This window comes from Streptomyces sp. NPDC001157, assembly GCF_053598255.1.
This window is the reverse complement of the sequence record NZ_JBSFJW010000029.1, coordinates 1-57,671: the sequence shown is the minus strand read 5'-3', so window position 1 is coordinate 57,671 and position 57,671 is coordinate 1. Positions and strand designations below refer to the sequence as shown.

The following is a 57,671-nucleotide window of genomic DNA, read 5'->3' as shown; positions in this document are numbered from 1 at the left end:
TCCGAAGTACAAGGGCGGCCGTCCCAGAACCTTCTCGTTGCCTGAGCGGCGCGAGATCAAGAAGATCGCCAAGTCCAAGCCGGCCGAGCACGGCCTGCCGTTTTCGACCTGGAGCTTGGTCAAGTTGGCCGACTTCCTGGTCGCCGAGGGGGTGGTCGACGACATCAGCCACGAGGGCCTGCGCATTGTGCTCCGCGAGGAGGGCGTCTCCTTTCAACGCGTGAAGACCTGGAAGTCCTCGAACGATCCCGACTACGAGGCGAAAAAGGCCCGTGTCGAGCACCTCTACGCCATCGCCGACGGCGAGGTCGTCCCCGAGAACGGCGAGCCCGAAGTCATCTTCTGCATGGACGAGTTCGGCCCGCTCAACCTGCAACCCACCCCGGACGCCAGTGGGCTGGGCGCGGCGGCAAGGGCAAGGACCCCGATCGCGAGCCGAGGCCGCGCCGCCGGGCCACCTACACCCGCCCGCACGGGGTCCAGCACCTGTTCGCGGCCTACGACCTGGGCAAAGACCAGCTCTACGGCCACATCAAGAAGACCAAGAACCGCTCGAAGTTCCTGGAGTTCTGCCGTTACCTGCGCAGTCTCCACCCGGCCGACGTGCGCATCGCCATCGTGTGCGACAATTACTCGCCGCACCTGACCACGAAGCGGTGCCGTCGGGTGGCGGACTGGGCCGAGGCGAACAACGTCGAGATCGCCTACACCCCGACTAACTCCTCGTGGCTGAACCGGATCGAGGCCCAGTTCACGGCCCTGCGCTACTTCACCCTCGACGGCACCGACCACGCCAGCCATAAGGAGCAGGGCAGCATGATCCGCCGCTACATCATCTGGCGGAACAAGCATGCCGAAGACGAGCGCCTTCGCGAGTCGTGAACAGGGCGAACGTTGCCTGATGCGGCACTAGTCGGTCGTCGTACTCCACCAGCTCGTCGTCGACCAGTGCGAGCCGCGCGTACTCCGCAGTGGCCAGCCGCTTCAGAAAGGACGCCTCCGGCCCGGGCCCGAGCTGCTCGAAGCGCACCGTGTAGGCCCACCCCCGATGCTCGTCCGGGATGTCAATCCCCCGGCTGCGTGGAGACGATCTGTGCGGCCACTTCCTCGTCGAGGGTGGCTTGCAACTTGGTCGACACTTGGCTTCCCAGCTGGGAACTCGTGATCGCTGTTCGAATAAACTGAGCCGGACGAGGTGGCAGTGGTCAAGGGGGCGCTGTGGCAATCGAGTTGCCGAGCGAGGTTGTGTCGTTCCTGCAGTTCATCGGGATCAACTGGCCCGAAGTGAACGAGGACAAGGTTCGCGAATTCGCCGGTCATGTCAGAGAGTTCGCCTCCAAACTGGATGACACGCATCAGGGGGCCACCGCCACGATCAAGCAGCTTGAGGATGTCTACCAGGGGGCGTCCTACGAGGCCCTGCTGGAGAAGTGGGCCCATATGTCGTCCAGTCACGTGACCGAGCTGGTGGATGCCTGCCATGCAGTGGCCACTGCTTTGGATGTGGCAGCCGATGTGATCGTGGGGATGAAGGTCGAGGTCATCGCCGAGCTGGTGGTGCTGGCGGCATCGTTCGTGGCGGACCAGGCCGCGGCGGTGGCCACACTCGGACTGGCGGAGGCTGCAGAGGTGGCGATCGTGGAAGCCGCGGAGAAGCTGGTCGACTACCTGGAACAGCAGCTTGAGCAGTACGTCATCGCGCAGGTCATCGAGGCGGCGATCAATCCGCTGGTCGAGATCGTCGGCCGGGCCGCGAGCGGCCTGGTGTTCAAAGCTGCCGAGGTGGCTTTGGGGGTGGCTGCCGGCGGCGGGTCGGGGGGTGCGGGGTTCATGATCGATCCGAAGGCGCTGCACAAGCGCACTGAGCTCCTGCACGGTCACGCCGAGAAAGTGGCGACTCACGCCGAGGTGTTCAAGACCAAGCTCGCGGGGGTGAGCTTCGCGTGACCAACCGGATCGTCAAGGCCTTCGAGCACGGTGCCGAGAAGCTGGGCAAGACCATCGGCGAAGATACCGGCAAGGCGTTCAAGAACCTGTACCACGACACTGGCAAGAGGCTGAGGCGGATAGCCGACAACCACAGCGAGAACGATGCCAAGCATGCCGCCGAGCTCGAGAAGATCTTCAAGAAGGGCAGTCACGAGGAGACACCCCGGAGGCCCAGTTCCGGCGACAGCGGTCCAGGCCGCGCGCACACGTCCGACGGCCTTCGCGGGAAGGAAGGCACGTCTGGCACTGGAGGCCGGGGCCGCCAGCAGGTCGACAATCCGCGTGAGGCCGGTCGGCCGCAGGAATCCGTCTGCCCCGGCGGTGAGCCGGTCGACATGGCGACGGGGCGGATGTTCATCGAACAGATGGACATATCGCTTCCGGGTGCCCTGCCGCTGTTGTTCAAGCGATCCTTCGAGTCCGGTTACCAGGCCGGGCGCTGGATGGGCCCCCGTTGGGTGTGCACCTTCGACGAGCGGCTCGAGATAGACGCCCAGGGCGTGGTCTATCTCAGCGCGGATCGATTCTCACAGGCGTACCCGCACCCAACCGGTGACGAACCCGCGCAGGCATCGGCAGGCGTCCGTCTTGACCTCGTCATGGACGCTGTGACCGGCGACTACACGCTGACGGACGTCTCGACGGGGCTGGTCCGGGAATTCAGCCGTCAGCCGGACGGCGAGACGGCCCTGCTCACCTGTATACGCGACCGGTCCAACCACCGAGTCGACTTCACCTACGACGCCGACGGTACACCGCTGTGTATGAACCATTCCGGCGGTTATCGCCTTCGGGTCACAGTGGAAGCCGGCCGGATTACCGCCCTTCATTTGGTTGGCGCGGGCGAGGACGGCGAAGACGCCTTGGTGAAGCGCTACGGCTACACCGACGGGCACCTGACGTCGATCTACAACTCCTCGGGTCGACCTCTGTGCTTCACCAACGACGCTGAGGGCCGGATCCTTTCCTGGACCGACCGGAACGGCACCCAGTATCTCTACACCTACGACGAGTTCGGCCGGGTCATCGAGGAGGGTGGCACTGACGGCTCGCTCCGGTTCCAGTTTGAGTACGGCGATCCAGACCCGGTCACCGGTATCAAGGTCCACTCGGAGACCAACGCGCTCGGTCACACCACCCGGTATGGGGTCAACGAGCACGCCCAGATCGTCTCGCAGACCGACCCGCTCGGTAACACCACGTCCTTCGAACGGGACGAATACGACCGCCTGATTTCGCGAACCGATCCCCTTGGGCGCACCACTCATTTCGAGTACGACGACGTGGGCGACCTCATCGCCGTCACCCGTCCGGATGGCCAGCAGTCCACGTCCGCCTACTTCAGTGATTCGGGCATGCCCACCCTGATCACCCGTCCCGGCGGCCGGACTTGGCACCAGACTTTCGACGAGTCCGATCGTCGTACGTCACTCACCGATCCCTCCGGCGCAACCACCCGCTACACCTACGACGAGCACGGGCACCTGGCCTCCGTGACCGATCCCCTCGGCCACTCCACCCTCGTCCGGTGCAACCCGACCGGCCTCCCCATCGAGATAACCGACCGGTCCGGTGCCACCAGCCGGTACGAGCGCGACGCCTTCGGTCGCGTCACCGCCGTTACCGACCAGCTGGGCGGCGTAACCCGGCTGACCTGGAGCATCGAGGGCCACCTAACCTCGTACACTGCCTCCGACAACAGCACCGAGACCTGGACCTACGACGACGAGGGCAACCTCCTCACCCATACCGACCGGCTCGGTCAGGTCAGCAGCTTCGAGTACACACCCTTCGAGACCATCGCTGCCCGTACCGCTCCCGATGGCACGCGTCTCACCTTCACCTACGACGCTCACATGCAGCTCGTGGCCGTCACCAACGCCATGGGGCAGAGCTGGAATTACACCTACGACGCTGCCGGACGGCTCATATCGGAGACCGATTTCAACGGCCGGAGCGTCAATTATGAACTCGATGCTGCCGGCCAGATCATCGGGCGCACCAACCCTCTGGGCCAGCGGGTCGAATACTCCTACGACGTTCTCGGCCAACTGGTCTCAAAGAACGCGGACGGAGCGGTTACCCGCTACGCCTATGACCTGTCCGGTCATCTGATCCGGGCCACGAGTCCCGACGCCGACGTGCTCCGAACCGTCGACGTTCTGGGAAACCTTCTTACCGAGACTGTCAACGGACGCACCCTCACCCATACCCTGGACATCCTTGGGCGCCGCATCGGCCGCACCACCCCCAGCGGACACACCAGTGCCTGGGCCTACAACGAGGTCGGCCGCCGTACTTCCCTGACGACCTCCGGTGGGAGGGTCGACTTCGCCTACGACGCAGCCGGGCAAGAGTACGAGCGCATCATCGGCGAACACCTGACGCTGGCCAGCACCTGGGACACCGAGCACCGCCTCACCGGTCAGATCCTCCGCTCCGAGCAGACGGTACTGCAGCGCCGGGACTACACGTACCGCGCCGACGGCACTCTCACAGGAGTCGAGGACCAGCTCAGCGGTTCCCGCACCTTCGACCTCGATGCCGCAGGGCGCGTCACCGCCGTCCACGCCGCCACCTGGACAGAGAACTACGCCTACGACCCGGCCGGTAACCTCACCGAGGCAGACTGGCCCGCAACCGGTGCCACCAAGTCGGCAGTGGGCACGCGTACCTACACCGGTACTCAACTCAGCACCGCAGGACGTGTCCGCTACGAGTACGACGCCGCGGGCCGTACCACACTCCGCCAGATCGCCCGCTTGTCGAAGAAGCCCGCCACGTGGCACTACACCTGGGATGTGGAGGACCGTCTCACCCACGTGATCACGCCTGATGGGACACGCTGGCGCTACGTCTACGACCCCTTCGGCCGCCGGATCGCCAAGCAACGCCTGGCCGAGGACGGCATCACCGTCGAGGAGCGCACCGACTTCACATGGGACGGCTCGAACCTCGCCGAACAGACGACCTACGCTCCACACCTCCCCGGCCCATACACCATGAGCTGGGACCATCGAGGCCTTCACCCGCTCGCGCAGACCGAGACCATTACAACCTCAGCGACCACTGGCTCGGCGACGGCCGACACCTCGCAGGAGCAGATCGATCGCCGGTTCTTCGCGATCGTCACCGACCTCGTCGGCACCCCGACCGAACTCGTCGACACGACCACCGACGCCATCGCCTGGCGGGCCATCCCGACCCTTTGGGGCAACACCACCTGGGCGAACGGCAACACCACCTACACGCCGCTGCGTTTCCCGGGTCAGTACTTCGACCCCGAGACTGGCCTCCACTACAACCTCAATCGCTATTACGATCCCCAGACTGCCCGCTACACCACCCCGGACCCACTCGGTCTCAGCCCCGCTCCCAACCCCGACACCTACGTCCACAACCCGTACACCTGGTGCGACCCGCTCGGCCTCATGCCCGACGAGAGCGACGACCTCAAGAAGCAGCTGATGGACCTGGGCAAGAAGCGGGTCCAGCACGTCGCGGACAGCCTTGGCGAGGACGAACAGGCTCCGGGTGCCTACGCCGTGGGCCGGGACCGGACCACCGGTAAGATCTACTACGGAGACAGCGGGCCTGCGACGGGTCACGAGAAGGCTGTGACCGACGCGATGCCAGAGGAATCTCAGCACCCATCCGGTCGTCCACCAGGGGTATGTGCCGAGCCGAGGATGTTCACCAACGCGATCAAAGACGGAGCCGATCCAAAGAACATCGACCTTGTGACCGTCAACAGCAAGGGCAAGAAGTTCAAAATGTGTGAGAACTGCAGGACCTGGGTCCCCGGCTTTGGAGGAGAGGTTATAACGGGATGAACGAGACGCCTGAGCGACCGGTGATCCAGGAGATCCGAGACTCCCTGTCGGGAATCGCCAAATTCGAAGTCCACCCACTGGACATCGACGACGCTTTTCAGCGGTACATCGAGGACGGATACGAAGTCACCGCCCAACTCCAGGAGTTCCTGGAGAAATTTGGCGAACTCACTGTGACCTGGCGTTTTCGGGATTCCGAAGTGGAGCTTACGACGTCGGTGGAGAGGACGCTGGAGTCTACACACGCTACGCCCAGGAACGTGTGTATCTTCTCCAAGCGCCTGGGTCAGCCTGTCGCGCTGGTCGGTACGGCGTTTGACACCGAGGAGTGCGTGCTGCTCGCGGAGAACGGCGACATCTTGTTCGCTGGCGACGCCGGTTTCCAGAGGATCGCCAACGGCTTCGAGAACGCGATTCGTGCCCTCGCTACTGATAACTGGGACAAGACGTTCTTCTGAAACGGTCCGGCCACTCGGCGGCCTTGAGGTGAACGTCACCGAAGACCGAAGTTGGTTACCTGCCCTACAAGTAGTTCCCTTGAAGCATTGAGACCTGCGGAAAGAGTGATCGGCTTCTGAGAATGACGAGAGATGAAGCCGTCGAGGTGGCCCGTGTCCACCTGCGGGAAATCTACGGAGGCGGTCCGCCGACCATCGTGATGCAACCAGAGCTCTCGGTCGAGCACGACATGGCGTGGGCGGTGCGATTCGACAGTCAGGAACACCTCGACACCGGGGATATCACCCAGGCGCCTATGGTGCGCATGGTCGTCGTCTTCAAGGACGGGTCGTTCGTGGGATTTCCCCCCTCCGCCTACACCACTGAGCAGTCGAAGACGTGGCTGGCCACGGGGCAGCGGCCCAGGAAGCCATTCTGAGCCCATGAACGATCCAACATCGCTGGCCGAGGACTGGTTGCGGCGGACCTATCGCGGAATGGTGGAGCTATCCGGCTCCGGCCCGGTTGCCGAGAGGCCTCAGGCATGGATCTTCGGTTGCCGTGCGCGGCCAGTGCCCGGCTACCCCGACACCCCCATGCTGACCTCGCTGCTCGCGGTGCCCAAGTCCGGCAGCCTCCCATTCCACCCTGCCACCGACGATCCCTGGGGGGATTTGGAGGCCTTCGACCGTGCCCCAGGGCCGCGCGACCCCGCTGCACAGGCCCTTCGCACCAACGCACGGGGTTGTCTGTTGGCCGCAAACGCCGCCTTGGACGGCGCCAGGGCCACGCCCTTGCCCTGGATGCCGTTCCATGAGGCACCCGGCTGGTGGGACCGTATGATCCACTGGCACTTCCCCGCCGCCGAGGTGTCGGCCTGTGCGGACTGGAACGAAGTGATCACCGCGGTGCAGGAACCGGGTCCGGGTACCCGCGGGGCGGTGTGGATCCGCCGTGAAGCCTACGGTGTCGAGGCGACAGGACACCTGGTCTACGCACACAACCAGGATGGCCAGGTGGTGCTTCTCGATCCACAGGCGGGTCGGCTGGCGCGTCTCGAGCCCACCGGGGTCCGTCAACTGACCCTGGCCCGCTTCGCGGGTGGTGTCGGCGGCAACGAAGCCGGGCCGGGGGCATCTGCCTGGCACCGTCAGGCCCCTGACCTCACGTCGGCGATCGGGAAGGCGGAGGAATGGCTGCTGGACGTATACAGGGGTGAGGTTGCCCTGGTCGAGCCCTCGCCCGCTGACGAACTTGCGCGCGGGTGGCTGTTCGCCTGTAACAGCAAGGCGTTCCTTGCCCACGGACGTCCAGCCGACGCCATGCTGGACGCTGCCCTGGTCGTACCCAAGGACGAGGGTGAGCCGTTCGGGCTGCCCAACACCGATCCATGGGGCTGGCTCGCGCGCTGGGACGGTGGTACTGAGCCGGGCGGCGAGGGCCTCGAACTGCCACCGAAACCGGGGCCGGTGAAGTGGATGCCGGAGACAATGGGCCGACTGGGGGCCGTGGTCTCCGTCACGGACCACACGGAATGGGCAACGGTCCTGGCCGAACTGGCTACCTGGCCTGAGGGAACTCGCGCCGTGGTCTGGGTCCGTCGCACTGACCGCCGGGGCCGTGAGTCTGTCGGATTGCTTGTCGTTGCTGCCCACACTCCCCGGGGCCTTGTGTTGATCGATGCCGCGCGTGATGCCCCTGCCTCACCGGACAACACGGGAGTGCGCTCTCTCCACGTCCTCCGCTACCGCTGAGGGCCGGTGCCGAAGAGGACTGGAGCCCGCGGTCGAACCGGCGCGAGCTCAGCCGACCTGCTTGCGTGGTCCGAAGGGGGGTGCCGATACCTTCGGGGCGGCTCCTTGCGGCTTATGATCACAGTTTCTCCACTGGAGCCCCATGCCAGCCGTAAGAACCGCGTAAGTGAAGGTCATAGGGTGTTGTGTGACCTATGGGGAGGGTGAGCCGGGCAGTGCGACTGCCGCTCAATAAGCCTGTACGCATCGCCCATTGAGGCCCGGGTGAGTCACCCGGGCCTCTGACACGTGTGGCCGGACCGCATCGTGCCCCTCATCCGAATGACCGCATGAGAGGTAGCCATGTCCTATTCGACGCCGCCACCGGGCGGGCCGGGAAACGCCGGCCCGTACGGGGCACCGGTCCAGCAGCATGGGTGGTATCCGCCACCGCCGCCACCGCCTGACAACTCCGGCGAGGGCAAGGGCCTGAAGCGCGTCGTCATAGGTCTGCTGGTCCTGGCTGTGGTGGCCGTCTTCGCAGTCGGTGGCCTGGCTCTCTACAAGGCTGTTGGCGGTGGCTCGCTGCCCGGCGCCCAGGACGGCGGCGACGAGGCACAGCAGATTTTGAGCCCGGACGAGATCGACACATTGCTCAACGGCCGCACGAATGCCTTGAAGAGCGGGGACGAAGACGAGTTCCTGAAGCCGTTCGTCGGTGCGGCAAAGGACAAGCAGCGCAAGATCTTCGAGAATCTGCGGAAGGTTCCCTTCGCGGAGAGCAAGTACATGGTGCTCCAGCAGACCGGCGACGGTTCGGATGAGTACGGCTCCGATGTGAAGCTCGCGCTGGATGTCGCCTTCGTCCATCAGATCAAGGGCGTTGACGTTCGACCGGTATCCGAGTGGTATCGGTGGACAATCGAGAAGGAGTCCGACTCGGCCGCGCCGCGCATCAGTGAGGTGGGGGGATCGCCGGGCGCGAGCGCCTTGGCCAACGCGGTCTACTATCCGGCTCCCTGGGACCTCTACGACGACATGTACGTCAAGCGGCAGGCGCACACCATCACGATCTCGGCCAGGAAGAACGCCGCTGACGCCGGCCGTTTCGCGCCCATCATCGAGCAGAGCGCTGAGAAGGACATCGCGCTGTGGGGATCGAAGACGTCGTCGGTTCCCAACACCCCTGAGGGCTTCCTGGTCGTACTCGAGCCGAACCGTAAGACGTACTCGAGGCTGTACAACAACAACGGATCTGACGTGGGGTGGGATGCTGGGCAAAGCGTGCCCATGCCCGCCTTCAACAACGGCAGCAGCGACAAGGATCAGCTCGAATACGGCGGCGCGCGCATCAAGATGGACACGTCCGCGGGCCAGTTCACTTCCTCCGCCTGGCCCAGAGGCGTCGGAGAGATCTCCCGCCATGAAATCGCGCACGCTCTTGTTCAGCCGCAGGACCCTGGTGCCTACGGCGATGACGAGAAGACGAGCATCCGGGCGTGGGTTGTCGAGGGATTTGCAGAGTACGTCTCCTATCGGTTCGACCCGACTCTGGGTGACCAGCAGGTGCGTGCTGACCTGGCGGGGGAGGAGTTCGATGGCTCACTGCCCGGCCAGGACTTCTCGTCGGCGTACAACTCGGTCAGTGCGAACTACGGCCTGAGCTATCTGGCCAATCGATTCATCGCGGAGAAGGGCGGCGAGGAAGCCCTCTTCGAGTTTGTCGTGGACCACTACAGGCATCCGACGAACCTCGACCAGCAGTTGCAGAAGGCAGTTGGCATGAACGAGAGCGAATTCCAGACCGCGTGGGCCCAGTACGTCAGGAGCAACATCCGATGAGCGCCAACGGGCCTGTGCCGGGTTCCGGTCCCTACGGGCAGCAGCCCCCTCCACCGCAGCAGCCCCCCATGCCGCCCCAGCAGGGCTACCAGCCGCCGCAGGGATACGGCTATCCGCAACAGCCACCGGCGACACAGCCGGGACAGCCCGGTTACGCCTACCCACAGCAGCCGTCCGCCAGTCCAGCGGGGCAGCCCGGTTACGGCTATCCCCAACAGTCGTCGGTGCCCCCGCAGTATCCGATGGCTCCCCAGCCCGGTTACGGTCATCCACAGCAATACCCCGGAGCGCCTGTTCCGTCTGCGCGGCCGCGGAAGAAGAAGACCGGGCTGATCGTGCTGCTCGTTGTCGCACTCGTCGTGCTCGGTGGGGCCGGAGGTGCCGCGTGGTACGTGTTGGCGAACTCCGCCACTGAGCCGCTGTGGAGCGTGCCGACGAACGCGAATTGGACGTTGAGCGCTCAGGAGGTGGACGGCACCTGGTTCACCGACAAGGCTGTGGTCCAGACCCTCTCCGATGGTGTGAAGGCCTACGACCGGAACACCGGAAAGCGGCTGTGGGCCACGCCCCTGCCCGGCGCGGGTAACCAGGCCTGCGTCGCCCCCTCCGTCTCCGATGGCGGGATCGGCGTCGTTGCTTATGGTGCCTCGGGTGCGGGAGGAGCCCACGGCAAGTGCGACCACGTGGCGGCGTACGACCTCAACTCCGGCAAGGAATTGTGGCACCAGGGCTTCAAGGTGAAGGACGAGTTCAACTCCGGCACCAAGCTGGCGGTGGCTCGTACGGGCGAGACACTCGTGATCACCACCGACAGGGAGCAGGTGGCGTTGAAGGCGACTGACGGCACCAAGGCCTGGGACGTGAAGAAGGTCGTGCCGAGTGACTGCGGCACCGGCACGTACACCGGCGGCAAGAACCTGATCCGTACGACATCGTGCATCAAGGCAGACGCTCTCACCGGGAAGCCGTGGACCGAGGCATCGCTCGTGGACCCGGCCACCGGCAAAGCGGAGTGGACGAAGCGATTTGGCGAGGGTGAAGCGGACATTGCGATTTCCACTTCCCCTCTCGTGATCAGCGGAGACGCGAAGGGCGCGTTCGCGCTCGATGAGAAGACCGGTGAGCGACGCGGCACGTTCCAGGGGATGACGAACAAGTACTTCGTCCTCCCTGAGGAGGACGGTAGCCCGATGGGTCAGGTCGCAGGCGTCGGGAACATCCTCCTGATGGGGACGGCCAAGCAAGGGAGCACCAAGGGAGAATTGAAGACGCTGGTTGCCTACGACCTGGACAGTGGAAAGGAACTGTGGAAGGCGCCGGCTTCCAACACAATTGAATACCTTCCGCTCAGGGACACAGGTAGCAAGCGTCTGTTGGCGTACGTCACCGACGGCGCCAATAAGCCGAAGCTGGTGGAGTTCAATCCCAAGGACGGCGCGATGACGACGGTCGTCGAGTATCCGGAAGAAGTGGAGACGCACATGGGCATGGAAAGGCCGTTCTGGCACAACGGCGTGCTCTACCTCAGCTCGGTCGGCGGCAGCATTGAAAGCGATTCCTACGCCCTCGTGGCATTGCCCACGACCGCCTCGTAGGCACGGACTCGGTGGTGAGGCAGACCACGATCGTCTGCCTCACCACCGCGCGCCATGGCGATCCAGGCGGTGACAGCGGGATACCGGACGTCCCGGCGTCGTTCAGCGTGTCCCATCGTCTGCCCGGGCGCTCTCGGACCGCACCTCGGCCACAGCTGGGGGAGGCGGAACTGAGGTCGTGATTGTGGCTCGGGACCCGGTGGCTCAGGGCTTGCCGATATCGACCGCCCACACTCCCGTACCGTTGTAGGCCTCGGGCGTGGCGGTCAGCACCCGCCCCTCGACAGCACCGGCGATCGCGGCGTGGACGGCGTGGCCGTAGGCCCATTCCAGACCGGCTGCCACCACCTGTTCGACCGTTGCCGTGCCGGCGAAGTCGAGTGGTAGGAATTCGAGACCGGGCAGCGCTCCGACATGTGCGCGGGGTGTCCGGAAGTGGTGCGCGGCCGAAGCCTCACTGGCCATGCCCTAGGGTGCAACGTTGCACGCCCTGGCGTGACTCCACTTCCAGCCTGCTCATCATCACGGGGATCTCTTATGCGTTTGGCGACCGTACTCTTCCTGATCGGCGTCCTGTTCGGGTCCGCACCCGCTCCGGCTCAGGCGGCGCCGGTGCGTGACTCCGTCGCGTACGCCTCGCTGTCGGCGACGCGGAGCAGTGTCGGCATCGGCAAGAGTGGCGGTGGCAGGGGCAAGAGCCACGGTGGCTACCGGAGGTCGAGCGGTGGTTACTCCTACCGCGGCAACCACGGGAGTTCGTACTCGGGGAAGGGGAAGATGCCTCTGTGGCAGGCGTTCATCGTCCTGTTCCTCTTCGGTGGCCTCATTGTCTGGGGCGTCGTGAAGCTGGTGCGCAAGTTCCGGAACCACGTGAGCGCCTGACTGCCAGTCGGGACTTGTTCCCGCGTCGAGAGCATCGGTTGGTCTCTGCGCCTCGAACTCATGAGTGAGTAATAGCAACGGGGGTTGCCATATGCGCTTTGGGGTTGTTTTGCGTTGCGGTGAAGGGCATTTGGGCCGGTCGAGAAGAGCCGACATGGCTTCTGGCTTCTCGCGGCTGATGAAGTCGGATTCTCCTCGCGACGCTTGACGACTCGCGTCAGCCGCTGCCACGCCCTGTGCACCGGCCTGTCGACGACCACTGAGCCTCCCCCCGGGCCCCTGCGTGACACCGGACGTCCAGGGCGTGGTCGTCGGCGTCGGCGTCGGCGTCGGCGTAGTACGCCCGCCCATTGGGGTCGAGATGTGAAGGCCTGGAGGGGATTCGGCCGACAAGTCCCGTGACGTGCGGCTTGGTTGGAGTCGTTGACCAGGCCTTTGCTTAGATGATCAAGCACGTTTGCACGCAGTCAATAATCACGGGGTTTTCATGCACACGCCTGTCCTGTCCGTCCGGCGCACTGCCGCCGCCCTCGCCTGCGCCGCGGCGATGGTGTCGCTCGCGGCCTGCAACAGCGGCGACACCGATGCCGTGGGGTCCGGTGGCTCCACGCCCTCCAGGACCGCAGAGGCCAGTCCTGCCGCCGAGCCGAACGGCGTCGAGAAGCTCACCGCCAAGGAGATCTACGACAAGGGCCACAAGGCCAACGCCGGCGCCGGCTCCTTCCGGGAGCAGATGACGCGCACAGACGCCACGACCGATCTGCTGCTCTCCGCCACGGAATGCGTCGGTACCGTCAAGATGTCGAAGGGCGCCTTCCAGATCATCCGCAAGGGCAACGACGTCTGGGCCAAGCCGGATTCGGCGATGGTCAAGGAGTTCAACTCCGAACTCGGCGCCAACACGCTCTCTGCCGACAAGTGGCTTCACGGGACGCCGAGCCACCCGCTGATGAAGGGCTTCGCCAGCTGGTGCCATCAGGAGCAGTTCACCGCCCCTGACACGCTCGACGCCGGCAACAAGGTGACCAAGGGGAAGGTCACCACGGTGGACGGGCAGCAGGCGGTACCGGTGATCATGACGGCGAAGGGGCAGTCGGTCACGTGGTACGTGGCGACCACGGGCAAGCCGTACCTCTTCAAGCAGGACAGCACCCGTGAGGACATGCCGGACGTGGTGCACTCCGACTTCGGCAAGGCGGTAGGGGCGCAGGCGCCCTCCGGGTCGGTCGAAGAGGCGCCGAAGGAGTAATCCCCGGTTCCTCCGGTTTCCTCAGTTTCCCCGGTTACGTAGTCGACGGCCCGGCGGGCGTAGTTGCCCGCCGGGCCGAATCTTTTCGTGGCGCAGGCCACGTGACCGCCCTGCTGGACGAACTCGCTGAGTTGCTCCGGTGATCAATTGCTCCGGTGATCCGGAGACCCGCCACTCACTCCCCGGCTACCCGAGAGCGGTGGGCGCGCCGGAGGCCGAGCAGTTCGGCGACGGTCTCCAGCCAGCGGGCGGTCTGCTCGTCGCCGTCGATCCCGTCGGCGGTGGTGGCCGCGGACTCCAGCCACGCACGCACCGTGGACGCCGCCTCGTCGCCCGGCACCGGCTCGCGCAGCTCGGCCGCGTACCGGACGCCCCCGCTGCGTACCACCTTGGCGACGAAGGCCACCGCCCGCGGCTGGATGCCGAGCCGGTCCAGCAGGACGGCGGCGCCGACCGCGCCGTCGCCGAAGAGGGCGGTGCGGTGCGGGCCGGCGAAGGAGAGGCCGTACCGCAGCATCGCCGGGATGTCCGACTGCGCCAGCTCGTCGTCGGTCCGGCCGGGGGGCGAGCTCTGCGGCGCGGAGGTCATGGCTTCCTCACGGTGACGGTGTAGGTGTGGATGGTGGCTCGCTCCTCCTTTGGGAGAGCGGGGCTGCCGCTCGGGACCGGGGACGGGGTGACGGGACCGCCGGCATCGCCGCCGCCGGCGCAGGCACCGCGCGGGCACTGGATGAGCCGGATCTTCGTCGTGCCCGGACCGACGGCCTTGAAGCCGAAGAAGTCCGTTCCGCTCCCGCTGCCGACGGCCTCGTCATCGGCCTTGATCTCCTCCCGCTTGTCCGTCCGCCGGACGACGTCGGCGTCGGGCTTCGGCGATGTCAGGTACCACCATTCCCCCATCGCGGTGTCGACCGGGACGGACAGCGTGAACTCCTTCCCCTCATCCACCTCTATGTGCTTCTCGCCCAGCTCGTAGGTGTCCGGCCCGGTGCTGCCGCAGCCCGCGAGCACGGTCATCAGCAGGGCGGGGAGGGCGAGTCGGCGCAGGGCGCTGGTCATGACGCTCACTTATCGGTCGGCGGGCAGGTGGACGGCGTACGCGTCGGGCATGCGGGAGTCGGAGGCCTTGTCCATGTGGCCGTTGACGAAGTCGTCCTCGCTGACCCAGGTCGTCTGGCCCCACGGGTTGTAGATCTGCAGCATGTCGCCCTCCTGGCCGATCACCATCATCTGGTGTCCGACCCGGCCGTCCTTGTCGTGCCCCTCCACTTCGAATGGGACGGGTTTGCCCTCGGCGACGGATTTCTCGATGTCCGGCAGCACGTCACGGCGCTCGTCCGCGCCGCGAATCTGCTGGTACTCGTACTTGCTGCCGGTGTGCGGGCTGATCTCGTCGTTGGCGATCTCGTTCTGCCCGTCGCTGTCCATTCCGTCCGGGACATCGGACCACCAGTGCAGGTAGTCGCCGTCGCCTTCCTCGTGCAGGCGCAGCTGTTCGTCGTGGAGACGGTGGCGGAAGGCGTCGGGGTCGTTCTCCTGCCCGGACGGTCCGCCGGTCAACTCCAGGGCGTAGAGGGGATCGACCATGGCGCGGGCGGTCACGGTGCTCGACGGCACACAGGTGTTGCCCTCCTGGGACCACTTCTCGTCGCCGAACCACTGGTAGTCGGTGTTGCGGTTCGACCCGTCCGGGTTGAGCCCCTCGTCCACCTTGCTGTCGTCGGCCGTGACGATCGGGCTGAGGTGCTGCTGAAGCCAGTACGGGTCCTTGCCGTGGATCTTGTCGCGGAACTGGTCGACCTGGTCCACGTCGTAGCCCGCAGCCAGCGCCTTGACCAGATACGCCCGCTCCTGCGGCGTCTTGGCATCCGCGAGCATCCGCTCGAAGCGGGCCTCGTCCTGCGCGTTCATCTTCTCCATGAAACGGCCGGACCGTTCGAGGTCGTCGGCGGTGAGGAGTTCGTTCTGCTCCTGCGGGCCCCCGAACACGCCGACGTCGGCGAGGACGAGGCGGTCGGCGGCGGAGATGTTGTCGGTGTGCATGTGCCCGGCACGGGCCTCGGCCGCGTACTTGTTGAGCTCCCGTGCCGCCGTCCGAGCCGCGTCGTCCGCCTCCTGCGCCGCGGCGTAGAGCAGGTTGGCCCCAGTCCCCGCGATGTCCTGGGCTCGCTTGCGGTCGGCTTCCTCGTCGTCCGTCTCGACCATGTCGTCGAAGAAGCCGTCGTCGCCGCCGAGCATCGTGCGGGCCTTCCGCAGCTGCTCGCGGCCGTCGCCGTCCTTGGACTGGGCGGAGGTGAGGGCGTCCGAGAGGTCGTAGAGGGCCTTCGACGCCTTACGGAACGCCTCGGCCATCTGCTCGGCGGAACGGCCGGCCGCCGCCACCACCTCGGCCGCCTTGGCGCCGGTGCTGCCCACCCACACCGACGGAAGTCCTGTCGCGGCGACCTTCTCGACCCTGTCTTGTACGTCGGCGGCATCGTCGGCCTGGCTCTTGTAGCGCTGGGCGATCGCGTCCAGGGTGCTCGGGGAGCCGACCGGCGCGGAGACACCGAGGAGGTTGCCGATGGCCGCCAGGACCTCGTTCTTGCTGTCGGCCGCCGCGAGGTCTCCCGTGAAACGGTCGATCTCTTCCTTGCGGTCGGTGGTGGACTCGCCTGCGTCAGCCATGTGGTGAGAGCCCCGCTGTCCTTGCTCAGGTGTCAGGTGTCAGGTGGAAGCACACACGTCGGTCCGGTGCGCGCGGTCGCCGGTGTGTCGAACTGTGTGGCGTGTGCCGGTCCGTCAGTCGAAGTCGGAGAGGCTCGGCGGAGGTCCTCCCGGGGTGGGCTGGGTGCCGATGGGTGGCTCACCGAGGGTGGCGGGGCGCGCGCCCGGGGTAAGACCCGTGGTCGTCCCCGGGTGGGCAGCGGCGGGCATGGTCGTCAGGCCGTCGTTCGCGCCCGCGGAGTGCAGCGCGAGGATGGTTTCGTGGTCGGCGCTCTGGTACTTCTGCTGGGAGATGCTGACCTTGTCCGCGAGTTCGTGCAGCGCGGCTTCCAGTGTCTTCGCCTCGGCCTGCCAGGCGGCCGCGAAGTTGTCGTACGCGGGACCGGAGTCGGAGCCGCCGAGAGCGTCCGGTGTGTAGCACATGTGGTCTTCCACGGCCTTGCGTATGGCGCCGACATCGGTGCCTGCCCGGTCGAGCTTTCCGGCCTCGCCGTCCATGCCGCTCGACTGGATCCTGTAGCCGTCCGAGCTCGCACCGGACATGCTCCCCGCCCCCTGATCTGAACGGCCGAACACCCCCGCGGCGGTCCAGGCCTGCTGACCAGCGATGATACCTGATCTTGTGTCATGAGCACGTGGCGTCAGTCCTCGACCGGTGGACGCCAAAAACATCGCCGCGGACAGGGCTTTGGTGACGGAGCCGTCGACGGCGATCTGTTCCAGGATGAGGCCGACAGCGCGGTCGTAGTGCTCCAGCGCGATCTGTCCGAGTTCGGCGAAGGCGCCGAGCCTGATCCACTCTTCGCGACGGTCGCGGATCGTGGCGGCCGACCAGGTCGTGTCAGCGATCGCCTGGTAGGAGTGGCCGAACCGCAGAAGCTCCGGCATCTTGTCAGCGACGACCGGTCGATTCCCCTGGTCAGGGGTGGTTTCGATCAAGGTGATGGGTCCGGAGGCCCACTTCTTCGGGAGCGCTCATATGTCTTCACTTGGCAGTGCGTAATACGCGTCATACACTCTCTTCATGGCCAAGACCCGCATCAGTATCAGCCTCGACCAGGAGCAGGCCGAACGCATCAGGCAGCACGCCGAGAGGGCGGGGCTGGACGTATCGGCGTACCTGGTGCACGCCGCGACACGGCAGATGGCGGAAACAGAGGCCATAGAGGAGCGGTTCTCCGAGGTCGACGCCCTTATTGCCCGGGCTGAAGCGGAGGCAGACGCCCTTACGGACGAACACGACGACGCTGTGCCGGAGTTGACCGAGCAGGAGCGGCGGGACGTGCAAGCCGCACTCAACCTCGTCTACAGGGAAGACCGCGAAGCGGCTCGCCCCGGACAGGTCGCGTGACCGTGCGGATTCCGGTCTACGACACCGGAATGCTGATCGCCCTGGCGGACCGTAAAGCGAAAGCCGTGGCCCTTCACAGCGGCCTCAGGGCCACGCCTCATCGGGCACTGGTCCTCGGTCCCGTCGTGGCCGAGGTGTGGCGCCCGCGACCAAGCGTCGTCCATGCGTTGGCCGGCATCCTGAAGGATTGCACCGTGCCACAGGCACGCACATCGGAACCGCCCCTGCGTGAGACGAAGGCCGGCCGGCCGGAGTGCATCGCCTGTGCCACCGGCCTCGATGTCACTGACTGGCGACGCATCGGCACGGCTCTGGGGCAAGCGAAACTTCCCGCCAAGAAGAACCTTGATGCGGTGGACGCCTGGGTGGCGCTGTCCGCCGTGAAGCATGGCAGTGCGGTGATTTTCACCAGCGACCCGGAGGACATCGAGGCGTATCTCGACGTGCTGAACCCCGGCGACGTTCACGTCGAATCGGTCTGACGGGGCGCAAGGCGGCGCATGGTACGGGGGCCTCGCGGGCGTGGGGCTCAGGGCCCGCAGGTCCCCGATTCGGCGGTGCACTGCCAGTCCGAGAAGCCGTCCTCGGGGTGGCGGACGGCGTGGTCGAAGTCGATGAAGCCGCGGATGAGGATGAAGGTGAGGAGGACGGGGACGAGCCCCACCAGCACCAGAATGATCCGCAGCACCCATTTCGTCGCCCGGCGGCGGCCAGGGTCCTGCTCAGCTGTCCGGCCCCCGTCCTGGTGGCGGTCCCGGTCCTGCTCTCGGGCTCGGCGAGTGCCGCTGTTGGGGGCATGCTGACCGGTCATGCGCAGGACGTGATCTCGTCGGAGGTGCCGTAGACGTTGAAGTCCTGTGCCAAACCTACGGTGTTGAGGTGGGCGATGTCGGCCTGTTCCAGGTTCACTCCGCCTCCGCCTCCGCCGACGTCGCTGCGATGCTCGCTCGGGATGCCCCAGTCGTAGCGCCTCTGGACCTCGACGCGGTAGGTGACCTCGCCGTTGTGGACGTAGCCCGTCAGCCGGTACCGGAAGTGGTTGAGCGCGTAGTACCAGCCCATGTTGCTGTGGCCGTCCTTGGGATTGGGAGCCGTGCTCTGCCGCTCGCTGGTGAAGGGGCCGTTCGGGCGGCCGTGTACATCCGTGTGCAGGGTCTGGTCGACGTCCTTCTGGAAGGCCGGGACCTGGTCCATCAGGGTCTGCGGGTCGACCTCGACGTCCGTGCCGCTGGCGTCCAGGCAGTGCTGGATCAGGCTGGCGGCGTTGGGAAGGTGCACGCCCTGCAGCAGAAGACCGCGAACGACGCCAACTCCAGCTCCGCGGAAGCCGAGGAAGCGCTGTGGTGCACCAGGCAACCCACGGAGTGCGGGTAGGCGGGTTGGTGACGGCCCTGCGCCCCTCGTCTCCCCCGTGGACGAGGGGCGCAGGGCCCTCCGTCACGTGAAGAACACCACCAACAGGCTGACCACGAGGCCGAGTACGCCCACTCCGACCGTCACCAGGGTGGTGCGGAACAGGCCCTGGCTCTCCCCCTCTCCGTAGGGGAAGCCGGTGACGGCGCAGAAAAGGCCGACGGCCAGGGCGATCAGGGCGCCGAACCACCATGCGCAGCCGAGGGCGATGGCGTGGGCCCAGCCCTGGTCCTGCATGTAGGAGACGTCACTGATCCTGCGGGCCTCGATGACATGGCCGCGCTGGTACAGGGCGTCGCTCTTGAGCTCGGCGTTGAGGTCCTTGACCTTGCCGTCCTCGGAGGTGAAGGTGCCGTAGCACCACCTGCTCTTGGTCTTCTTCCGCGAACTCGAACTGCTCGACGAGCTCCGGTACTTGTAGTCGACGGTGCAGTTCTGGACGGTGAGCTTGCCCGGTGTGGAGGTGGCGTACTTGTAGGGACCGAGGTAGGAGCCGAGGGCCAGAAGGATGAGGCTCACCAGGATCAGGCCTGCGCCGATGAGGCGGCCGCGGCTCGCCCGATCTCCCGGTGCGGCGGTGTTCGTCGCGGTGTTCCCGTGTACTTGTGTCATTGGGGGTTCCGGTTCCTGAGGGGGATTCGGGCGTTACAGGACGAATGCGCAGACGAGTGCCGCCACGACCCCCAGGCCGAATACGCCGCCCAGGACGGGGCCGGTGATACGTGCGGCCGGCAGGCGCTGCCAGGAGTCCGAGAGGGCGGGGCCGTTGCGGGCGCCGAATCCGGTGAGCAGGCAGAAGATGCCGAATGCCACCAGGGAGAGGCAGAGCGCGAGAATCCCTGCGTCCTTTCCGGGGGCCCGGTCCTCAGGCAGTTCGAAAGTGCCGTCCGCTTGTACGACGGGAATTTTCGCGCCGGTTTCAACGCGCGATGACGTGTTCACTGTGACGTCTTGGTAGCTGGCGCCGCCTTGCTGTGCGGTCCAGTTTCCGGTGCAGCTGAACTCTAGTTGTGTCGTACGCCTGTGCGTGCCGTAGTGGGTCTTGGTGTGTGTTTCGCATGAAGAAACGGTGAGGGTTCCTTTGGTGCCGTCACCGGCGAGTTCACTGCGCAGTTCCGGAATCGTCACAACGGCGACGACCGTGGCCACCAGGAGCAGCCCCAGGCCTACGAGTCTGCCCACCCAAAGGCTTCCTGTACTGCCGTAACGCGGCTGTGTTGTCACCACTGTCGGTCGTCCCCCTGGGAAGCTTGTTCGGTCTCTTGGCTGGTGGATCGGCGGGTTGGCGGGGTGTGCGCGAGGAGTCTAAGGTATCCGTCTGTCGTCCTATATGAACTGCGCCAAGTGAAGTCCGGGGGAGAGTAATGGCGTTCGAATCCTTTGATGTGGACACTGGAGTACTCCGCACGCAGGGGGTGAACTTCGCCGAACTCGGGGCCGATTTCGGGAAGGCCTCCAAGCGGCTCCAGGACACTCTCGAAGATCTTGGAGAGCCGTGGGCGGACGCGGATTTCGGGGAGATCTTCGGGCAGGTCTACACGCCGGTACGTGACGGAATCTTCACATCGATGGACAGCCTGGGGAAGCGGCTGGAGAGCATCGGGCACAAGCTGCAGGACCTGGCGCACAACTACGACGAATCGGAATCGTCGAACTATGTGCTGATGGACGGAATTTCGGGCCAACTCTAACTGAAAACTCCAATTAAATTCGGGGACATCGGCATGTCGCTCACACTGCCCAGCGAGCTTGTCTGGGTACTCGACCTCCTCGGCTACAGCTGGCCCGAGGCCGACGAAGAAGCACTGCACAACGTCGCCGAGGCCTGGCGGGCCTTCGGCAAGGATCTCGACACCATCCAGACGGAGGGCGAGGGACTCGCCCGCACGATCCTCGCGAGCAACGCCGGTACGGCCGTCGAGAAATTCAGCAACGACTGGGGTGCCTACACCGGTACGAACGGCCAGGACAGCTACATCCCCGACGCGAAAACCGCGTGCGAAGTGATCGCCCTCGCCTTCGACGCGGCCGCGATCGCGGTCCTCACGGCGAAGCTGTCCGTGATCGCGCAACTCATCGCCCTGGCCGTGGAGATCATCGCCGCGCAGGCGGCGGCCCCCTTCACCTTCGGACTCTCCGAGGTCGGCGCGCTGGGGGCCACGCAGGCCGCGCGGGTGATCGTCCGAGAGCTGCTCAACAAGCTCAAGAAGGAGGTCATGGAGGCGGTCACCAAGGCCATGGAGCACGCCACCATGGACGCCCTCAAGAAGATCGCCAAGGAGCAGCTCGAAAAGATCACCAAGGAGAAGGTCAAGCAGTTCGCCAAGGACAAGATCAAGGAAGAGGCGAAGCAGTTCGTCCAGGAGAAGGTGGTGGACGCGGCCAAGGAGAAGGCCAAGGAAGCCGCCGTCGGAATGGCGCAGAACATCGCCCAGCAGAGCATCGAGGCCCACTTCGACGAGCGGTCCGGCATCGACCTCGGGGAGACGACGGACGTCGCCAAGAAAGCGGGCAGCGAATACCTGGACGGCCTGAAGAACGAGGTCAAGGGGGGCGAGGGTTCGACCCTCGCCGGATACACCGATGTGCAGGGGCACGTGGACGGTGCCGTCGACGCCGCGACGGAGAAGGTGACCGGGGCGGTCGGGGATCGCGTACAGCACGGTGTCGACGCGCTGTCCGGACACGGTGGCAACACCGGGGAGTCGTCCGACGGGGCGGCCGAGTCCAACACCTCCGCCTCCGCCTCCGGTTCCTCGAACAGCACCACTACGCAGGCGTCCCACTCCAACAGGCCGGCCGCCGCCTCTGCCTCCTCCTCGCGCTCCGGTGCCTCGCACAGTGGCGGAAACGCGCAGGACTGGGCTCGTAACGAGTTCGGGTAACCCCCGACCCACCCTCGCCGCTCTTCGCCGACCTCACCTCCAACACGCCGCAACAGGAAGGACGTACGCACCCATGACCGCGGACCGGGAGATCCAGGACGAGGAACTCATGGGGATCGCCCAGGACCCCGAACAGGCCCTGCGGCTGCGCCGCTCCCTGCGCACCATCTCCGGCGCGAACTCGCTCGATCCGACCCTGCGCGAGATGGCGAGTGAGGTGCTGAGCGGACGCGTCGACGTCAAGGACGCCTTCCAGGACCCTCGTTACACCGAGGCCGTCTTCCAGCGGCTGCACGAGATGCGCCGGGTGGCCGAGGACCAGACGCACGCCGAACGCCGGCAATCCAAGGGCCAGTTCGCGGACTGGGACGCACGGCAGCAGGCCGAACTGGACCGCGAACGTGCCGAGCGGGACGCGCCCGTGCACGGTTCCGCGGAGGGGAAGCGGTCGGCTCGGCGCTGAGGACTTCAGCGCTGAGTGGCCGCCCGTTCGTGTATGCGCGAGGATCCGTGCGTACGCTCCCGGTGGCCCTTGCGGTCCGGAACGCCCATGTAGCCGGCCTCGCGCTCGGTCTCGCCGAGCCACAGTTGGGGGACCTGCCGCTGGATTGCGGCGACCAGCGGCACCCGGGAACTCGCGGGGACGGGGAGGCGGTAACGCAGCCGCGGGAGGGTGCAGTGCAGCGGTTCTTCTTCGCGGACCAAGCCCCATGCCGTCGACGCTCACGCCGGAGTGCCGGGCCGACCAAATGGTGATCATGCAGGTGACGCCGATGGAGCCCATCAAGAGCCCCATGACGATTCCTCCGATCCCCTTGGGGTTCGGCGCACCGTCCCCGAGGCCGGCGGTCATCGCTGTGTCACCGAAGAGAACGAGGGCACTGATCGCCGTAGCGACGCCAAGTCGTGATGACAGCCCTGCCTTGCGCTGAGGCAGGGCGGTACAGCGGCGGCCAAGTCACGCCTGACGGCGCTGGTTGCCGATGAGGTAGGCGATGCCCCAGGCGGCGGCTGCGGCGAGTACGAGGCCGAGCGGGGAGAACCAGTCGACTCCGCCGGTGGTTTCGTTGTGCCACCAGGCCTTGGCCGGGAGGAACGGGGTGTATTCCAGCATGTCTCTGATCGCCATGAGCGACTGTTCCTTGGCGATGATGAACGTGACGGCGTTGGTGTTGCCGAAGAAAGTGCCGAGCGCGGCGATGACGGCTCCGCCGATCCGGGCACCGTTGCTCCCGCGACCCACCCTGCCGACCAAGGCGCCGACGATCGCGCCATTGAGGAGCGCGTGGCCCAGGTAGAGGGTGTTGGCCACAGCGCTGCTCGTGATGTCCTTGTACGTGGCCAGGATGAGGCCGCTGTAGAGCAGCGACACGATGAAGGAGACCAACAACCCGAGGAACACGGCGCCGACGGCATTGCCGCTCGCGTTCGGACGCTGCCCGAAGGGGGGCGCCTGGAACGGAGGTGTCGGCTGCATCGGGTACATCGGCTGCACCGGCGGTTGCCCCTGGGGCACGGGCTGCGGTCCGGCGTACATCGGAGGCGGCCCGGGCTGCATCGGAGGCTGTCCAGGGGAAGGCGGCGGTCCGAATCCCGGCTGCTGCAGCGGCGGTGCGGGCTGGGCATACGGGTTCGCGGGGTTCTGTGGTGGTTGTGGTGGCTGCCCGGGCTGCGGCGGCGGTTGGAACGGCGGCTGGCTCATGATTCCCCGTGGAGTCAATGGAGGTAACTGGCAGGAGCAGCAAATTATCAGTGAGATCAGGAGGGGGTCGTTGGAGCCGGAGCGGGCTGCGTGAAGGTTGCTGAGGGGAAATACCGTGCTGAGGGCCAATACCGCTAGAAGCCGTCCACGCCCAGTTCGGTGATGCCTGCGTAGAGCCAGCTCCACACCGTGCCGCTGGGTGTCTGCCGATCGAACACCCCCGGGGCCAGCTCGTCCATTTCGTCCAGGAACAACTGCGCTACGTCCTCCTGGTCGCCCTCCACCGGGTAGGGGTGCCAACAGGCGTTGCTGTAGCGGTAGATGGCCTCAAGGACACGGGTGAAGACGTCGAGGTCCGGTGCGAGCGGCACCAACGTCTCCTTCGTCGGGCCGTCCAGTCGGCTCCAGATGTGCACAGAGCCTTGGTGGCGGTGCAGATACAGCTCGCCGTAGCTGCTGGTGCCGCAGGCGATCAGGTCCGCGGTGGTCACCCCGCTGGGCAGGCCGTCCTCGGTCAGGACACCGTCGGCCGGAGGACGCATGGCGTCGGCCGAACAGGCCTGGAACTCGCCCTCGTGGCACGCCCACCAGGCAGGCAGGCCGATGTCTCGCAAGTGCTGTCTGCTGCCTGGGTGTTCAAGTCCTACGGGCAGCGCGCCGTCAGGCATGCGCATCACATGCCGCTCCCCGAAGGCGTCGTCGACCCGGGCCGCACTGAGCGGACCCGTCGGCCTCCGCCGCACCGGTTCGGGGCTGGACGACCCTGCCTCGGACGAGGTGGGGTCGATTCCTTTGCCGCGGGGCCAGTTGCGCAGCACATCCGCGTCCGTTTCGAGCATTGCTATGCCGTGCGTGTTCTCGACGAGATAGCGGGTCCTGCCGCCCTCGGCGGCGACCGCGACTGCGCCTTCCCAGCTCTCCGGGGCGGTGAGATCCCAGTCGTAGAGCCTGGGCGCATCAAGTGCCTCCGGCGACAAGGGCGCTTCCGACAGAGCTCCCTCATCCCGAACCTTCACCCTCCGGCCCGTCCGGGCGTCGAGCCAGAGCGGGCCGCGCTGGTCGACCACCTCGACGAGCTCCCGGCCCTCGCTCAGACGACGGTGGACCTGGTAGTAGTCGCCGTTGAGGCTCGGGTGCACCGTGAACCAGTTGGCCGGCCGCCACCACGCCCACACGGTCCGCCATGGCATCCCCGGCTCGGCTGCTGCGATCCGCTCGGCGTACTCCTCATGACCGGTCGCCTTCGCCGCAAAATGCAGCCAGGAGGCGAACTCGGCGGGCGTCACTTCCGCGTCTCCGAAGATCGCTTCGGCCTGAAGGAACACCTCGCGTCCCACACTGTCCGCGCCGCTCGCGGCGGCGACGTGCTCGCGCACCGCTGCTCGCTCGGCGTTCAACAGCCGTGCGGGGTCGGCCAGTACGGCGCCCAGTTCCTCACTCATGCGGCCATCCTGTCAGCCCCCACTGACACTGCTCACCTGGGACCTGAGGCCCTGGGTGACCGTGATGCCATGGAGCCGTGCGGGGGCCGGCGCACGGTGTATCCGTCAGATGGGCAAGGCGCCCTTGAAGCGGGAGTTGGGTGCGCTGGGATGAGTGGAGGCGAGCCAGCCGTGGCCGTGGGTGCCGGAAGCGGGCATGCGGCCGGGTTCGACGGAAAGGTTGTCTGCTGCCATGAGCGTGTAAGGAACGCCCTCGGCGTATTCCTCCGCCTCTTCCTCGTCCTCGCCCTCCGCGCCTTCCCTGTACTCCACCTCGAAGGGCAGTGGTTCTCCCCGGAACCGCGGGTAGTCGTAGTTGCTGAAGCTTCGAACTCCGTGTCCGTGACGGGCGACATGCCAGCCCTCGGCGGAGTGGTAAGGATCCATGACGTAGAAATGAGCTTCGCCGCATGCCTCGCTGAGTTTGTCGGCCAATGCGAAGCCGTCGAGCTGGTCGATGAATGAGTTTCCCCACAACATGCACCAGTTCTGGATCGGCACATCCGAGAGCCAGGTCTCGAACGCCGGCGTGATGAACACCCGATAGGCGATCTGCGCCTTCCCCTGTGAATCCTGGAACTCGAGGGAGTCGGCGGTCCGGGTGGCGGCAGCCACACCCATGACCGTGGTGGCCGGCCGAAGGTCGTGCAGGCCGAGAGCGGCCACGGCGTCGCCGATCCGGTCCGCAGGGAAGGCCAGCCAGCGGCCGGCCTCCGACGGGACCCTCACCGGGCGCTCGTCCGTGAGCTTGATCCGCACGAGACGCTCCACCGCACTGCGATCGCCCTCGTCCAGGTGCTCGCCGCCACCCAGGTCGACCAGGGCTTTCAGGGCATTGCTGCGCAGGCGCCCCGGACCCTGTCGCCGGATCTCCCGTAGGCGTGGCAATGCCTGGTCGCTCAGCCTTCGCAGGACGGACTCGGCGCCCCATTTCAGCCGGGACGGTCCGTCCTCTCCGACATACGGCAGCAGACTGTCGACGGCCTGTACGCCGAGGGCGACCAGGCGGTCCTCCGCGTCCTGCCACACGCTGCGATCGTCGTCGGCGAGGTTCCGTACAAGAGCGTCGACGGCATCTGACATGGCGTACAGCCTAGTTGTGCATCTGCCAGAGCTGGGTTACACCCGGGTCTGGGTTTCTTGCTTGAGGCTGGCAAGGCAACTTGAACCGGGATGCGCGTACGTCGGGTTGTCGGAGGTGGCCGGATGTACCTCTATTCGGTACCCCACATGTCCAAGTCTCCGTCGAAGACATGCTCCCAGTGATCGGCTTCTTCGACCACCGGATCGATCTCCTCTGCCCACTGCCGGAGGCTGTGGCGTGCGTCCCTCCGTTCCTCCGGTGTATTGAAGTCGCTGATCAGAAACTCGTGGTACAGGCGGAGAAGGATGCAGAACTGCCGCAGGCTCGTCGCGACAGTGACGGAGGAATAGCCGGTGCTGTAGTCCTGGACGACAGCACCTGTGTCTGCATCGAGAAGTACGTTGCCTCCAGTCCACTCTCCCAGAGAGTAGAAGGGGCCCTCGCTTTCGGGCGGCTCCATGTCGGCGGGCCACGGGACTTGCACCAGCCCTGTCTTGTCCAGGTCCACCGTGCGGACAAAGGGAAGCTGTTCCGACAGTGCGGGCAGGCCGACGGTGGCCAGGAAGTGCCGACTGTCCGCATGCCCCAGGCCGGGCGGCAAGTCATTGTCGGGCAGGCGGCGGCAGGTGCCCTCCCCGAAAGTGGCTTCCAGCCAAGGTTGTTCAGGGCCGCCTGCGGCCTGCGCTTGTGGGGGACAGTTCCACACGCCGGCCTTCGTGATGGGACCTACGAAGGGGGACGGAAGCGCTACCAGGTGTGGCTGTCGTCTGGGCTCGGCGTTCACATCCACGACGAACGGGCCGGACGGGCCGGTGATCAGCCATTGTGATTCTGACAATTCCTTGGACAGGAAGGGACGGAAGGCGTCTTCGCGTCCATCGAAAATGTGTCGGACGGGCGGACCGGTCTCCAGGAGCGGCCACAAATGGCTCTCGGCCAGCAGGGAAAGCACCTCCTGCGCTTCAAACGTCTCACCTGGCGATGCCTCGGACAGACCCGTTGCTGTTCCCGTGAATCGGCCGAAGACCCCGAACGGGCGGCAATTGGTCCATACGGTCCGCCATGGGAGCGTGTCTCCCGCCGCAGCGGCTATCGACCGAGCCAGCCTTTCGTCGCCTCGACTGAGCGCGCAATGATGCACCCAAGACACCCACTCTTCGTGGGGCGCAGCTGCGAGCCCCAGTTGTTCCAGATAATGGATGTCGATGGCGACGCTGTTCTGCGGAACGCCCTGGGGCCAGGCAGCGGCCATGCCTCGCAACAGCCCCACGGCATCGAGGTTTGCCAGTACGTGCCCGTCGTTCAGCACGTCTTCGAAGCGGTCGGCATGGGCGGCATGGACGCCCACCGTTTGTGCTGCATAGCGGCCAAGGGCGCTGGTCGCGCTGTTGGACCGTGCGTCGTGCGTCCCCAGTTGGCGCCACAGCGATGAGAGCAATGACCCCTGGTCGACCGGATGGAGCCGCCTGATGCGGTAGCGATCGGACTCCGCCCGAAATCCGACTTCTCTTTCCGTCTCCGAGACTTCGGAAGTGACGAGGAGGTCCGCAAGGGCCTCGGGAAGCTCGCCCAGTTCGCCGGGCGACGCCTGGATATCGAGGCAACGACACAGTTCCGCCCACTGCGACAGGGAGATGGTGCGGAGTTCCGCTGCGGCCAGTGCTTGTAGTGCTGGATATCGTGCAACCAGTCCTGCCACTTCAGTGAATCGAGCATCATCACCGTTATCGTGGCTGATCGGAGACGTGAGGACGATGTCATTTCGCGCCGGAGCAAGCACCCATGGCCTGTCAGCGGATCGTTCCACCACAAACTGCAGAGTCGGGCGCGAGAACTGCTTCAGAGTTCGGATCACCTGCTGAGTGATCCTGCTTGGCTCGTTCGAGGTGACGAATCGGTCTGCCCATTGGACGTTTGCAAGGAGAGCGACTCCACCGCTTCTGACACTCAGGGCGCCCGAGATGAGCGATGCCGGAGAATCGGCGGCATCACACGCCCTCAGTAGAAACTGTGCAACATCATCTGCCGTCAGGCCCTGGCAGTCCACAAAGACGGCGTCAGGCATTCGGGTCGACAGTTCGCGCAGCAGCTGGGTCTTCCCGACGCCCGGTCCCCCTCGGATCGCCAGGGTCTCGTACAAGCGATGCGGCTCGGCCAGCCAGGCCTCGACCCGCTCAAGTGCCTGCTCGGGTGTCAGCTCCACTTGGTCCTCGATCTCTGGTTCCGTGTACGGCGTCCTGGCGACTATCCAATCTAAACCCTGGCCTCAGAAGCTCATCCACTTCCCCCTGGCGACCCCACGGCATTCATCCAAACCCTCAACCATTCGCCGCGATACTTGACCATCTGCTCGTCGGTGAGTGCCTTCACCTGCTCGCGTTTGGCGTTGTCAAGAGCCTTGCCCTGTTTCACCGCTTCGCGCTTCTCTGCAGCACTCTCGTACTCGCCCTCCTGTGCAGCGGCTTCGTTGCCCATCGCACCCTTGCGATACCCAATTCCATACGAGACTGGCATGTTGCTTTTCGGTGGGTTTTCCTTTACTTCTTCGGGGCGATCGTCGCGCGCCTTTTTCGTGCGGGCGCGTGATGCATCAGGGTCGCGCTCCATGTCGTGGCTGAGGTAGTCCGAGCAGTTTGCCCCGCCGGTTCCTGTTCTGTCACCGCACGGTTCGAACTCGGTGAACAAAGCCACAGCCTTGAACTGACCTGGGTGCTTGGCCTCCACGTTCCGCATCCACTCGCCCAAATGCGGCTCTGAGTGGTCGTGATGGTAACGATCGCTTCCTGGAATTGAGGAGTCGATGACGTACTTGACTACTACTTTGTCGCCGACTTTTTCGTGTACCTCAAGTACGGCGTAATTCTTGCCGGACATGTCCGGCCGCATGTCGCCGTCCTTGTGCTGCCTCCAGAGCGCTTCGAACTCATTGTCCTTCTTCTGCTTGTCGGCGGGGTCGGCGCTCTCGGCTTCATGCGTTACAGCGTAATCGCGCGCCCGAGCGTCCGGAGGGGCTTTGTCATCCCCATCCTTCATGCGTCGAACTTCGTGGTTTTCGTGCATGGAGACACCCGCCAGCGGGTTGATGTCGTTCGTGACCCCCTTGGGGCGACGTCGTTCGGGGTCTCCCTGTACGGGGCTATTTCCTGCCGCATGAGCCTCGTGGAACGTGTTGCTTATTCGGGCGATGCCTGCCACGACAGCCATCTTCTGTTCACGGCTGAGTTCCTCGAATTTCTTACCGAGGATTTCATTGAGTCGCGACTGGCTTATGCTGCCGTTTTTACGTGCCTCTTCTACGGCGCGGGCGAGCGAGCCATCTTTGGCCCAGCGGTGGGCGTTGTCCAGGACCGGTCCGAGGTCTATCTGGGATACGTCATGAGTCCGGCGCAACGTCTGCTGAGAGTCCTCCGGAGGCATATCGAAGTGAGTGTGCTCGACTGTCTGCCGTTCACCGAACTCGGCCGAGCCGCGAACCTCCTCTGCATTGAACCTGGACGGGTTCGCGCCTGAGGGGTCTGCTGGTGCTGGGCGGTTGGTGCGGTCCGGGGCTGGTACTGCTTGACGCTCCGGCCGTGGTGGCGTGTTCGGGCGCTGGCCGTCGCGGGGCTCGCCGGCGTCCGGCTTTTTTTGCGGTGGTGCGTCCCGCTGTGGGTCCGATGTACGCGAGGCCGAAGTCCGGGGATCTGACGGGCGTGGATCCGTGATGTGTGGGGCCGGCTGCTGAGGAGCGTCCCGGTCGGTCGTGAGGGCGCTCGGGGTGTCCGTCGCAGTGCGGGTAGGCGTTGTGCCCTTGTCCGCGTTGTCGGGTGTGGTGCGGGTGGGGGGCTGCTGGTGCTCCGAAGGGGACTCGGTCCGGGACGGACTCTCCGTCGTCGCGGTCGGCTGCGTGGAGTCCGTGTCGGGGGTACGGCCCTCTTCGTCGGGGTGGGGCGCCTGGTCCGGGCGTGACTGCTGGTCCAGGGTGTTTGGTGTCTCGGCCGAGGACGTGTGGTTCTGTTCCGTGGGGGTCTCGGGGGACTGCTCCGGCTGCTTCTGCTGAGGAGCGTTGCTGTCGTCCGAGGACGGCTCCCGGCCGTTCGGCGAGTTGTCCGACTCGGACTGACTGTTGCTCTCGCTCTGAGGCCGACCGTCGTCGCCTTGAGGTTTGCCGTTTGTCGAATCCGGCGACGTGGTCATGGGATCTGGCGACGTGTTCGCGTCCGCCGTCGACGGCTTCACGGGGTCCGCGGTGTCCGATGCATCTGGCGTCGCCTGGTCCGCCGGCTTGGGGGAGTCGGTTCCCCCGTCGGTGTCGTCGCCCTGCTTCGGTGTGTCGCCCGGGGCGTCGTTCTGGGGGTTCTGGTCGTTCTGGGGTTGCCCGTTGTTCTCGGAGTTCTCCGGCTGGGACGCGTCGTTGTTCTCGTTCTGCGACGCGTCGTCGCCGTTCTCGGAGTCCTGCGCGTGCGGCTGAGATGTGTCTATCGGGTGGCCGTCGGCGTCCAGCGGTATGTGCCAGACGTGGGTGGCCTGGTCGATGTGGAGAGGGGCGTGGCTGACATCTCCACTCTGGGTGTCGACCCAGACGATGTTGCCGTTGTGGTTGACGACGTTGAAGGCGTGGCCGCCTCCGCCGGGCCAGTCGACCTGGACGATCGCCGCCGAGCCCGGGCCGGCCTGCTGGAGGGTGTCGGCGATGTTGTTGGCCGTGTTCGGGTCGCCGCCGGGCCCGGCGTAGGTGTGGGCGGCACCCGCCCACCGGATCTGGTTGTCGTTGGCGTTGTGCTCGGGGGACCAGAGGTTGGGCTTGCCGTGTTCGTCGAGGTCGAGCGTGCGCGGCGCCGAGACCTGCGGGTTGCCGTACCAGGTCTCCAGGAACGACCGGGAGCAGTCGGCGCAGTTGTTGCTGCGGCCCGGGACGTTGACGCCGCCGTCGTTCTGGAGCTGGGACCAGTTGCCTTCGAAGGGGTCGGGGTGGCGCTGTGGGGTGCCGTCCTCGTTGCGCGGGACGGCGTTGTCCAGGGCCTGCTGGTCGGCGGGGTCGGGTTGGGTCAGGCCGCCCGGGTAGTGGTCCAGGTCTGCGCGGATGTCCTGCAGGCTGTCCTGCTGCGGGTGTTGCTGGTGGTCGGGGTTGCCGGGGGTGGCCTGGGGCGAGCCCGGCGCGTGGGGCGTGGCAGGTCCTGGTGCGTGGGACGGTGACGCCGACGTGCCCGGGACGCGGATGGGGGTGTGGATCGGGACCGGGGTCACCTGATGCTGCTGTTGCTGCGGGTTGTTCGGCGCGGTGTTCTGCGGCGACGAGTGGGGCTGTGCGGCCGGTTGCTGTGGAGTGCTGGGGGTGTTGGGCGTGTTCGGCGAGCCGCCCGCGGGCTGGGACGGCCTGTTGGGAGTCGTGCCGGTGCCGGTGTTCGCCCCCGGCTGGTTCTGCGTGCCGGATGCGCCGGGTGTGCCCTGCGTGGTGGGGCTGTTGGCCGACGGGTTGCTCGTACGACCGCTTGGCGTCGACGAGTTCGAGGTCCCGTCGCTCGGTGTCGAGGCGCGGTCCGAGCCGGAACCGGTCGACGTGGACGGCGTCGATGTGGACGGCGTCGACGTGGAGGTGCTCGTGGACGGCGACGTCGTCCTCGGGGTCGACGACGGGTTCTGGTTCGAGGTGCCGGTGTCCGAGTTCCGGCTCGGGATGTTGGTACGAGTGCTGCCGGTCGGGTCCGTGGTGTTGCGGGGGGTGGTGCCGTCGCCGGGCCTCGTGCCGGGGGTGTTGCGAGGCGTGGTGCCGTCACCCGGCCTCGTACCAGGGGTGTCGCGGGACGTGGTGCCGTCGCCCGGCGTGCTCCTCGGCGGCGCACCGTCACCCGGCGTCGTGTTCCCGGGCGGGCGCTGGGTCGGTATGCGTCCTTCCGGGGTGCCAGGCGTTCGCCCGTCCGGCGTGCCAGGGGTACGGCCGTCCGGGGTACCGGGAACGCGCCCGTCCCCCGTACCGGAAACTCGGAGCCCCGCCCCACCGGCAACGCGACCGTCCCCCGTCGCCGATGCCGACGCTGTCGTAGTGCTCCGCGGCGTCGAAGGCGACGTCGGACTCGGCGTGGAGGCCGGCCCCGACCCCGTGGGGGACGTCGTACCGGACGTGGTGGCCGAAGTGGCCCTCGCCGCCCCGGAGTTGGGCGTAGGGCTGCTCGGGCTCGCTCCGGACGACGTGCTGCTGCCGGACGTACCCCCGCCGGGATGCGAGCCGCCGCCCACCCCGCCTGTCGTAGAAGGCGCCACAGGCGATGTCGGCATGCCGGAGCCGGCGTCGGCACGCACCCCGCCGCCGCTGGAGGACGGGTCACTGGTCGTCGGAGTGGGCGTGGGCGCCGCGGTGGTGTGGGTCGGGGTACTGGCGGCCAGGCTGTCGATGTTGGTGCTGATCCCGCCGTGGCCGCCCGTCGACGGGGACGGAGCTGCACTCCCGGGCGACGCGGAGGCCGATACGGAATGCACGGTCGGCGACGAGAGGCCGGAGACCGGCGAGCCGCCGCCGGAGTGGGACGGACCGGAGGAGCTCGGACCGTCGGAGGCACCCCCGGAGTCCGAGCCGCCCGACGATGCTCCACTCGGCGAGGGATCGTCGAAGTCGGACAGCGTCGGACCGGAGTGGGAGAGCGTCGGCCTCGGGGCCCCGGAGTCGGACCCGTTCCCCGAGTCGGAGCCGGATCCGGAGTCCGACCCCGAGTCGGAACCCGGCCCCGCTCCCACGTCCGGCCCGCCGATGCTGTTGCCGCCGGTGTCGGCGGAAATCCCGCCGCCTATGTTCACGCCGGTGTCGCTGCCCGAACGCGTCGACGTCGAGGAGTCCGACCCCGACGGGTCGGAGCCGTTGGAGTGGGAGCTGGAACTGGAGGACGAATCGGACGACGAGTCCGAACCACGGTTCCCGTCCGACGAGTTGGAGTTCCCGTCTCCGTCCCCGTCGGACGAGTTCGAGCCCCCGTCTCCGTCCCCCTCGGACGAGTTGGACCCCTCGTCCCCGTGTCCGCCCTCGGACCCCCCGCCATGCCCGTCGATCCGGCTGTCGATGGCATGGTGGGCCCGGTGTCCGGCCTTCTCGCCCAGGCTGTCGCGGACGCCCTCGGCCAGGGTCTGCGGGGTCTGCTTGATGGCGTCCCAGGCGCTGTCCGCGCCGGCCTTCACGGTCGCGCCGAGGTCGTAGCCCTCCTGGGCGCCGAAGCCGACGTTCACCGTCTGGCGGATCAGGTCGGTGATGATCGCCTCGATCATCGAGATCGCGGGCTCCTTCATCGCCTCGACGATCGCGTTGAGCAGGGCCTCCTTGAGCTCGTCGAGGAGGCGGCGCACGATCAGCCGGGTGACCTGGGTCGCGCCCAGCGCGCCGACCTCGGAGAGGCCGAAGGTGAAGGGGGCGGCGGCCTGGGCGGCCGCGATCTCGATGGCCAGGGCGATCAGCTGGGCGATCACCGCCCACTTCGCCAGCTCGACGATGTAGGCGCAGGCCTCCATCACGTTCGCGATGAGGTAGGCGGCCTCGGCGGCGTTGGTGAGGTAGCCGTCGCCCTGTCCGCCGTCGAACTTCTTGTAGGTCTTGCTGAACGCGTCGATCGATTCGCCGGCGTTGTGCGCGACCACCTGGCCGGCGCTGAGGTTCGCCGTGGTGTGCAGTTCGGTGACGTCGTCGCCGAACTTCCGCCACAGCTTGGCCGAGTCCTTGAGCTTGTCCTCGTCCGCCGTCGGCCAGTTGTAGCCGAGCATCTCGAGAACCCACTCGAGCGAGTCCGGCAACATCATCGACACAGCAGAAAGCACCCCCGTCAGACGACACGGCCGTACAACTCCCTCATCGGTCAAGGGAAGTCACACAGGAGTACAGCCGTTCGCAAAGTTTACGGACTCAACCGCCCGCAACTTCAGGGTCTTGCTGTCACAAAACCGTTTCAGGTCCGATGTCGGAGCGCGGCCCAGGTCAGACCTTGGTGAAGCACAACGTGTAGCCGCTTGTCCGGCGGTGGTACTGAATGCCGTAGTCGTACTCCGACCCGCACTCCATGTTCGCGCCAGGGACCATCTCCCCCAGCTTGTACTCGGCCTCGGAGGAGCCGCAGTCGACGACCGTCGTCACCGGTTCGCCCTTGGGATCCTTGACCTTGACACAGTCGCCGATCTCGGGGTCGTGTGCCGCGGCGGACGCGGACGCCGAAGCCTCCGCCCTCGCCTTGCCGCCCGTGGGGCTGGTGTTGTAGTCCCAGACGTAGTAACCCACGCCGCCGAAGAGCACGACGACCATGGCGATGGCCTTCGCAACCCGCAACGGGCCTCCCGGCCGCGGGCGTTGCGGGCCTGGCTGAGGCGGCTGTGGTTGCGGCTGCTGCGGGTATCCGTACGGGGCCTGCGGCTGCTGCGGATATCCGTACGGCTGTTGCGGCTGCCCGTACGGCTGCTGGTTCGGGTACTGCGGAGGAGGCGTGGACATGCTTGAGGGACCCCGTGGTTGACTGCGTGGCTGACTGGACGAACAGAGATCAACAAGAAGTTGACCGGTGAAGACTATCCTCCGAAGGGGATACTTCAGGTGTCCGGGAGACGAGGGCAGCGAGGAGAAGCGACATGACCGGCCGACCGGAGGACTCACCGAACCCGCAGGGCGCCTCGACGGACCGCGGTGTTCTGGACGAGGCGCTCGAACCGGACCAGATCCGTTCGCTGAACTCGGCCCTGCGCAAGCTGACCGAGACCGACGGCGTCAGCAGTGAACTGCAGGACGCGGCGAAGAAGTTGCTCTCCGGCCGCCTCCCCCTGCGCAACGCCCTGGACGACCCCGGGGTGGCGCACGCCCTGGGCAGTGGCATGGCCTCCCTGCGGGGGCAGTGGGAGTCGCTCCCCGAGGAGGAGCGCGACCGGATCAGGCACGGCGAGCCGCTGACGGACGAGGCCTCCTCCGCGGAGCCGTCCGAGACGAAGCGCCCGCTGGGCGAGGCCTCGCGCTCGGCGAAGCGGAACCAGGGTCGGCACAGCGGCGGATTCTCGCTGTACTGATCACTGGTCCGTCACCGGCTGGTCACTGGCGTTGCCTGCGGTACAGCGCGATGGCCGCCTCGGTCGGGTAGTTGGGGACGGTGACCGTCTCGCCGGTCTCCTTCGAGACGACGATCTTGCTGCCGCCGGGCGGGGCGGGCTGTGGCCGGCCCTCTGCGTCCGTGACCGGCGGGAACACTGCGTACACCAGGTAGCCGATGTCGAACTCCTCGACGCGCAGCTCGGCGGGGGTGCCGTCCGGCAGCTTGGGCTCCGCGTAGCGGTCGCGGACGATCTCGACGGCCTGCTCGGGGGTGGTCGGCGGGGCCGGGTTGTCGGAGGTCACGGGTTCTCTCCTCGTTGCGCTCGGTGGGGAATGTCAGAGGGCCGACCGGAACCGGTCAGAACAACCCGTGCCACATCTGCTCGACGATCAGCGACCACCAGGTCTCCGCGTTGGCCAGCGCGGACGTGTCGACGGCCACCAACTGCTCCTGCAGCGCCGCCACTTCGGCGCCGGCCGCGACCGGGTCGAGGCCCTGCATCCGGCCCCGCACGGTGGCGAGCAGTGCCAGGGACCGCGCGAAGGCGGCCGCCGAGAAGTTGACGTACCGGCACTCGGCGGTGACCGGGTCCACGGCCCACAGCGCACCGAGGCCGTCCGGCTGCGTCGTGCCGGGCTGGCACTGCACGGCGATCACCGCGACCCCGTCGAAGCCGATCCGGGTCAGGTGCGCCAGCACACCGATCTTCTCCTCGCCGGCCGGGCTCCGGCGCTCGCGCAGATGCGTGGCGACGTCCGTGAACAGACCGCCGCGCGGAGGGCTGTCGGGCTGGTCGGCGGTGAAGAAGAGGGGGAGGTCGGCGGGGAGCCCTGCCCAGGTGAGCGTGGCCTTGGTCGTGTCGGGCAACGGACTCTCGGCGATGTCGTCGGCGGCGTAGCGGCGTACCCCGTCCTCGCCGAAGACCTCGACGAGGTACCGGCCGAGGGCCACGTCCCGCATCGGCTCCGCGGGCGTCACCTGGGCGGGAACCGGAAGGCGGTGCGGGCGGGGCGGCGGCTGCTGACCTGCGACCTGGTGCAGCATCTCGACCTGGGTTACCAGCGCCGCGACGCCCTCCGCCCGCTCCTCGGAGCTGGCTCCGTAGGTCTGCGAGCAGGAGAGCTCGGCGTTGGGGAAGGAGCCGAGCAGCTCGGACGTGTAGCCGCCGGGGAGCAGGCTCGGACGCAGGTCGGTGTGGACGGCGACGACATTGTCGACGGGGACGTTCATCCGCCGCAGCTCGGCCCACGCCTGGTACTCGGCGGGCGGAAGGCCCGGGCCGGAGTTCTTGAAGAGGGTGGTCTCCTCGCCGTTCGCCGGGTCGACGTAGGTGAAGACGGCGGTGTTGCCCGGGCCGGTGACCGGACGGGCACCGGCGGGCGCGGCCGTGCCCTGTGCTGCCGCCTGCTCCTGGCTGCTCAAGGGGAGGCTCCTTCGGGATGGCGAGATGACGAGATGGCTGATCGAACGCGTGGGTCGGTGTTGCTACGAGGCTATCGCCGGGTCCGCCGGACCGATGCGGAGGGCCTTCGCCCCGCGCTCGGTCGCGACGACGAGGATGCCGTCGGGGGACAGGTCGGCAGCGGTGAAGGGCGTGTCGGAGATCAGCGCGGCCACGACCTCCTGGCTCGCCCTGTCCCAGACCCGCAGGTAGTCGGCGCCGCGGCTGAGGCCCAAGGGGGAGGCGGCCCGCTCGTCGTCGGACGGGCGCAGGATCTGTCCGGGGTCGATGTCATCTAGGCCTTCGTCCGGTCGCAGGAGACCGTGGACGAGTACGGCGGAGCGCGCCTCGCCCTCGGACTCGCCGACCGGTCGTGCGCCGGGCGTGCCCGCGGGTGTGACGAGCACGGCGACCGGGACGGCGGGCCCTTCGGGTTGCGGCAGGCTGCCTACGGTCACGGCGCTCACACCGGGGACCGGCAGGCTCCACAGCGTCTGCCAGGGCAGGTCGAGGCCGAGCCGGCCGTGGATGGCGTCGGCGTACTCGGGCAGTCCGTCCTCGACGAACGCCGTCTCCAGCAGGGCGGCGCGCAGTGCGGCGGGAACCTGCGTGCGGGTCAGCAGGGGTGCCGTGCGCAGGTATGTACGGGCCGGTGCACCGAGTTCCCCGGACGGTACGGCCTCGACGGCGGCGCGCAGCGACACCGGGTCGGCATGCACGAACAACCCCGGATCGGTGAGGAGTTGGGGCAGCAGGCCCGCCTCCAGGGTGTGGCCCGCGATGTGGTCGCGCACATAGGGGTCGGCCCTGCTCCAGTCCTGGCCCGGCACGGCCTCCAGCAGCGCCATCGCGATCTGCGTCTGGGCCGCGCGGACGCTGGGCAGGCCCGCGCGGATCTCGTCACCGACGGCCGGGTGCAGCAGCCGCAGCAGCGTGCGCCCGCCGTCCCCTTCCTGTTCTTCTTCCTGTTCCTCGGGTTGCACGAACGGCCCGGCGAGCAGCATCCCGTCCGCGAAGGCCCGGCTCATGTCCTGCCCGGCGACCGCGCTCGCCAGCCGCGCCCACAGGTGGACCGGGATGCCGTCGGCCTCGGCCAGCGCGAGCGGAGCGAGCATCAGCCGTAGCGTCTGCGGGTCGGCGCCGAGCCGCCGGGCGTGCAGGTCGAGGGCCTCGCCGACGGAGGCCGGCAAGTGCCGCTCGTCGGCCGGGTCGAAGCCCTCGGGGGCCATCAGGACGCAGTGGACGGCGAGTTGGACGACCAGCGGACTGGTCCCGGCCCGGCGGCCGATGGCCGCGCCCAGGGCGAGACGGGCGGCGGGATCGACGGTGAACGGCAGCTCCGGTGCCCCGAACGCCGGATTCAGCGCCGCCTGGGCGTGCAGCACCAGGCCCTCGGGGTCGGCCCACTGCGGCTCGTCGAGATCGATGATCTGCACGGAGCCGGGCGGCAGCCCCGCGGCCAGCTCGGCGGCAAGGGGGCGCGGCACCTCGGCCAGCAGCCTGACCGTCCCGGTGGCGGCCAGGGGCGCGAGCACCTCCCGTACGAGCCGTGCGGGCTCGCCCGCGGCACGTACCGGACCGGCCCGGTCCACGTCGGGTACGACGACGGTCACCGGCTCGTCGAGCGCGGCGAGCTCGGCGTACACGTCCTCGGTCCTGGTGGCCTTCAGCTCGTAGTGGTCGGCGAGCAGCCACAGGATCTGGGCGGAGGTCAGCCCTGCGGGGGCCGGGACCGCAGGGGCGGGCAGCTGAGGCGGCACCGTCGACGGATCCATCTCGTCCAGCGGCAGCCGCCCCCGGAACTCCGGGTCGCACAGCATCAGGAACCCCGTGACCAGCCGCGAACACCCGCTGCCCGAGCTGCCGGTGAGCACGACGACGCGCGGAGCGCCGGGCGCGGCCGCGCGCCATGCGGCGAGCGCGCGCAGCGCGGCGGTACGGCCGCCCACGTGGGGATGTGGTGCGTAGTCCTCGGTCGAGCCGGTCATGGGTCCCCGTCCTCCGCCGTCGCGGACGCCTTCGCATACGACGCTGATCTTAGGCGCCGGGCGGAGCGGTGACCGAGACGGAACCCCGCCCCGTACTACTCGGCCCGGTCCGCCGGCACCCCGCCGTTGTGCGGTGCCGGCTCCAGGTCGAACTCCCCGTCCCGCGCCCCGAGTACGAACGCCCGCCACTCCGCCTCGGTGTACCGCAGCACGGTGTCGGGGTCGAGGGAGGAGCGCATCGCCACCGCGCCCTCGGGCAGGTATGCGATCTCGACGCGCTCCTCGTCCTGCTCGGTGCCGGGTGCGCAGTGCCACTCGACCCCGGAGATGTCGAGGGCGTACAGCTCGTCGCGCTCCCGCTCCTTGCGCGCCTTGATCTGCTCTTGCGTCTCCGCCATGGTGCGGGGCCTCTTCCTGACATGTGAACGAAGTACGCGTCTCACCCTACTTGCGGGCACCACGCATCCGCCGCGAGATCAGGTGTTCTGCGCCTTTGTGAAGGTGCCCTGTGCTACGCCGGGCGGAAGCTTGACCTGGCCGTCGAACTCGGCGGTCGTCTTCTGCCAGATGTCCAGCTGGTCGGCCTCGTTCTGCTCGTGGGCCACGCCCATCTTGGTGAAGGCGATCCCCATCCCCGCCAGCCGCTCCGCCAGGCTGCCCATCGACTGGTACATGCCGTCGCGCAGGCCCGTGTAGGCGACGCCGAACTTCTCGCCGATGTCGTCGTCACCCCACGGCGGGGTGCCCGTGCCCTCCAGCGCGGTCAGTCCGTCCTGCAGGGCCTTCACGGCCTTCGAGAAGTCCTGGCCGACCGTGTACATGTTGAAGCCCTCGGTCTTGAGGACCTTGGGATCGGAGTCCATGAAGTCCGACGACACAACTGCCCCCCGTGGCTTGTCTTTTCTCTCGTTCTCACTGGCAACGCCACCATAGCGGCCCCCACTGACACAAGGGGGGGCGGCACCCGCGTGGGTACCGCCCCCCTTGTGTCGCAGCAGTCGCCGCTCAGAACCGAGTCGGCAGCCACCCCGTCTGGATCAGCTGTCCACCGCGTCGCCGCGTGTGGAAGTACCCACGGCCGGGCGGGAGTTGCGTCGCCGTGATGTTGCCGAGCAGCGCACCCTCCGACCGGTCGCCGGAGAGCACCAGACCCTGGGCGCCGAGCTCGCGCATCCGCTGCATCACGGGCTCGTACAGCGACCTGCTGGCACCGCCCGAGGAGCGCGCGATGATGATGCGCAGACCGACGTCACGGGCGAACGGCAGGTACTCCAGGAGCGGGGCCAGCGGGTTCACGCCGGTCGCCACCAGGTCGTAGTCGTCGACGATGACGAAGGCGTCCGGGCTGCTGTACCAGCTGCGGTTGCGCAGCTGCTCGGGCGTGACGTCCGGGCCCGGCATCCGCCGGTGCATCGAACCGGCGAGGCCCTCCAGCGTCTCCGTCAGGGCGGGCGCCGACGCGCAGTACCGCGAGAGGTGCGAGTCGGGCACACCCTCCAGGTGCGCACGCCGGTAGTCGCCCATGACGATCTTCGCCTGGTCCGGCGTGTAGCGCTCGGTGATCTGCTTGACGAGCAGCCTGAGCATCGCGGACTTACCGGACTCGCTCTCACCGAACACGATGAACAGCGGGTCCGTCTCGAAGTCGACGAAGACCGGCGCGAGCGAGGACTCGTCGATGCCGATGGCGACACCGCGGTCCGGGTGCTCGAACCCCTTGGGCAGCCGGTCCGACGGCAGCAGCGTGGGCAGCAGCCGTACGGCCGGAGCGTGGTTGCCCTGCCAGTTGTCGTTGATACCGCGGATGAGGATCGACGTGGCCTCGGAGAGGTCCTCGGTCGTGGAGGAGCCGTCGACGCGGGGCAGCGCGGTCATGAAGTGCAGCTTGTCCTGCGTAAGACCACGGCCCGGCACGGCCGCCGGGACGTTCTGCGCGACCTTGCGGTCGATCTCCGACTCGGTCGGGTCACCGAGGCGCAGCTCGATGCGGTTCTGCAGCATGTCCTTGAGCGCGGGCCGCACCTCGGTGTAGCGGCTCGCGGTCAGGATCACGTGCACACCGAAGCCGAGACCGCGCGTCGCGATCTCCGTGACGGTGGACTCCAGCAGCTCGTAGTCCGTCTTGAAGGTGGCCCAGCCGTCGATCACGAGGAAGACGTCGCCCCAGATCTGGTCGGGCAGATGGCCCGCGGCCCGGCGCTGCCGGTAGGTCTGGATCGAGTCGACGTTGTTCGCGCGGAAGTACTCCTCACGCGCGTTGAGGATCCCCTCGACCTCGCTGACCGTACGGCGCACCTTCTCGGCGTCGAGACGGTTCGCGACCCCGCCGACGTGCGCCAGGTCCTCCATCGCGATCAGGGTGCCACCGCCGAAGTCCAGGCAGTAGAACTGGACCTCGGACGGGGTGTGGGTGAGGGCGAACGAGGAGATCAGCGAACGCAGCAGTGTCGACTTGCCGGACTGCGGACCGCCGACGAACAGACCGTGGCCCGCACCGCCGGAGAAGTCCCGGTACAGCACGTCGCGCCGCTGCTCGAACGGCTTGTCCACCAGACCGACCGGCACATTGAGCCGACCGAGCGCCGTGTAGTCGGGCGCGGTCAGGCCGCGCTCCGGGGAGACGGCGAGCTGGGGGAGGAGCTGCTCCAGCGAGGGCGCCTCCTCCAGCGGGGGCAGCCACACCTGGTGGGCGGGCGGTCCCTGGTTGACCATCCGGCTGACGAGGACGTCCAGGACGGTGTCGGCGAGCGCGTCGTCCACCCGATTGTCGGGCTCCGGCTCCTCGATCACCGGCTGCGGGGGCAGCGCCACGTGCTCCGCCGTGAACAGCGCGGGCCGCAGCTGCGTCGAGCGGTGCACCCGGGAGGGGCCCTCGCCGTGGTACGGCCCCGACACGTACGCCGCCTTGAAGCGGACCATGGTGTCGGTGTCGTAGCGCAGATAACCGGAACCGGGAATCGACGGCAGGTGGTAGGCGTCCGGGACACCGATCGCCGTACGCGACTCGGCGGCGGAGAAGGTCCGCAGACCGATCCGGTACGAGAGATAGGTGTCCAGACCGCGCAGCTTGCCCTCCTCCAGGCGCTGCGAGGCCAGCAGCAGGTGGATGCCCAGCGAACGGCCGATACGGCCGATCTGGATGAACATGTCGATGAAGTCGGGCTTGGCGGTGAGGAGTTCGGAGAACTCGTCGAGCACGATCACCAGCGACGCCATCGGTTCGAGGGCGGCGCCGGCTGCCCGGGCCTTCTCGTAGTCGTGCAGGTTGGCGTAGTTGCCCGCCGAGCGCAGCAGCTCCTGGCGGCGCTGCGTCTCACCCATGATCGAGTCGCGCATGCGGTCGACGAGGGTGAGGTCGTCGGCGAGGTTGGTGATGACGGCCGCGGTGTGCGGCATGTCCGCCATGCCCGCGAAGGTCGCACCACCCTTGAAGTCCGCGAGGATGAAGTTCAGCGTCTCCGAGGAGTGCGTGACCGCGAGACCGAGCACCAGCGTACGCAGCACCTCGGACTTGCCGGAGCCGGTCGCGCCGACGCACAGGCCGTGCGGGCCCATGCCCTCCTGCGAGGCCTCCTTGAGGTCCAGCATGACCGGCTCGCCGTTCTCGCCGACACCGATCGGCACCCGCAGCCGCTCGTGCAGGGTGCGCGGCCGCCAGGTGCGGGACACGTCGACGGTGCCCGCGTCGCCGATGCCCATGAGGTCGGTGAAGTCCAGGTTGGAGAGCAGGGGTTCGCCCTCCTCCGCGGAACCGACCCGGAACGGCGCCAGCTGCCGGGCCAGGGACTCGGCCTGCTCCGGGCTCAGTACATCGGCCCTGCCGGTGTACGCCGACTCGTGGCCGACGAACAGCTGCATCCGCTCCGGCTTCACATACGCCGTCAGACCGGCGCGCAGCTCCTCCTCCAGCTCGCCCGGGGCGATCTCCAGGAAGGTGACGCCCTGGAGCCCCTCGGAACTGGCGAGTTCGGAGTCCGGCGGCACGGTGCCGCCGTCGAGGACCACGATCAGATGCGGCTGGTCGTAGACGGGGGTCGCCTCACGGTTCCAGCGGGGCCGGTCGTCCAGCTGGCTCGCCAGCGCCTCCTCCAGCTCACCGAGGTCGTCGAAGAGGAGCCGGGACGAGCCCGCTCCGTCCTTGGCCTTCGGGTGCTGGCTGTGCGGCAGCCACTTGATCCAGTCCCAGTCCGCCGCCGCCGAGGGGTGCGCCACCACGGCGACCATCAGGTCTTCCGGCGAGTGCAGCGTCGCCAACTGGGAGATGGCCGCACGGGCGTTGCCGTAGACCGTGTCCGTGTCCCCGCAGATCGTCACGTGGTAGAAGGCGCGCAGCGAGATGGAGACCGGCAGGTCGTGCAGGCTGCCGTGGGCGTCGAGGAACGCCTTCATGGCCGCCGCGGTCAGCGGCTCCAGCTCCTCCTTGGGCGCCGTGTCCGGGGCGACGAGCGGCGTGTTGAGCTGCTGGATGCCGCGGCCGATCCGTACGGAGGCGAAGTCCGCGTCGGTCGGGCGCCGCTCCCACAGCCGCTTGCCGTCGGCCGCCACCGCCCACAGCTGCTCCGGGTCGGGGTGCTGGAAGAGCTGGCTCTGCCGCTGCAGTTCCGCGGTCTTGTGCACGTCCTTGCGGACCTGCTCCAAGTAGCGGAAGTAGTCGCGCCGGTCCTGCGCCATCCCCGCGCCGCCGCCCTGCCGGGACTTGGCGAACTGCGCGATGGCCATGGCCAGTGTCGAGGCGAGCATCAGCCCGCCGACCACCCTCATATAAGGGGGGAGGTTGGGCATGAAGAAGAAGCCGACGGAACCCAGCATGCCCATCATGGGCAGCAGGTTCATCAGCATGCTCTCGTCGCCCTCACGAGGGATCTCGGGGGGCGTCTCCAGTTTGACCTCGCCGTCCGGTACCACCGGGGGTGGTATCCGCGGTGGCCGTTTGATGATGACGACGCTCACCGATGCACTCATCCTTCGTGATTGAAACGTCCTGGCATCGACGCCCCCGTGTACCGCGACGTGTTCCCGTTCGCGTAGGCGTCGTTCGCGTTGGCGTCGATCCTACTGATGCCCTCGGACACAGGAGAGCCAGGAGGATGGAGATGCGGAGGGGGTACGGGGAGAATTGAGGGAGGCAGCCCCAACACCCCGCAGGGCAAGGGATAGGGTGGCGCTTCGCGTCGTACGAACTGCATGAAGCAGCCTTGTCTAGCAGGGGGAACACCAGGTGAGCACGGGGACTTCGACAGGTTTCTGCCGAATCACCATCGCAGCGCCGGACAGCCGAGTCGATGTCGCGCTGCCGGAGGACCTGCCGATCCAGGACCTCTTTCCTGAGATCATCAGGCTCTCGGGCCTGGTCCAGTCGGACACCAGTCTTGCCGGTTATCACCTTGTGACCCGCGAGGGTCAGGTGCTCGACGCGAGTCGATCGTTGCTGGAGCACCGGGTCAGGGACGGCGAGGTGCTGCTGCTGCGGACCTTCGCGGACTCCCTGCCGCCGGCCGTCCACGACGACGTCGTGGACGCCATCGCCGCCGCGGTCAAGCAGGACATCCGCAGCTGGAACGACAACCTGATGCGGGTGGCCGGCCTCGTCGCCGGTTCGCTGCTGCTGGTCATGCTCGGCTTCGTCTTCTGGTTCGCGGACCCGATCCGGCACGACATGCACGGCCTCCAGGGCATCCTCGCGGGCGTGACCGCACTCGGCCTGACGGCTCTGGCCGGTGTACGGGCCCGGGTGTACGACGACCGGGGCTCCGCCGTCGCGCTCGGTATCTCCGCGCTGCCGCACGCACTCATCGCGGGCTCCGGCGTCATCGCGCAGGGCGCGCACGAGGGCCCCGGAAGGCTCCAGTTCCTCGTCGGCTGCGTCGCCGTACTGCTGCTCTCCGTCGTACTGATCATGCTGCTGCCACAGGGCGACGCCCCGTTCGTGGCCGCCGCGCTGGCTTCCGCGATCGGCACGCTCGCCGTGTTCTGCGGAGTGCTCACCGACGCGGCGCCGCGGGAGATCGCCGCGGGCACCTCGGTGGTCGCCCTGGCGGTCGTCGGCTTCCTGCCCGGCTGGTCCGCCCGGTTCGCCAAGCTGCCGATCGGCTTCCGCAACCCCGAGGACCTCGCCCGGGCCCGCCGCGAGGGCCGCGAGGGCGACCTCGAGGCCGTCGACGTCCAGCGCATCGTCGCCCAGACCAGCCGCGGCCACGAACTGCTGCTCGGCCTGGTGGGCGGCTGCGCCGCTGTCATCGTCGGCGCGGGCGGCGCGGTGCTCGGCTTCAGCGACAGCGGCTGGGCCCAGCTGCTGGCCCTGTGCACCGGCCTCGCCGCGATGCTGCGGGCCCGTCTGTTCCGCTACACCGCCCAGGTCACCTGCCTGTTCGTGGCCGGTGTCATCACGCTCGGCCTGCTGGTCCTCGGCCTCGCGATCTCGCCGCCGGCCGACATCATCATCCAGCTGCTCCAGAACAACCACGGCCCGGTCAATGTGCGGACCCTGTGGCTCGGCGCCTCGGTCGCGGCCGGCGTGCTGCTCCTGATCGCGATCGCCCTGATCGTGCCGCAGAAGGGCCTCTCCCCGTTCTGGGGCCGCATGCTCGACCTCGCGGACTCGCTGGTCCTGCTGTCCCTGGTCCCCGTCTGCCTCGCGGTCCTCGACGTCTACGGCAAGGTCCGCGGCGGCATCGGGAACTGAGACCCGCCCGGCGAAAAACCCTCCACGCCCCACACCCTGCACGCAGGGCGTGGGGCGTCGGCGTGAGCACTGCAACGGAATCCGCACCCCGGTCACAGAAGAACTCCACAGGGAAAGGACCCGCGCGTGAGCTTCGGCCCGCCCCCTCCCATGTACGCCCCGCCCGCGCAGCCCCCACGACAAAAACGCCGCCCGAAGTGGCCTCTGGCGCTGCTCGCACTCGTGCTGGCCGGGGCACTCGGCGCCGGTGGCTGGCTCCTGTGGGGTGCCGACGACGGCACGCAGACCTCGAACGGGGCGGCAACCCGCCAGGGCCCGCTCGACGTCCGGGAGACCGTCGAGAAGAAGCCCGCGAGCCCCACCGGAAAGATGGCCTTCCGCTTCTCCGTGGACGACCTCAGCCCGGGCGAGCACTACCAGATGCCCGGCATGTGGGCCACGGACAAGATCCTCGCCAAGGGCATCAACAAGACCGTCATCGGACTGCGCATAGGCACCGACGCTTCCCCCGGCGACGAGAAGTGGAAGCTCCCCCTGGACGGCCCGATCTGCGGCTACACCCGCCATGTCACCGGCGACAACCGCACCGCCGTGCTGTTCAGGGCCAACGACCGCGGCAACGCCTTCTGCAACCACGTGGCCTTCTTCGACCTCGACGACGGCCGTGAGATCTGGGACGCCGACTTCCCCGTCTCCGAACTGGGCGACGGCCACGGCATGGCGACGGGCGGCGACGCCCAGGACACCCCGAGCGTGACCCTGGTGCACGGCACGGTCGTCGTCACCTGGGGCGGCGGCACGGACGCGTACCGGATGAAGGACGGCACGCGCGCGTGGGAGACGACTTCCACCGGCTCCTGCCAGGACATGGGCGCGGCGGGCGGAGGCGCCCTGCTGGTGCGCCAGCAGTGCTGGAACGACAAGGCGCCCGTCGACTCGACGGACGCCACCACCTACAAGGCACGCAAGGTGGACCCGAGAACCGGCAAGGTTCTGTGGACCTACTCCGCCGCGAAGGGCATCCGCGACCTGAACATCCCCTCCGCCGAGCCGCCCGTCCTGGCCGTCCAGGCCGGCGGGATCGGCATCTCCGAGATGCTCTCCCTCGACACCTCGGGCAAGCCCCGCGCCGTCATCCGCCTCCAGAACGGCACCTATGTCGGCGAGTGCTCGTACGACGACTTCCTCACCGCCGACGACTGCCCGACCATCGCCGTCGGCGCCGGCCAGGTCTTCCTGCGCAGCAAGGACTCGGGCGAGCTGATCAACTCCAACTGGATCATCGGCTTCGACCTCACGACCGGCAAGACCACCAAGAAGTACGACTCCGGCCCCGGCTCCCTTCTGTACCCGGTCCGGATGAGCGGAGGCAGACTCCTCGCCGTACGCGTGACCGACCAGCACGTCATGCCCTCCGGGCTGGTCAGCCTGGACCCGCGGACCGGCACGGAGACCCCGTACCTCTACTTCGACCTCCCTCAGGAGGCGGATCTGATGACGATGACGGACTACAACGACATCGTCGTCCAGGGCGGCCGTGTCTTCTTCGGCGTCAAGAAGGTCGACGGACCCGCCAAGGGGCAGCCCAAGTGGGTGTACCTCGTCCTGGGCATCGAGAGCATGGCCGTGAAGTAGCGGCCCCACCGGCTGGTACGCTGTATGACGGCCGTTTGTGTACGCACCCCCGGAGCCCCCCGCAGGTTCACCTGCAGGACCTGGAGGCCGCGCTCAGCGGATCCCCGCCTCCCGAGTAACGGAAGCTCCCCCGAGACACAGACCGGGGGCACTCGGTGGCAACTTGAAGACTACGAGGAGTACGAGTGTCGCTCGACGCCGCTACGAAGAAGCAGATCATCGCCGAGTTCGGCCAGAAGGAGGGCGACACCGGCTCCCCCGAGGTCCAGGTCGCCATGCTCTCGCGCCGGATCTCCGACCTGACCGAGCACCTCAAGACCCACAAGCACGACCACCACTCCCGCCGTGGTCTGCTGATCCTGGTCGGTCAGCGTCGCCGCCTGCTGCAGTACCTCGCCAAGAAGGACATCCAGCGCTTCCGTACGCTGGTCGACCGCCTCGGCATCCGCCGTGGTGCGGCGGGCGCCAAGTAGGACGCCGTGCAGGGGGAGCGGTTCCCGAAGGGTCGGGACCGCTCCCTTTGCCGTATGTGCGGAAACGTCCGTACGTACGGAAACATGCGGAGTGTCACTGCCCCTTTGTAGTGTGGTAGCACAACGCAATACGTACGACACAGCGAGAAGCGCACCTCGCCGCCGCCGGTCCTCGGTAGTGGCCCCCGGGGGGAAGTGAGCCCCGGGTGCTTCGATCGAAGACCGGCCCGCACCAGTGGAGCGCTTCTCCGTGACGGTCCTCCTGCCACACGGGCAGACAAGGACAAAAGACGAAAAGTATCGGAGAAAACGCTAGTGGAGAACGAGACCCACTACGCCGAGGCCGTTATCGACAACGGTTCCTTCGGCACCCGCACCATCCGCTTCGAGACGGGCCGCCTGGCCAAGCAGGCCGCCGGCTCCGCCGTGGCGTACCTGGACGACGACACCATGGTGCTGTCGGCCACCACCGCCTCCAAGAACCCCAAGGACCAGCTCGACTTCTTCCCCCTGACGGTGGACGTCGAGGAGCGGATGTACGCCGCCGGCAAGATCCCCGGCAGCTTCTTCCGTCGTGAGGGCCGCCCCTCCGAGGACGCGATCCTCACCTGCCGCCTCATCGACCGCCCGCTGCGCCCGTCCTTCAAGAAGGGCCTGCGCAACGAGATCCAGGTCGTCGCCACGATCATGGCGCTCAACCCCGACCACCTGTACGACGTCGTGGCGATCAACGCCGCGTCCGCGTCCACGCAGCTGGCCGGTCTGCCCTTCTCCGGCCCGATCGGCGGCGTCCGCGTCGCGCTGATCAACGGCCAGTGGGTCGCGTTCCCGACGCACTCCGAGCTCGAGGACGCCGTCTTCGACATGGTGGTCGCCGGTCGCGTCCTGGAGGACGGCGACGTCGCGATCATGATGGTCGAGGCCGAGGCCACCGAGAAGACCATCCAGCTGGTCAAGGGCGGCGCCGAGGCGCCGACCGAGGAGGTCGTCGCCGCCGGTCTGGAAGCCGCGAAGCCCTTCATCAAGGTGCTCTGCAAGGCCCAGGCCGACCTCGCGTCGAAGGCCGCCAAGCCGACCGGTGAGTTCCCGATCTTCCTGGACTACCAGGACGACGTCCTCGAGGCGCTCGCCGCAGCCGTCAAGCCGGAGCTCGCCTCCGCGCTGACGATCGCCGGCAAGCAGGAGCGCGAGTCCGAGCTGGACCGCGTCAAGGCGCTCGCCGCCGAGAAGCTCCTGCCGGAGTTCGAGGGCCGCGAGAAGGAGATCTCCGCCGCGTACCGCTCGCTGACCAAGACCCTGGTCCGTGAGCGCGTCATCAAGGAGAAGAAGCGCATCGACGGCCGCGGTGTCACGGACATCCGCACGCTGGCCGCCGAGGTCGAGGCCATTCCGCGCGTGCACGGTTCCGCGGTGTTCGAGCGTGGCGAGACCCAGATCCTGGGCGTCACCACCCTCAACATGCTCCGTATGGAGCAGCAGCTGGACACCCTCTCGCCGGTGACCCGCAAGCGCTACATGCACAACTACAACTTCCCGCCGTACTCCACCGGTGAGACCGGCCGCGTCGGCTCCCCGAAGCGCCGCGAGATCGGCCACGGCGCGCTCGCCGAGCGCGCCCTGGTGCCGGTCCTGCCGACGCGCGAGGAGTTCCCCTACGCGATCCGCCAGGTCTCCGAGGCGCTGAGCTCCAACGGCTCGACGTCCATGGGCTCGGTCTGCGCCTCCACCATGTCGCTGCTGAACGCCGGTGTGCCGCTGAAGGCTCCCGTCGCCGGTATCGCCATGGGCCTCATCTCCCAGGAGATCGAGGGCGAGACGCACTACGTCACCCTCACCGACATCCTCGGTGCGGAGGACGCCTTCGGTGACATGGACTTCAAGGTCGCCGGCACCAAGGAGTTCGTGACCGCGCTCCAGCTGGACACCAAGCTGGACGGCATCCCGGCCTCCGTCCTGGCCGCCGCCCTGAAGCAGGCCCGTGACGCCCGCCTCCACATCCTCGACGTGATGATGGAAGCGATCGACACCCCGGACGAGATGTCCCCGAACGCCCCGCGGATCATCACGGTCAAGATCCCGGTGGACAAGATCGGTGAGGTCATCGGCCCCAAGGGCAAGATGATCAACCAGATCCAGGAGGACACCGGCGCCGAGATCACGATCGAGGACGACGGCACCATCTACATCGGTGCCGCCGACGGCCCGGCCGCCGAGGCCGCCCGCGCCACGATCAACGGCATCGCCAACCCGACCATGCCGGAGGTCGGCGAGCGCTACCTGGGCACCGTCGTGAAGACGACGACCTTCGGTGCGTTCGTGTCGCTGCTCCCGGGCAAGGACGGTCTGCTGCACATCTCGCAGATCCGCAAGCTCGCGGGCGGCAAGCGCGTGGAGAACGTCGAGGACGTCGTCGGCGTGGGCCAGAAGGTCCAGGTCGAGATCGCCGAGATCGACTCCCGCGGCAAGCTCTCCCTGATCCCGGTCATCGAGGGCGAAGAGAACGACGACAAGAAGGACGACGGCGACAAGTGACGCCCCGTGGCTTCAAGGCGACGGCCCGCACCTCCTCGGAGGCGCGGGCCGTCGCCCGTACCCAAACCCTGATCAAGGGCGAGAACGGCATCGGAACGGTCCGCAAGACCACCCTCCCGGGCGGCCTGCGCATCGTCACCGAGACCCTGCCCTCGGTCCGCTCCGCGACCTTCGGTATCTGGGCGCACGTCGGCTCCCGCGACGAGACCCCGGCCCTGAACGGCGCCACGCACTACCTGGAGCACCTGCTCTTCAAGGGCACCACCCGCCGTAGCGCGCTGGACATCTCCTCCGCCATCGACGCGGTCGGCGGCGAGATGAACGCGTTCACGGCGAAGGAGTACACGTGCTACTACGCACGCGTGCTCGACGCCGACCTGCCGCTCGCCATAGACGTCGTCTGCGACATGCTGACGGGCTCCCTCATCCTCGAAGAGGACGTCAACGTCGAGCGCGGCGCGATCCTCGAAGAGATCGCGATGACCGAGGACGACCCGGGCGACTGCGTGCACGACCTGTTCGCGCACACGATGTTCGGCGACAACGCCCTCGGCCGCCCGGTCCTCGGCACGGTCGACACCGTCAACGCCCTCACCGCGGACCGCATCCGCCGCTTCTACAAGAAGCACTACGACCCGACCCACCTGGTCGTGGCGGCCGCCGGCAACATCGACCACAACAAGGTCGTACGACAGGTCCGCGCGGCCTTCGAGAAGGCGGGCGCCTTCAAGAACGGCGCGGCGGCCCCCATCGCCCCGCGCGACGGCAGCCGCACCCTCCGCACCGCGGGCCGGGTCGAACTGCTCGGCCGCAAGACCGAACAGGCACACGTCGTCCTCGGCATGCCGGGCCTCGCCCGCACCGACGACCGGCGCTGGGCCCTCGGCGTGCTGAACACCGCGCTCGGCGGTGGCATGTCGTCGCGCCTGTTCCAGGAGGTCCGTGAGAAGCGCGGCCTGGCCTACAGCGTGTACTCGTACACCTCGGGCTTCGCCGACTGCGGCCTGTTCGGCGTGTACGCGGGCTGCAGGCCCTCACAGGTCCACGACGTGCTGAAGATCTGCCGCGACGAACTCGACCACGTCGCCGAGCACGGCCTGTCCGACGACGAGATCGGCCGCGCCATCGGCCAGCTCCGCGGTTCGACGGTCCTGGGCCTGGAGGACACGGGCGCGCTGATGAACCGTATCGGCAAGAGCGAGCTGTGCTGGGGCGAGCAGATGTCCGTCGACGACATGCTGGCCCGGATAGCCTCGGTCACCCCGGACGACGTCCGCTCGGTCGCGCGCGACATCCTGGGACAGCGGCCTTCGCTGTCGGTCATCGGCCCGCTGAAGGACAAGCAGGCGTCCCGTCTGCACGAAGCGGTCGCGTAAGTCCTCTCCTGAAGGAAGCAAGAAGATGAGCAAGCTGCGCGTGGCGGTCCTCGGTGCCAAGGGCCGCATCGGCTCGGAGGCGGTGCGGGCCGTCGAGGCGGCCGAGGACATGGAGCTGGTGGCCGCCCTCGGCCGCGGCGACAAGCTGGAGACCCTGGCCGAGTCCGGTGCCCAGGTCGCCGTCGAACTGACCACGCCGGCCTCCGTGATGGACAACCTCGAGTACTGCGTGAGCCACGGCATCCACGCGGTCGTCGGTACGACGGGCTGGACCGACGAGCGCCTCGCGCAGCTGGGCGGCTGGCTGGCCGCCTCCCCGGAGACGGGCGTGCTGATCGCGCCCAACTTCTCCATCGGCGCCGTACTGACGATGAAGTTCGCGCAGATCGCCGCGCCCTACTTCGAGTCCGTCGAGGTCATCGAGCTGCACCACCCGAAGAAGGTCGACGCCCCCTCCGGCACCGCCACGCGCACGGCCCAGCTCATCGCCGAGGCACGCCGCGCGGCAGGCACGGCCCCGGCGCCGGACGCCACGGAGACCGCACTGGACGGCGCCCGCGGCGCGACCGTCGACGGGATCCCCGTCCACGCCGTCCGCCTGCGCGGCCTGCTCGCCCACCAGGAGGTCCTGCTCGGCGGCGAGGGCGAGACCCTGACCGTCCGGCACGACTCCCTCCACCACAGCAGCTTCATGCCGGGCATCCTGCTCGGCGCCCGCCGCGTGGTGACCACTCCGGGCCTGACCTTCGGCCTGGAACACTTCCTGGACCTGGGCTGACACCGCCATGCGAGCCAAGCTCTCCTACGCCATAACGGCCGCCGTCCTGGTCTTCTACTTCGTCCTGGTCGGTAGCCGCGGCGTCATGCTCATCCAGTCCGGCACGGTCCTCACCGTCACCTTCGGCGTGGCGGTGCTGATCCTGCCGGTGATCGGCCTGTGGTTCCTGTGGAAGAACACCCAGTTCGTCCGCAAGGCCAACGCCCTCGCCGCCGAACTCGACGCCGAGGGCGGCCTGCCCGTGGACGAGCTCAAGCGCACCCCAGGCGGCCGTATCGACCGCGACTCGGCCGACGAGGTCTTCGCCAAGCGCAAGGCCGAGACGGAAGCGGCCCCCGACGACTGGCGCAGCTGGTTCCGCCTCGCCGTCGCCTACCACGACGCCCGCGACACGCCTCGCGCCCGCAAGGCCATGCAACGCGCCATCGCCCTGCATGACGGAAGGCCCGTCGAGGCGTAGCCGCGGGCAGTCGTGCCGTTCGGTCAGCCGCGCCTGTTCTCCGCCGCCCACGCCTCGATCGTGTCCGCGGCCCGGTCGAACGACCCGGGCCGTGCCACGAAGTCCGCGTTGTGCGTGGTCAGCAGTATCGGCGCGTCCTGCGCCGGACGGTCACTGCGTACGAGGATCAGAGCCTGCCCCTGCACGGTGCGCGGCAGCCCGAGCCAGCGCACCGGCTGCTGCACCGTCCGCAGGGCGGCGACCCGTTCCCACGGCGTCGTGCGCGTCCCGAAGAAGCCCACCTGGCGCAGCCCGCGCGCGCTCACCCAGGCGCCCATGCGCAGAAGCCGCAGGGAAGCCGCGATGACGGCCAGCGCGATACCGAAGACCACTCCGGCCTCGGAAGCCGAAGCAGTGAACGCGATGATGACCGCGGCGAACAGCACGAACGAGGCGAGCAGCAGCCAGAGAGCCGCCACACCCACGCGCCACGGCCCGGGGCGGTAGGGCCGCCGCCAGCGGTCACGGTCGTCGAAGGGCAGCGCGTCGTCCGCTGGCTCATAGGCACGGTCGGCCGTCAGGAAGGGCAGGGGCACGGCTGGTCCTCACTCAATCCATGCATGGGCTGTGCCCGGTGAGGTTATCCGTCTGTGTTCCTGCCCACCACTCGTGGGGTCCGGATGGAGTCAGTGCCCCTGGGAGGCCTGTGACTGCTGAGCCGGCGTGGCAGCGGGATTGGACAGCGCAGGCATACCGAGCACCAGCGAGCCCACCAGCCCGGCGACGATGGTGACTCCGAGCAGCCAGCGCCCGGCTATCTGACCGGCGGACGCCCGCTGACGGGGCGGGGGAGCGACATTGCTGCGGAACCTGTCGGCTTCGGCGACGAAGGTGAACGGGACGGGCTCACGCCGACGGAACATGGGGGGAGCTTCTCCTCTCGGGATCGAACGAGTGACTGTCACCTACACAGACGGTCGAGTGCCCCAAAAGGTGCCCGGTTTCGCCGAATTCACAGAAATTCGCCGACGTATGTCGCGACCCGGCACCGAACGCCCCGTTGTCAGAGCCGGGCCGTAGAGTGGGCGCCGCCCGAGAGAAGTGATGGAAGGGACCCTCCGAGTCGTGACCGACACCCCCGCCGACGACCTCAAGCCCAGCTTCCGCAGCGACGTCACCGTCGAGCTGGTCAAGCACACCGCGTCCGACGCCGACGTGCTCTTCGCCGCCCGCGTCTCGACCATCGGCGAGCAGTCCCTGGACGAGCTGGGCAAGGACCCCGAGCGCTCCAAGGGCCTGATCAACTACCTGATGCGCGACCGGCACGGCAGTCCGTTCGAGCACAACTCGATGACCTTCTTCATCAGCGCCCCGATCTTCGTCTTCCGCGAGTTCATGCGGCACCGCGTCGGCTGGTCGTACAACGAGGAATCGGGCCGCTACCGCCAGCTCCAGCCCGCCTTCTACGTCCCCGACGAGTCCCGCAAGCTCGTCCAGGAGGGCCGCCCCGGCAAGTACGTCTTCGTGGAGGGCACCCAGGCCCAGCAGGAGCTGGTCGGCCGTGTCATGGAGGACTCGTACCGCCAGGCCTACGAGGCGTACCAGGAGATGCTCGCCGCCGGCGTCGCCCGAGAGGTCGCCCGCGCCGTCCTCCCGGTCGGTCTGTTCTCCTCCATGTACGCCACCTGCAACGCCCGCTCGCTGATGCACTTCCTCGGCCTGCGCACCCAGCACGAGCTGGCGAAGGTCCCGTCCTTCCCGCAGCGGGAGATCGAGATGGTCGGAGAGAAGATGGAGGCCGAGTGGGCCAGGCTCATGCCGCTCACCTACGCCGCCTTCAACGCGAACGGCCGCGTGGCGCCGTAGCGCACCGCGTTCCCAGGCCGAGCACAGGTGTACGGTCAGCCTCGCGAGGTGTCCGTATTGCGGCATTTGGAGAAGTTCATCTAGCCTGATCAAACGGACCCGGTACTGCTTGAACCCCCGAGCAGGCAGTACCGGGCTCCGCATTTGTCCGGACTTATCCCGTACCCCAAGGGCAGACCACGCATTGAGCACCGAGTAGCGTGTTACCCATGGCTCCGACCTCGACTCCGCAGACCCCCTTCGGGCGGGTCCTCACCGCCATGGTCACGCCCTTCACGGCGGACGGCGCACTCGACCTCGACGGCGCGCAGCGGCTCGCCGCCCACCTGGTGGACGCAGGCAACGACGGCCTGATCATCAACGGCACCACCGGCGAGTCCCCCACCACCAGTGACGCGGAGAAAACGGAGCTCGTACGAGCCGTGCTGGAGGCGGTCGGCGACCGTGCCCACGTCGTGGCCGGCGTCGGTACCAACGACACCCACCACAGCATCGAGCTGGCCCGGGCCGCCGAGCAGGTGGGCGCACACGGCCTCCTGATCGTGACGCCGTACTACAACAAGCCCCCGCAGGAGGGCCTGTACCGGCACTTCACGGCCGTCGCCGACGCCGCCGAGCTGCCGGTCATGCTCTACGACATCCCCGGCCGCAGCGGTGTCCCGATCAACACCGAGACGCTGGTCCGGCTCGCGGAGCACCCGCGGATCGTCGCCAACAAGGACGCCAAGGGCGACCTCGGCCGCGCGAGCTGGGCCATTGCCCGCTCCGGGCTCGCCTGGTACTCCGGCGACGACATGCTGAACCTGCCGCTGCTCTCCGTGGGCGCGGTCGGCTTCGTGTCGGTCGTCGGCCACGTGGTCACTCCGGACCTGCGCGCCCTGGTCGACGCGTTCGTCTCCGGCGACGTCCAGAAGGCGACCGAGATCCACCAGAAGCTGCTCCCGGTCTACACGGGCATGTTCCGCACCCAGGGCGTCATGACGACGAAGGCCGCCCTCGCCCTCCAGGGCCTGCCCGCGGGCCCCCTGCGCGCACCCATGGTGGAATGCACGCCCGAAGAGATCGCGCAGCTCAAGATCGATCTTGCTGCGGGCGGGGTACAGCTCTAACACCAGACTTGGCACCACCACAGACTTCACAACTGAATAGCGGGCCACCGGTGCCCGCACCCCACAACGACAACTGCTCATGCACGAACGTCACGCGCGCCACGTGCCCACCGGTACGTGGCGCGTGTGGTGAGGAGAGTCTTTTGAGTCATCCGCATCCTGAACTCGGCCCGCCCCCGCCGCTCCCCGAAGGCGGCCTGCGGGTCACCCCGCTCGGCGGTCTCGGCGAGATCGGCCGAAACATGACGGTCTTCGAGTACGGCGGCCGCCTTCTGATCGTCGACTGCGGCGTGCTCTTCCCCGAGGAGGAGCAGCCGGGGATCGACCTGATCCTTCCGGACTTCTCGTCCGTACGGGACCGCCTCGACGACATCGAGGGCATCGTGCTCACGCACGGCCACGAGGACCACATCGGCGGCGTTCCCTACCTCCTGCGCGAGAAGCCGGACATCCCGCTGATCGGCTCCAAGCTGACCCTCGCCCTGATCGAGGCGAAGCTCCAGGAGCACCGCATCCGCCCGTACACCCTCGAGGTGGCGGAGGGGAACCGCGAACGTGTCGGCCCCTTCGACTGCGAGTTCGTCGCGGTCAACCACTCCATCCCGGACGCCCTCGCCGTGGCCATCCGCACGCCCGCGGGCATGGCGGTCCACACCGGCGACTTCAAGATGGACCAGCTCCCGCTGGACGGTCGCCTGACAGACCTCCACGCATTCGCGCGACTGAGCGAAGAGGGCATCGATCTCCTCCTCGCCGATTCGACGAACGCGGAGGTCCCCGGCTTCGTCCCGCCCGAGCGCGACATCTCCAACGTCCTGCGCCAGGTCTTCGCGAGCGCCCGCAAGCGGATCATCGTGGCGAGCTTCGCCAGCCACGTCCACCGCATCCAGCAGATCCTGGACGCGGCCCACGAGTACGGCCGCCGGGTCGCCTTCGTCGGCCGCTCGATGGTCCGCAACATGGGCATCGCACGGGACCTGGGCTACCTGAAGGTCCCGCCGGGTCTGGTCGTCGACGTGAAGACGCTGGACGACCTTCCCGACAGCGAGGTCGTGCTGGTCTGCACGGGCTCGCAGGGCGAACCCATGGCGGCCCTGTCCCGCATGGCCAACCGTGACCACCAGATCCGCATCGTCAACGGCGACACGGTGATCCTCGCGTCGTCGCTGATCCCCGGCAACGAGAACGCGGTCTACCGCGTGATCAACGGCCTGACCCGCTGGGGCGCGAACGTGGTCCACAAGGGCAACGCGAAGGTGCATGTCTCAGGCCACGCGTCCGCGGGCGAGCTCTTGTACTTCTACAACATCTGCCGCCCGAAGAACCTGATGCCGGTCCACGGCGAATGGCGCCACCTGCGCGCCAACGCCGAGCTGGGCGCCATGACCGGCGTCCCGCACGACCGCATCGTCATCGCCGAGGACGGCGTGGTCGTCGACCTCGTCGAGGGCAAGGCCAAGATCGCGGGCAAAGTCCAGGCGGGTTACGTCTACGTCGACGGACTCTCGGTCGGCGACGTGGGCGAGCCGGCGCTGAAGGACCGCAAGATCTTGGGCGACGAGGGCATCATCTCGGTCTTCCTCGTGGTGGACTCGTCCACCGGCAAGATCACGGGCGGCCCGCACATCCAGGCCCGCGGCTCGGGCATCGAGGACTCGGCCTTCGGCGACGTGATCCCGAAGATCACCGAGGTGCTCGAACGCTCGGCACAGGACGGGGTGGTGGAGCCGCACCAGCTGCAGCAGCTCATCCGCCGAACCCTCGGCAAGTGGGTCTCCGACACCTATCGGCGCAGGCCAATGATCCTCCCGGTCGTGGTGGAGGTCTGACGGGTGTACGACCCCTCGTACGTGTGAACCCGGAGCGGGGCGCCTCGATTTGCATCGGGGCGCCCCGCTCCAGTACGTTTACGGCTCCGCCAGAACGGGAACCCGGCCGCCTCGTGCGCCGGAACCAGTCCCCGATCGGGGCGGGAAATCCGACTCAGAATCTCTGATAAAGTCGGAGCCGCCGGAAAGGGAAACGCGAAAGCGAGAACCTGGAAAGCACCGAGGAAATCGGATCGGGAAACGGTCTGATAGAGTCGGAAACGCAAGACCGAAGGGAAACTGCCCGGAGGAAAGCCCGAGAGGGTGAGTACAAA

Annotated in this window: 50 protein-coding genes and 3 pseudogenes (1 of these 53 running past the window's edge); 28 read left to right on the top strand and 25 right to left on the bottom strand. The window is 67.6% G+C overall.

Annotation, left to right across the window (positions count from 1 at the left end):
• The 8 genes and pseudogenes from ACWDAG_RS35785 to ACWDAG_RS35750 form a co-directional block, all read left to right on the top strand.
• Positions 1-902, top strand: a pseudogene (locus ACWDAG_RS35785) (IS630 family transposase) (it extends 230 nt beyond the left edge of the window).
• A 316-nt stretch (positions 903-1,218) separates the two neighbouring features.
• Positions 1,219-1,947, top strand: a complete 729-nt coding sequence (locus tag ACWDAG_RS35780; protein WP_450699714.1) for a WXG100-like domain-containing protein — start codon at positions 1,219-1,221, stop codon at positions 1,945-1,947.
• On the top strand, positions 1,944-5,822 hold the full coding sequence (locus ACWDAG_RS35775) for a DUF6531 domain-containing protein (RefSeq protein WP_450699713.1): 3,879 nt from the start codon (positions 1,944-1,946) through the stop codon (positions 5,820-5,822). Before ACWDAG_RS35780 ends, ACWDAG_RS35775 begins: the two co-directional genes overlap by 4 nt.
• Positions 5,819-6,280, top strand: a complete 462-nt coding sequence (locus tag ACWDAG_RS35770; RefSeq protein ID WP_450699712.1) for an SUKH-3 domain-containing protein — start codon at positions 5,819-5,821, stop codon at positions 6,278-6,280. Before ACWDAG_RS35775 ends, ACWDAG_RS35770 begins: the two co-directional genes overlap by 4 nt.
• Positions 6,281-6,402: 122 nt before the next feature.
• Positions 6,403-6,699, top strand: coding sequence for a YrhB domain-containing protein (locus ACWDAG_RS35765; RefSeq protein WP_450699711.1), 297 nt, complete (start codon positions 6,403-6,405; stop codon positions 6,697-6,699).
• 4 nt (positions 6,700-6,703) lie between these two features.
• Complete coding sequence (locus tag ACWDAG_RS35760; RefSeq protein WP_450699710.1) at positions 6,704-8,014, top strand: YrhB domain-containing protein; 1,311 nt, start codon at positions 6,704-6,706, stop codon at positions 8,012-8,014.
• A gap of 342 nt (positions 8,015-8,356) precedes the next feature.
• Positions 8,357-9,835: a hypothetical protein gene (locus ACWDAG_RS35755; RefSeq protein WP_450699709.1), complete on the top strand. Its 1,479-nt coding sequence runs from the start codon at positions 8,357-8,359 to the stop codon at positions 9,833-9,835.
• Positions 9,836-9,903: 68 nt separating this feature from the next.
• Positions 9,904-11,430, top strand: coding sequence for an outer membrane protein assembly factor BamB family protein (locus ACWDAG_RS35750; RefSeq protein WP_450699708.1), 1,527 nt, complete (start codon positions 9,904-9,906; stop codon positions 11,428-11,430).
• A 204-nt stretch (positions 11,431-11,634) separates the two neighbouring features.
• Here the strand turns inward: ACWDAG_RS35750 and ACWDAG_RS35745 are convergent, their stop codons facing one another.
• Positions 11,635-11,895 carry a hypothetical protein gene (locus tag ACWDAG_RS35745; RefSeq protein ID WP_450699707.1) on the bottom strand — a complete coding sequence of 87 codons (261 nt, stop codon included), beginning with the start codon at positions 11,893-11,895 and terminating at the stop codon, positions 11,635-11,637.
• Positions 11,896-11,973: 78 nt separating this feature from the next.
• Here ACWDAG_RS35745 and ACWDAG_RS35740 point away from each other — a divergent pair, with 78 nt between their 5' ends.
• On the top strand, positions 11,974-12,312 hold the full coding sequence (locus ACWDAG_RS35740) for a hypothetical protein (protein WP_450699706.1): 339 nt from the start codon (positions 11,974-11,976) through the stop codon (positions 12,310-12,312).
• Between the two features lie 487 nt (positions 12,313-12,799).
• Positions 12,800-13,561 (top strand): hypothetical protein, encoded by a 762-nt coding sequence (locus ACWDAG_RS35735; RefSeq protein ID WP_450699705.1) that lies wholly within the window; start codon positions 12,800-12,802, stop codon positions 13,559-13,561.
• 175 nt (positions 13,562-13,736) lie between these two features.
• On the opposite strand, the gene ACWDAG_RS35730 is transcribed toward ACWDAG_RS35735, so the two are convergent.
• From ACWDAG_RS35730 to ACWDAG_RS35715, 4 genes and pseudogenes are all read right to left on the bottom strand, one after another.
• Positions 13,737-14,150: a hypothetical protein gene (locus tag ACWDAG_RS35730; protein WP_450699704.1), complete on the bottom strand. Its 414-nt coding sequence runs from the start codon at positions 14,148-14,150 to the stop codon at positions 13,737-13,739.
• Entirely contained in the window at positions 14,147-14,620 is a 474-nt protein-coding gene (locus tag ACWDAG_RS35725) for a protease inhibitor I42 family protein (protein WP_450699703.1), read from the bottom strand. Before ACWDAG_RS35725 ends, ACWDAG_RS35730 begins: the two co-directional genes overlap by 4 nt.
• A 9-nt stretch (positions 14,621-14,629) precedes the next feature.
• Complete coding sequence (locus ACWDAG_RS35720; RefSeq protein WP_450699702.1) at positions 14,630-16,228, bottom strand: peptidoglycan-binding protein; 1,599 nt, start codon at positions 16,226-16,228, stop codon at positions 14,630-14,632.
• A 723-nt stretch (positions 16,229-16,951) separates the two neighbouring features.
• A pseudogene (locus tag ACWDAG_RS35715) lies at positions 16,952-17,161 on the bottom strand (IS5/IS1182 family transposase); the annotation flags it as partial.
• A gap of 130 nt (positions 17,162-17,291) precedes the next feature.
• Here ACWDAG_RS35715 and ACWDAG_RS35710 point away from each other — a divergent pair.
• On the top strand, positions 17,292-17,618 hold the full coding sequence (locus tag ACWDAG_RS35710) for a plasmid mobilization protein (RefSeq protein ID WP_450699701.1): 327 nt from the start codon (positions 17,292-17,294) through the stop codon (positions 17,616-17,618).
• Positions 17,615-18,100 carry a hypothetical protein gene (locus ACWDAG_RS35705; RefSeq protein ID WP_450699700.1) on the top strand — a complete coding sequence of 162 codons (486 nt, stop codon included), beginning with the start codon at positions 17,615-17,617 and terminating at the stop codon, positions 18,098-18,100. The genes ACWDAG_RS35710 and ACWDAG_RS35705 overlap by 4 nt, the downstream gene beginning before the upstream one ends.
• A 47-nt stretch (positions 18,101-18,147) precedes the next feature.
• On the opposite strand, the gene ACWDAG_RS35700 is transcribed toward ACWDAG_RS35705, so the two are convergent.
• The 4 genes from ACWDAG_RS35700 to ACWDAG_RS35685 all read right to left on the bottom strand — a co-directional run bounded on the left by ACWDAG_RS35700 (position 18,148) and on the right by ACWDAG_RS35685 (position 20,180).
• Positions 18,148-18,429, bottom strand: coding sequence for a hypothetical protein (locus tag ACWDAG_RS35700; RefSeq protein WP_450699699.1), 282 nt, complete (start codon positions 18,427-18,429; stop codon positions 18,148-18,150).
• A complete protein-coding gene (locus tag ACWDAG_RS35695) occupies positions 18,426-18,896 on the bottom strand; it encodes a hypothetical protein (protein ID WP_450699698.1) in 471 nt (156 codons plus the stop codon). Before ACWDAG_RS35695 ends, ACWDAG_RS35700 begins: the two co-directional genes overlap by 4 nt.
• Before the next feature lie 159 nt (positions 18,897-19,055).
• On the bottom strand, positions 19,056-19,643 hold the full coding sequence (locus ACWDAG_RS35690) for a hypothetical protein (protein WP_450699697.1): 588 nt from the start codon (positions 19,641-19,643) through the stop codon (positions 19,056-19,058).
• Between the two features lie 33 nt (positions 19,644-19,676).
• Complete coding sequence (locus ACWDAG_RS35685; RefSeq protein ID WP_450699696.1) at positions 19,677-20,180, bottom strand: hypothetical protein; 504 nt, start codon at positions 20,178-20,180, stop codon at positions 19,677-19,679.
• Between the two features lie 215 nt (positions 20,181-20,395).
• Between ACWDAG_RS35685 and ACWDAG_RS35680 the strand changes: the two genes are divergently transcribed.
• The 3 genes from ACWDAG_RS35680 to ACWDAG_RS35670 all read left to right on the top strand — a co-directional run bounded on the left by ACWDAG_RS35680 (position 20,396) and on the right by ACWDAG_RS35670 (position 22,379).
• Positions 20,396-20,722, top strand: coding sequence for a hypothetical protein (locus ACWDAG_RS35680; protein WP_450699695.1), 327 nt, complete (start codon positions 20,396-20,398; stop codon positions 20,720-20,722).
• A 33-nt stretch (positions 20,723-20,755) separates the two neighbouring features.
• Positions 20,756-21,916, top strand: a complete 1,161-nt coding sequence (locus ACWDAG_RS35675; protein ID WP_450699694.1) for a WXG100-like domain-containing protein — start codon at positions 20,756-20,758, stop codon at positions 21,914-21,916.
• A 73-nt stretch (positions 21,917-21,989) separates the two neighbouring features.
• Positions 21,990-22,379: a hypothetical protein gene (locus ACWDAG_RS35670; protein WP_450699693.1), complete on the top strand. Its 390-nt coding sequence runs from the start codon at positions 21,990-21,992 to the stop codon at positions 22,377-22,379.
• A 5-nt stretch (positions 22,380-22,384) separates the two neighbouring features.
• Here ACWDAG_RS35670 and ACWDAG_RS35665 read toward each other — a convergent pair whose 3' ends face one another.
• The 6 genes from ACWDAG_RS35665 to ACWDAG_RS35640 all read right to left on the bottom strand — a co-directional run bounded on the left by ACWDAG_RS35665 (position 22,385) and on the right by ACWDAG_RS35640 (position 31,409).
• Positions 22,385-22,621 (bottom strand): hypothetical protein, encoded by a 237-nt coding sequence (locus ACWDAG_RS35665; protein WP_450699692.1) that lies wholly within the window; start codon positions 22,619-22,621, stop codon positions 22,385-22,387.
• A gap of 253 nt (positions 22,622-22,874) precedes the next feature.
• On the bottom strand, positions 22,875-23,393 hold the full coding sequence (locus ACWDAG_RS35660; RefSeq protein ID WP_450699691.1) for a hypothetical protein: 519 nt from the start codon (positions 23,391-23,393) through the stop codon (positions 22,875-22,877).
• Positions 23,394-23,752: 359 nt separating this feature from the next.
• Positions 23,753-25,060, bottom strand: coding sequence for an SUKH-4 family immunity protein (locus tag ACWDAG_RS35655; protein WP_450699690.1), 1,308 nt, complete (start codon positions 25,058-25,060; stop codon positions 23,753-23,755).
• A gap of 105 nt (positions 25,061-25,165) precedes the next feature.
• The gene (locus ACWDAG_RS35650) at positions 25,166-26,182 is read right to left on the bottom strand and encodes a hypothetical protein (protein ID WP_450699689.1); all 1,017 of its coding nucleotides are present in this window, start codon (positions 26,180-26,182) and stop codon (positions 25,166-25,168) included.
• Between the two features lie 131 nt (positions 26,183-26,313).
• A complete protein-coding gene (locus ACWDAG_RS35645; RefSeq protein ID WP_450699688.1) occupies positions 26,314-28,386 on the bottom strand; it encodes an SUKH-4 family immunity protein in 2,073 nt (690 codons plus the stop codon).
• 71 nt (positions 28,387-28,457) lie between these two features.
• Positions 28,458-31,409, bottom strand: coding sequence for a toxin glutamine deamidase domain-containing protein (locus tag ACWDAG_RS35640; RefSeq protein WP_450699765.1), 2,952 nt, complete (start codon positions 31,407-31,409; stop codon positions 28,458-28,460).
• An 88-nt stretch (positions 31,410-31,497) separates the two neighbouring features.
• Between ACWDAG_RS35640 and ACWDAG_RS35635 the strand changes: the two genes are divergently transcribed.
• Positions 31,498-33,348: a hypothetical protein gene (locus tag ACWDAG_RS35635; protein WP_450699768.1), complete on the top strand. Its 1,851-nt coding sequence runs from the start codon at positions 31,498-31,500 to the stop codon at positions 33,346-33,348.
• Positions 33,349-33,399: 51 nt separating this feature from the next.
• Positions 33,400-33,642 (top strand): hypothetical protein, encoded by a 243-nt coding sequence (locus tag ACWDAG_RS35630; RefSeq protein WP_450699767.1) that lies wholly within the window; start codon positions 33,400-33,402, stop codon positions 33,640-33,642.
• Here ACWDAG_RS35630 and ACWDAG_RS35625 read toward each other — a convergent pair.
• A pseudogene (locus ACWDAG_RS35625) lies at positions 33,561-33,905 on the bottom strand (WXG100-like domain-containing protein); the annotation flags it as partial. The gene ACWDAG_RS35630 and the pseudogene ACWDAG_RS35625 overlap by 82 nt on opposite strands.
• A 211-nt stretch (positions 33,906-34,116) precedes the next feature.
• Complete coding sequence (locus ACWDAG_RS35620) at positions 34,117-34,623, bottom strand: LppU/SCO3897 family protein (RefSeq protein WP_450699687.1); 507 nt, start codon at positions 34,621-34,623, stop codon at positions 34,117-34,119.
• Between the two features lie 134 nt (positions 34,624-34,757).
• On the opposite strand from ACWDAG_RS35620, the gene ACWDAG_RS35615 reads away from it, so the two are divergent.
• Complete coding sequence (locus ACWDAG_RS35615; protein WP_450699686.1) at positions 34,758-35,186, top strand: hypothetical protein; 429 nt, start codon at positions 34,758-34,760, stop codon at positions 35,184-35,186.
• 22 nt (positions 35,187-35,208) lie between these two features.
• On the opposite strand, the gene ACWDAG_RS35610 is transcribed toward ACWDAG_RS35615, so the two are convergent.
• The 6 genes from ACWDAG_RS35610 to eccCa form a co-directional block, all read right to left on the bottom strand.
• Positions 35,209-35,511, bottom strand: coding sequence for a hypothetical protein (locus tag ACWDAG_RS35610; RefSeq protein ID WP_450699685.1), 303 nt, complete (start codon positions 35,509-35,511; stop codon positions 35,209-35,211).
• A gap of 55 nt (positions 35,512-35,566) precedes the next feature.
• A complete protein-coding gene (locus ACWDAG_RS35605) occupies positions 35,567-36,631 on the bottom strand; it encodes an SUKH-4 family immunity protein (RefSeq protein WP_450699684.1) in 1,065 nt (354 codons plus the stop codon).
• Between the two features lie 63 nt (positions 36,632-36,694).
• Positions 36,695-38,638 (bottom strand): ATP-binding protein, encoded by a 1,944-nt coding sequence (locus ACWDAG_RS35600; RefSeq protein ID WP_450699683.1) that lies wholly within the window; start codon positions 38,636-38,638, stop codon positions 36,695-36,697.
• Positions 38,639-38,733: 95 nt separating this feature from the next.
• Positions 38,734-39,036, bottom strand: a complete 303-nt coding sequence (locus ACWDAG_RS35595) for a DUF397 domain-containing protein (protein WP_450699682.1) — start codon at positions 39,034-39,036, stop codon at positions 38,734-38,736.
• Positions 39,037-39,114: 78 nt separating this feature from the next.
• Positions 39,115-39,501 carry a hypothetical protein gene (locus tag ACWDAG_RS35590; protein WP_450699681.1) on the bottom strand — a complete coding sequence of 129 codons (387 nt, stop codon included), beginning with the start codon at positions 39,499-39,501 and terminating at the stop codon, positions 39,115-39,117.
• Positions 39,502-39,643: 142 nt separating this feature from the next.
• Positions 39,644-43,588, bottom strand: coding sequence for a type VII secretion protein EccCa (gene eccCa, locus ACWDAG_RS35585; RefSeq protein WP_450699680.1), 3,945 nt, complete (start codon positions 43,586-43,588; stop codon positions 39,644-39,646).
• A 268-nt stretch (positions 43,589-43,856) separates the two neighbouring features.
• On the opposite strand from eccCa, the gene eccD reads away from it, so the two are divergent.
• The 7 genes from eccD (at position 43,857) to ACWDAG_RS35550 (ending at position 52,574) form a co-directional block, all read left to right on the top strand.
• Positions 43,857-45,320, top strand: coding sequence for a type VII secretion integral membrane protein EccD (eccD, locus tag ACWDAG_RS35580; RefSeq protein ID WP_115905483.1), 1,464 nt, complete (start codon positions 43,857-43,859; stop codon positions 45,318-45,320).
• A gap of 126 nt (positions 45,321-45,446) precedes the next feature.
• Positions 45,447-46,955 carry an outer membrane protein assembly factor BamB family protein gene (locus ACWDAG_RS35575; protein ID WP_450699679.1) on the top strand — a complete coding sequence of 503 codons (1,509 nt, stop codon included), beginning with the start codon at positions 45,447-45,449 and terminating at the stop codon, positions 46,953-46,955.
• A gap of 185 nt (positions 46,956-47,140) precedes the next feature.
• On the top strand, positions 47,141-47,428 hold the full coding sequence (rpsO, locus tag ACWDAG_RS35570; protein ID WP_016432306.1) for a 30S ribosomal protein S15: 288 nt from the start codon (positions 47,141-47,143) through the stop codon (positions 47,426-47,428).
• Positions 47,429-47,743: 315 nt separating this feature from the next.
• Positions 47,744-49,960, top strand: coding sequence for a polyribonucleotide nucleotidyltransferase (locus ACWDAG_RS35565; RefSeq protein WP_450699678.1), 2,217 nt, complete (start codon positions 47,744-47,746; stop codon positions 49,958-49,960).
• The gene (locus tag ACWDAG_RS35560; RefSeq protein ID WP_450699677.1) at positions 49,957-51,336 is read left to right on the top strand and encodes a M16 family metallopeptidase; all 1,380 of its coding nucleotides are present in this window, start codon (positions 49,957-49,959) and stop codon (positions 51,334-51,336) included. Before ACWDAG_RS35565 ends, ACWDAG_RS35560 begins: the two co-directional genes overlap by 4 nt.
• Before the next feature lie 25 nt (positions 51,337-51,361).
• A complete protein-coding gene (dapB, locus tag ACWDAG_RS35555) occupies positions 51,362-52,114 on the top strand; it encodes a 4-hydroxy-tetrahydrodipicolinate reductase (RefSeq protein ID WP_450699676.1) in 753 nt (250 codons plus the stop codon).
• Between the two features lie 7 nt (positions 52,115-52,121).
• Positions 52,122-52,574 carry a tetratricopeptide repeat protein gene (locus ACWDAG_RS35550; protein WP_351480035.1) on the top strand — a complete coding sequence of 151 codons (453 nt, stop codon included), beginning with the start codon at positions 52,122-52,124 and terminating at the stop codon, positions 52,572-52,574.
• A gap of 23 nt (positions 52,575-52,597) precedes the next feature.
• Here ACWDAG_RS35550 and ACWDAG_RS35545 read toward each other — a convergent pair whose 3' ends face one another.
• Positions 52,598-53,149: a PH domain-containing protein gene (locus tag ACWDAG_RS35545; protein WP_450699675.1), complete on the bottom strand. Its 552-nt coding sequence runs from the start codon at positions 53,147-53,149 to the stop codon at positions 52,598-52,600.
• A 90-nt stretch (positions 53,150-53,239) separates the two neighbouring features.
• Positions 53,240-53,476: a hypothetical protein gene (locus ACWDAG_RS35540; RefSeq protein ID WP_450699674.1), complete on the bottom strand. Its 237-nt coding sequence runs from the start codon at positions 53,474-53,476 to the stop codon at positions 53,240-53,242.
• Positions 53,477-53,678: 202 nt separating this feature from the next.
• Here ACWDAG_RS35540 and thyX point away from each other — a divergent pair, with 202 nt between their 5' ends.
• The 3 genes from thyX (at position 53,679) to ACWDAG_RS35525 (ending at position 57,357) form a co-directional block, all read left to right on the top strand.
• Positions 53,679-54,419 (top strand): FAD-dependent thymidylate synthase, encoded by a 741-nt coding sequence (thyX, locus tag ACWDAG_RS35535; RefSeq protein WP_030945118.1) that lies wholly within the window; start codon positions 53,679-53,681, stop codon positions 54,417-54,419.
• Positions 54,420-54,628: 209 nt separating this feature from the next.
• Complete coding sequence (gene dapA / locus ACWDAG_RS35530) at positions 54,629-55,528, top strand: 4-hydroxy-tetrahydrodipicolinate synthase (protein ID WP_450699673.1); 900 nt, start codon at positions 54,629-54,631, stop codon at positions 55,526-55,528.
• Between the two features lie 143 nt (positions 55,529-55,671).
• Positions 55,672-57,357, top strand: a complete 1,686-nt coding sequence (locus ACWDAG_RS35525) for a ribonuclease J (protein ID WP_450699672.1) — start codon at positions 55,672-55,674, stop codon at positions 57,355-57,357.
• The last annotated feature ends 314 nt before the right edge of the window (positions 57,358-57,671 follow it).

Coding starts and splice junctions, on each gene's coding strand:
- ACWDAG_RS35770 (WP_450699712.1), top strand. CDS start 5,819: ATGAACGAGACGCCTGAGCGACCGGTGATCCAGGAGATCCGAGACTCC.
- ACWDAG_RS35765 (WP_450699711.1), top strand. CDS start 6,403: ATGACGAGAGATGAAGCCGTCGAGGTGGCCCGTGTCCACCTGCGGGAA.
- ACWDAG_RS35760 (WP_450699710.1), top strand. CDS start 6,704: ATGAACGATCCAACATCGCTGGCCGAGGACTGGTTGCGGCGGACCTAT.
- ACWDAG_RS35755 (WP_450699709.1), top strand. CDS start 8,357: ATGTCCTATTCGACGCCGCCACCGGGCGGGCCGGGAAACGCCGGCCCG.
- ACWDAG_RS35750 (WP_450699708.1), top strand. CDS start 9,904: ATGCCGCCCCAGCAGGGCTACCAGCCGCCGCAGGGATACGGCTATCCG.
- ACWDAG_RS35745 (WP_450699707.1), bottom strand. CDS start 11,895: ATGGCCAGTGAGGCTTCGGCCGCGCACCACTTCCGGACACCCCGCGCA.
- ACWDAG_RS35735 (WP_450699705.1), top strand. CDS start 12,800: ATGCACACGCCTGTCCTGTCCGTCCGGCGCACTGCCGCCGCCCTCGCC.
- ACWDAG_RS35730 (WP_450699704.1), bottom strand. CDS start 14,150: ATGACCTCCGCGCCGCAGAGCTCGCCCCCCGGCCGGACCGACGACGAG.
- ACWDAG_RS35725 (WP_450699703.1), bottom strand. CDS start 14,620: ATGACCAGCGCCCTGCGCCGACTCGCCCTCCCCGCCCTGCTGATGACC.
- ACWDAG_RS35720 (WP_450699702.1), bottom strand. CDS start 16,228: ATGGCTGACGCAGGCGAGTCCACCACCGACCGCAAGGAAGAGATCGAC.
- ACWDAG_RS35710 (WP_450699701.1), top strand. CDS start 17,292: ATGGCCAAGACCCGCATCAGTATCAGCCTCGACCAGGAGCAGGCCGAA.
- ACWDAG_RS35700 (WP_450699699.1), bottom strand. CDS start 18,429: ATGACCGGTCAGCATGCCCCCAACAGCGGCACTCGCCGAGCCCGAGAG.
- ACWDAG_RS35690 (WP_450699697.1), bottom strand. CDS start 19,643: ATGACACAAGTACACGGGAACACCGCGACGAACACCGCCGCACCGGGA.
- ACWDAG_RS35680 (WP_450699695.1), top strand. CDS start 20,396: ATGGCGTTCGAATCCTTTGATGTGGACACTGGAGTACTCCGCACGCAG.
- ACWDAG_RS35675 (WP_450699694.1), top strand. CDS start 20,756: ATGTCGCTCACACTGCCCAGCGAGCTTGTCTGGGTACTCGACCTCCTC.
- ACWDAG_RS35670 (WP_450699693.1), top strand. CDS start 21,990: ATGACCGCGGACCGGGAGATCCAGGACGAGGAACTCATGGGGATCGCC.
- ACWDAG_RS35660 (WP_450699691.1), bottom strand. CDS start 23,393: ATGCAGCCGACACCTCCGTTCCAGGCGCCCCCCTTCGGGCAGCGTCCG.
- ACWDAG_RS35655 (WP_450699690.1), bottom strand. CDS start 25,060: ATGAGTGAGGAACTGGGCGCCGTACTGGCCGACCCCGCACGGCTGTTG.
- ACWDAG_RS35650 (WP_450699689.1), bottom strand. CDS start 26,182: ATGTCAGATGCCGTCGACGCTCTTGTACGGAACCTCGCCGACGACGAT.
- ACWDAG_RS35630 (WP_450699767.1), top strand. CDS start 33,400: ATGATCGCCTCGATCATCGAGATCGCGGGCTCCTTCATCGCCTCGACG.
- ACWDAG_RS35620 (WP_450699687.1), bottom strand. CDS start 34,623: ATGTCCACGCCTCCTCCGCAGTACCCGAACCAGCAGCCGTACGGGCAG.
- ACWDAG_RS35615 (WP_450699686.1), top strand. CDS start 34,758: ATGACCGGCCGACCGGAGGACTCACCGAACCCGCAGGGCGCCTCGACG.
- ACWDAG_RS35600 (WP_450699683.1), bottom strand. CDS start 38,638: ATGACCGGCTCGACCGAGGACTACGCACCACATCCCCACGTGGGCGGC.
- ACWDAG_RS35595 (WP_450699682.1), bottom strand. CDS start 39,036: ATGGCGGAGACGCAAGAGCAGATCAAGGCGCGCAAGGAGCGGGAGCGC.
- ACWDAG_RS35590 (WP_450699681.1), bottom strand. CDS start 39,501: ATGGACTCCGATCCCAAGGTCCTCAAGACCGAGGGCTTCAACATGTAC.
- dapB (WP_450699676.1), top strand. CDS start 51,362: ATGAGCAAGCTGCGCGTGGCGGTCCTCGGTGCCAAGGGCCGCATCGGC.
- ACWDAG_RS35550 (WP_351480035.1), top strand. CDS start 52,122: ATGCGAGCCAAGCTCTCCTACGCCATAACGGCCGCCGTCCTGGTCTTC.
- ACWDAG_RS35540 (WP_450699674.1), bottom strand. CDS start 53,476: ATGTTCCGTCGGCGTGAGCCCGTCCCGTTCACCTTCGTCGCCGAAGCC.
- dapA (WP_450699673.1), top strand. CDS start 54,629: ATGGCTCCGACCTCGACTCCGCAGACCCCCTTCGGGCGGGTCCTCACC.